This is a genomic window from Francisella marina, assembly GCF_008369785.1.
GTDB classification, from domain to species: domain Bacteria; phylum Pseudomonadota; class Gammaproteobacteria; order Francisellales; family Francisellaceae; genus Francisella; species Francisella salimarina.
This window is the reverse complement of sequence record NZ_CP043552.1, coordinates 112,811-170,481: the sequence shown is the minus strand read 5'-3', so window position 1 is coordinate 170,481 and position 57,671 is coordinate 112,811. Positions and strand designations below refer to the sequence as shown.

Below are 57,671 nucleotides of genomic sequence, written 5' to 3'. Positions count from 1 at the left end.
AATGGGTTAAAGAAAATAATAAAAAAGTTCTAATAATTTTTGAGGGACGAGATGCTGCTGGTAAAGGTGGAACAATAAAAAGAGTTATGGAACACTTAAATCCTCGTGGAGCTAAAGTAATAGCCTTAGAAAAACCCTCTGAAAGAGAAAGAAATCAATGGTATTTCCAAAGATATATCGAACATCTACCATCTGGTGGCGATATAATACTGTTTGATAGATCTTGGTATAATAGAGCTGGTGTTGAACGAGTTATGGGATTCTGTACCGAGAGAGAATATTTTTTATTTCTGGAGCAGGCTCCTCAACTTGAAAAAATGTTAGTTGATAGCGGCACCATAATCATTAAGTTTTGGTTCTCTGTAAGCCAACAAGAACAAAAAGATAGATTTGCAGCTAGAGAAAATCATCCTCTTAAACAATGGAAACTTAGCCCTATTGATAAAGCATCCTTAGATAAGTGGGATGACTATACAGAAGCTAAAGAAAGGATGTTTATATATACAGACAAGCCTTATGCGCCCTGGGTAATTGTGAAGTCTGATGATAAGAAAAGAGCAAGAATAAATGCTATTAGGTATATACTAAATAGTATTGATTATGATAACAAAGACCCTGAGGTAGCAATTGCACCAGACCCCCTCATTGTAGGAACATCATCAAAAATATATAAATAACAGCAAACTTAAGCAAAATTTCTGTTGACTAAACACCATATTTAAAATATAATCTTGACTATAGTTTTGGGCCTATAGCTCAGTTGGTTAGAGCGCCGGACTCATAATCCGTAGGTCGTAGGTTCGAGTCCTACTGGGCCCACCAAACTATTCAATTTATCAGATATAAGTTTCCATACAAATTAAAAAACTAAAATTCATATCTTTAGAAATATTTTTTGCTTTTAGCAGACTAAATTCTATTTGATTGACTATTTTTTAGGACTCAAAAAGTACAAGAAAATAATAAAATAAAACAGGCTCTTTAAAATTAAATATGCCTATCTACAATATAGCTGCCAAATAGCTTTGCTTATCTTTTTTTGTAAGTCTAACTTTATGCTCATTCATTAGTGTACCATTAAATGATTTACCTAAAGCTTCCAAAATATCAAGCATGAGCTCATAGCAGGTTTTAACATCATATCCTATATTAGCGAGCTTTCTATAGTTCATTACTGCCACTATCCCATTTACCTCACCCTCATTACTAGCCAAAAATTCTTGACCTTCATTATCAGGCAAAACACTAAAAATAACATCTTTATAGTTTATCTTTTGAAAAACTTTCTCTTCTGTAAATTTAATACCATAATACTTCAAAAATGTTGCTAAATCTTTTACCTGTATAGATTGAGTTCCTTCAAAATAGATTAATAAAAAACCATCTCTCAATAAAGGATACTCACGCTGAACATCCTCGACGCGTGCATTGCTTGGTGAACTTTTAGCTTGACTTATCAGCTCTTGACTATTTGCATGTTCAATATTTGCTAGAATATCTTTTTGTCTAACTCTCAAGCTTTTACGGAATAAATCAATTATGATTAAGACCACTAAAATTAAAACTAAAGCCAATATCAATGTCATTTATTTAGTACCTTTGGTGTTTTCATACTCATGTATTATATATTTAAAGATTATAAAAATTAAGATTTTTCTATCATTGTATCCAATACTTCTATGATCTTTTCTTCGGTGTCGACAATCATATCTTCATGAATTTTTTCAAACTCTTGAACTATATAATCATTCCTTTGCTTATCATCAAACAGTCTTTTCAATTCATAAAAAAGATTATCTGCAGTACAATCTTCTTGAATTAGTTCTTTTATTATTTCACTTTTATGCAAAATATTTGGAAAAGCCCAATAACTATGACCACGTATAAGAATTCTACCGATAAATGCTGAAAGTTTAGACAACTTATAACCAACTACCATAGGTAACTTACACAACATAGCCTCTAAAGTTGCTGTACCAGATGCCAATAAACTCAAATCCGAAGCTTTTAATACTTCGTGAGAGTTTGTTTCAAAAACCTCAATTTCCAAGTCTCTAATTTGTGTATCATACTCAGCAAATATTGATCTAAGTGACGGTTTAGCTAATGGCATAATAGCTTTGAATTTATATCCAGATTCTTGTAATTTTTGCAATGCTTCCAAAAATAATGGTAACAGCCTAGTTACTTCAGTAGTTCTACTACCCGGTAATACAGATAGTATTGGCAATCCTACATTTTCAAGACCAAGATGCTCTCTATACTTCGCTCTATCAATCTTGATTGGTATATTTTTAGCAAGCGGATGCCCTACATATATAGCTTCAAAATCATGTCTATTTTTGTAGTATTCCACTTCAAAAGGTAAAATTGCTAAAATCTTATCAGTCGCTTTTCTGATTTTTTTGATACGATACTCTCTCCACACCCATATTTTAGGACTAACATAGTGTATAGTCTTGATACCAGCAGACCTTAGCTTTCTTTCTACGGTTAGGTTAAAGTCAGGTGCATCTATACCAATAAATATATCAGGCTTATTATGTTTAAAGTGATTAATTATCTTTTTACGAATACCTAGTATATTAAGACCTTTTGAAATAATCTCAAAAAAACCAATTAGAGACAGAGCATCCATAGGATATAAGCTCTTAAACCCTTGACTTTCCATTTTAGGGCCACCAATGCCTTCTATTATAGCATCAGGATATTTTTTTCTCAGAGCTTCGACAAGAGTTGCACCCAGCTGATCTCCTGAGAGCTCTCCTGCTACAATACCTATTCTCATTATCTTAGTATGCCTCTACGTGAAGTACTTATCACATCAACGAATGGTTCTAGCACAGGCTCTTCATCTGCCATTTCCTTAATGACTTCAAACGCCTCTTTGATCATCAAGCCCTTTCTATACAGCACTTTATAAACTTCTTTTATTTTCTTTAAGTGCTCTGGAGTAAACCCTCTTCGTTTCAGACCTTCTGTATTTATTCCACAAGGGGTTGCACCTGCTGTTACAGCTGTTACCATTAAGTATGGTGGAACATCTTTTCCAACAAGAGCAGCATGAGCTATAAACGCATGTTTACCAACTCTGCAAAACTGATGAATACCAACATTTGAGCTCAAAATAGCAAAATCATCGACATGGACATGACCTGCAAGACCAACTCCATTTACAAGACTAATATTATTTCCAACTTTACAATCATGACCTATATGAACATAGCACATAATGAGGTTATTATTTCCAACTGTTGTAATACCTGTCTCTTTTGATGTGCCACCATGTATAGTAACACACTCTCTAATGATATTGTTATCCCCAATAATAACTTGAGAAAAGTCACCCTGTTTATAAGTATAATCAATAGGATCATCACCTATTGATGCATACTGGAAAATACGGTTATTCTTGCCTATTACTGTATTATCTCCAACAGTAACATGACTCTTAAGCTCTGTACCTTCACCTACAACGGCATTCTCTCCAATAACACAGAATGGTCCTATTATAGCACTTTCGGCTATTTTGGCGCTTTCATGTACTACTGCCAAACTATGTATCACAATCAATAATCCTTATATGCTGCCATTAACTCAGCTGAACAAACGACTTGCCCATCAACTTTAGCTACAGACTCTGCAGTACAGATAATATTTTTCTGCTTAACCATACGTGACTCGATAACCAAAACATCTCCAGGAACGACTGGTCTTTTGACTCTAACCTTATCAATACCTGCCAGCATAAACGTTCTTCTTCCACCACCAGCTTTAGCAACAACATGAGCAAACAGTGTCTCAGCCATCAATTCACCAAGTATAGCAGTTGCCTGAGCCATAGCTTCTACAATTAAAACACCAGGCATGACTGGAAACTCCGGGAAGTGACCATTAAAAAAATCTTCATTTATCGTTACATTTTTATGGGCCACAATAGTTCTATCTTCAATACTCCAATCAACAATCTTATCTAAAAGAGCAAAAGGATACCTATGAGGTAAAATTTTTCTAATCCCCATTACATCTATTTGTTTATTTTTTTCATCAAACTGGCTCATGAATAATCCTTACTTATTTAACTTATCTTCTAATTGTTTTACTTTTTTAATCAAACTGTCGATTTTAGATAATCTCGCTACGAATCGTCCCCATTGAATCCTTGGCTTAGCTTCAAATGCAGCATAATACATCCCAGGTTGAGTAATCGATTTGCCTATGTTAGATGCTCCGCCAATAACTGCATTGTCACATATACTTATATGACCTGTTATCGCAGATTGTCCACCTATCAAACAATTATCACCAATAGTAGTACTCCCAGCTACTGCTGTGACACCTGCCAAGGCAGTATTTCGACCAATAACTACATTATGGGCTATCTGCACCAAATTATCAATACGAGCACCTTTTTTAATAATGGTATCGTCGATAGCTCCCCTATCAACCGTAGTCCCTGAGCCAATCTCAACATCATCCTCTATTACAACTCTTCCTAACTGAGGAATCTTAGTCCAACTACCATCATCATCTCTGGCATTACCAAACCCATCACACCCAATCACTGCATTTTGGTGTATTATACAGTTAGCACCAATTTGAACATCATGAGCAATAGAAACATTACTCTTTATAAAAGTATCACTACCTATCTTAGTACCTTCATCAATAGTGGTGCATGCACCAATAAAAGTATTATCTCCAATAGTAACGTTTTCACCGACAACAGAGTTTGCTCCAATAGTAACATTTTCACCTATAACAGCACTTGAGGCTATTACAGCTTTACTATGTATTTTACCATCTGGCTTTGGTGACTTATCAAACAACTCCATAACTTTAGCCAATGCCATATATGGGTTTGATAAAACAACTGCATTTGTATTACAAAACTCTAAGGCTTCCTCTGTAATTAGCACAGCAGAAGCTTTAGTCTCTGATAGCGCCTTCAAATACTTAGGATTCGTGCAAAAAGAAATATCTCCGACACCTGCTTTTTCTAAAGTAGCTATCCTATTTATTTCAATACTCTTGTCACCCTTAACTTCACCATCTAGTTTCGAGGCCAAAAAATCTAAAGAATACATTCCAAAACTCCCCAAACAATTAAGAGTTCTTATTCATAATTTCAATTACTTGGTTTGATATATCATCAACATTATTTACATAAGCTAGCGCCTGAGTTGTCATAACAATATTATAACCCTTTTGTTTAGCAACTGTTGCTACCGCACTATCAAAAGATGCTTGGAATTTCTTAGATAACTTATCTTTTGCAGCATACTCTTTTTGCTGAAGAACTTGAGCTTTTTGAGCAAAGCTCTGTTGCTCTTGTTGAATCTGCTGCTGCTTCTTCTCCAGCTCAGCTTTTGTCATAGTAGCTGAATTTTCTTGAAGCGTTCTCATTTGTTGCATAATATCATTTTGCTCTTGCTTAAGCTTTGCTGCCTCTGGCTTTAAGTCATTTTCCATTTTCTTTACGCTAACTGATCCCAAATCAGAATCATTGAAGATCTCTACAGGGTTAACTACCGCTATCTTAGTATCTGCATATACTCCCGTCACAGCACTAGCCAAAACGCACAACGATAATACAATTTTTTTCATTTTAAGATCTCCCTTAATTTTTATTATATATTCAATAACAGATTCTAACACAATATTATAGACCTTGTTAAATCGTTTTGGTATTAGATTTCGATAAATATTTTCTAGATTAATTATTTTTTTTAGAAGTTTTGACCAAGTGAGAACTGGAAAACTTGCGTAACATCTCCAGGCTGAACATTAAATGGCTGTGCTATTGATACTGCCAAAGGCCCCATTGGCGAAGCCCATCTAAACTCAACACCCACAGAATATTTAAGGTTAGTAAATGATGGAGTAGTCTCTTGTTTTGGCTGAGGTGCTACAACCCCTTTCAGATCATAAGTAGTATAAGTGTTACCTATGTCAACAAATGCACCTATTCGCATTTTTGAGCTATCTTTAATAAATGGTACTGGAAAAAGTAAATCATAGTTATTGTAGATATTAAGGTTACCACCAATTGAGTTACCTATTTGACCATTTTGTAAATTTATATCACGCGGACCTAAAGAACCTTGTAGGAAACCACGAACACTTCCCCAACCACCTCCGTAGAAGTTCTCATAAAAAGGTAAGTTATCAGTACCACCATATCCACCACCATACTGCACACCACCCCTGATAGTTAGAGCAGACATATCTGTATTTGGTATAGCTATATTATACTTACCTCCAACTTCAATCTTATAAGCTTCAATATTACTAATAACAGGTATATTGACTGAGCCATTGATATCGAATGAGCCACCATCTGTAGCGAACATATATTTATTAGAATTATCAAAACTCCAACCAGCAGTTAAAGCAGGCTCATTAAAGCTATTTCTCCCACCTTGTTGCTGTATAAACCATTGTACAATTGATGAAGTAAACCCATTAGATTGGTTAACAGTATTATTTGCAAATGTTATACCCGCTGAAACGTTACTAAATGTTGATATTGGCACACCATACATTAGTCTTGCACCGATAGTATCTAATCGATATGCCGCAACCGCATTAGTTTTTGCAAAGTTTGATCTATTAATATAAGCTGAAATACTCTGACTAACTCCAGAAGTAGTAAAATAAGGATCAATATAACTTATATCTAATTGTTGGAATGGAATCGATAACTGCGCATTAAGGTTAAAGGTATTGCCGGTACCAAAAACGTTAGGCATATTAAGCCTACCACCAATCATAAAACCATATAAGTCCGAGAAACCTAAGCTTCCACTAACTGAGTTCGCATTTCTCTCTTTGATATTATAGTTGACATCAACCAAGTCATCAGAGCCCTCTACAGGCACAAGCTCCATATCTGCACCTGCGACGTATGGAAGCTGATCAAGCCTTCTTTGAGACTTATCTATGGCTTCTTTATTATACTGGCTTTGCTCATAGTACTGCAGCTGTCTACGAAAAACATAATCATTAGTAACATTATTACCAAAGAAATTAACTCTATTTACGTATACTTTTTTACCTGCATCTACAACAAACTTGAAAGAAACTATACGCTTCTTCTTATCAATTGTCGGAATAGGGTTAACTGTAGCAAATGCATAACCTTTACTTCCCAACAAGGTTTTTATACTCTCAACCGTATCAACAAGCTTACTTTTAGAAAAAACCTCGCCTCGCTTTATTTTTATCAAAGATTCTAACTCAGACTTTGGTAAAATAAATTTTCCGGTCAAAGATACGTCACCAACCTTATATACATCACCTTCTGCAACATCAAGAGTGATATATGAATGCTCTCGATCCTTAGACATTGATGCTTGCTTAGATGTAACTTTAAAATCAAGATAACCTCTATCAAGATAATAATTAGTTACCCCTTGAACAGATTGATTCATACCTTCAGGAGAGTAACTATCAAACGACGACAAAAAGCCCCACAAATTCCATATAGATGGAACTTCGAAGGCCATACTACTATCTAATTCTGAATCATCAAAGTTTTTATTACCTACAAAATTTATAGAATCAATAGTTGCAGGCTTCCCTTCTTTAAAGGTAATGTTTATATCAATTCTATTATTAGGAAGTTTTCTAATATTTTCATCAACCTCTGCACCATATAGGCCCATCATAGAGTATTGATTTAGTAGTGACTGCTTAAGCAAAAACATCGTATTAGGGTTATATACATTACCCACATATATACCAGCATCAGTAAAGACCTTTTCTAGATCTTCTTTTTTAAGTTTTTTATTTCCTGTGAAATTAAAACCAGCAATGATTGGTCTCTCTTTAACATTAATAAAGAGGTTACTACCCTTACGATATAGATCAACACTATTAAAAAATCCTGTACCGTAAAGATTATTAATAATTTGGTTTGTATCTTCTGGAGTGATATAACTACCTTTCTTATAGCCAATTCGGCTCTTTACCACATCACTCTGTAAACCTTCCAAACCTTTTATGGAAACATTGTCTAATATAAAACTGTCATTATCTGCCCAGCTATTTAATGCAATACCCATAAGAAGAGAGGCTAATACAAACTTCTTTCTCAAAAAAAACACTCAATTTACCCCAAAACAGAATCCACATATTCTCGAGTCTTTCTATCTATTTCAAAAACTTCTTCTATATTTGTTGGATTCTCAAAAATCAACTCTTTTGTTACTTTTTTATTTACTTCTATTATATCTAAATACTTAATTCTTTCGTTTAAAAACGCTGCCACCAAAACTTCATTTGCAGCGTTAAAAACAATATTTGCTGAATAATTTTCATTCTTTAAATTATCAAAAACTATTTTCAAAGCCTCGAATCTGTCAAAACAGGCTTCCCTAAAAGTAAGCTCATATTTTGTAAAATCCAATCTATCAACATTAATCGACCCTCTAACTGGGTAATACATTGCGTTTGCTATAGGTGTTCTCATATCTGGTACACCTAATTGCGCTATATAACTACCATCCACATATCTAACCATAGAGTGGATTACACTTTGAGGATGAATCAGAACGCTTATTCTATCAGCTGAAACAGAAAAAAGCCAATATGCCTCGATAACTTCTAGTGCTTTATTTACCATAGTAGAGCAATCAACAGAAATTTTTCTTCCCATTTCCCAATTAGGATGAGCACAAGCCTGAGCAGGTGTGATATCAATCAAATCGCATAACTCTTTATCCCTAAAAGGCCCACCAGATGCTGTCAAAACTATTTCACTAATTTCTTTAGTATATTTCTTATCCGAGTTGTCAATACATTGAAATATAGCATTATGCTCACTATCCACAGGTATAAGCTGAGCATTATTTTTCTCAACTTCTTCAATTAAAAGATGTCCAGCTGTTACAAGAGACTCCTTATTTGCAAGCAAAATTTTCTTGCCTGCTCTAGCCGCAGCAAAGGTAGGCTTAAGACCTGCTATGCCGACTATAGCAGACATCACCAAATCGACTTCTACCGCACTTGAAACTTCCTCTAAAGCACTTTCACCAACCAAAACAGTAACATCAGATATCAGGGCTTGTAATTGTTGCTTTTTAGGTAAATCCGAAACTACAGCAAATTTTGGTGAAAATTCTTCACATAATCTCGCCAACTTTTCTACATTACTAAAAGCTGATAACGCATAAACCTCAAAGTCATTACTCTCTCTAATTACAGCTAATGTACTATCTCCTATTGAACCTGTAGCACCCAGTATAGTTACCTTTTTCTTTAGCATATTAATTTATTCACTCTGCTCTGTTGCTTCAGAAATTTCTACATCATCACTATCAACTTCATCATCTTTTTTGACTACTTTTAGACTTATAAGCCTTTCATTATTCCTAAGATTAATAAGTCTAACACCCTGAGCAGAACGCCCACATTCTCTAACTTGATCAGATGAAGTCCTAACCAGAGTTCCATTATCGGTAATCATGACTATATCTTCATCATTACCAACCAAAACAGCAACAACAACTTTACCATTCCTATCAGAGGTTGATATAGCTATTACACCTTGACTAGCTCTTTTAGTTCTACGATATTCTGATACTGCAGTACGTTTACCATAACCATTCTCAGTTGCTGCCAAGACAACTCCCTCATCAGGATTTGTTACGATCATAGAGACTATTTTTTGATCAGCATGTAAACGCATACCAGTTACACCAGCAGCCGAGCGCCCCATAGCTCTAACATCTGACTCACCAAAACGAATTGCCTTACCCGCATCTGAGAACATCATAATTTCCTTAGAACCATCTGTAAGAGCGACATATGACAGTTCATCACCGTCATTTAATCCAATCGCTATCTTACCTGTAGAACGAGGTCTCGCAAACTCTGATAAATCAACTTTTTTAACCCTACCAAGCTTAGTTGACATAAACACATACCAACCTTCTGTAAACTCAGAAATTGGCATTAAAGCAGTTATTCTTTCATTCTTATCAAGTGGTAAAATATTATTAATAGGTCGACCTTTAGAAATTCTACTTGCCACAGGGAAATCATATACTTTTGACCAGTACACTCGACCCAAACTAGAGAAACAAAGCATTGTGTCATGAGTCGAAGCAAGCATTAATTTAAAGATACTATCTTCTTCTTTAGTCTTAGTTGCAGACTTACCAACACCACCACGTTTTTGAGCATTATACATACTAAGTGGTTGAGTTTTAACATAACCATCCATTGACAAAGTGACAACCATTTCCTCTTCTGCTATGAGATCTTCTCTTGTAAGATCAAGTCTCGATTCTATAATCTCAGACTTCCTTGCATCACCGTAGTTATTTCTGATTTCAATAAGCTCCTCTTTCACAACACGAATCAGCTCGTTCACATCACTCAAGATACCTATTAGATACTTAATTCTTTCAATAAGTTCTTTAAACTCGTTAGTAATTTTATCCTGTTCTAGACCTGTTAATCTATGCAATCTTAAAGCAAGTATTGCCTCTGCCTGCTCTTCTGTAAGATTGTAAGAGCTATCAACTTGAATACCATAGTGAGATGCTAATGTTTCTTTACGATACATCTTAACATCAACACCCTCAAGCATACTCTTAACCATAGAACCATTCCATGATCTGGCAAGCATTGACTCTTTGGCATCGGCAGGACTTGGAGAAGCCTTAATAAGCTCAATCATTTCATCAATATTAGCCAACGAAAGCAATAAGCCTTCTAATATATGCGCACGTTCCTTTGATTTCCTTAACTCAAAAATTGTTCTTCTTGTAACAACTTCTTTTCTGTGTTTAATGAACTGCTCTAATATTTCCTTAAGATTAAGTAACTTAGGTCTATTGTCGCTTAGTGCCACCATATTTATACCAAAACTACACTGTAGCTGAGTTTGAGCATATAAAGTATTCAAAACAACTTCTGGAGACTCATCTCTCTTAAGGTCAATAACAACCCTAATACCATCTTTATCCGATTCATCTCTTAATTCAGATATACCTGTTACTTTCTTATCTTTTACAAGTTCCGCTATTTTTTCAACTAATTTGGCTTTGTTAACCTGATATGGTATTTCTGTAACCACAATCTGAGACTTGCCAGAAGCTTCATCTTCATGAATATCAGCTTTGGCACGCATAATAACGCGCCCACGACCAGTCTTATACGCCTCCAAGATACCATCAGTACCATTTATGTAAGATCCAGTAGGAAAATCTGGTGCAGGAATATATTGAATCAAATCCTCTATAGTTAATTTTGAGTCATCAATCAAAGCTACAGTACCATTAATAACCTCTGTCATATTGTGCGGAGGAATATTTGTCGCCATACCCACAGCAATACCTGATGACCCATTGACTAAAAGATTTGGAACTCTAGTCGGTAAAACATCAGGAACCAATTCTGTATTATCATAGTTTGGAGAAAAATCTACAGTTTCTTTGTCTATATCAATCAAAAGCTCATGCGTCAGCTTCTGCATTCTAATCTCAGTATAACGCATAGCTGCAGGAGAATCGCCATCTACAGAACCAAAGTTACCTTGCCCATCTACCAACGTATAACGTAGAGAAAATGGCTGAGCCATTCTAACGATAGTATCGTATACCGCAGTATCACCATGTGGATGATACTTACCTATCACATCACCGACAACCCTAGCAGACTTCTTATATGGTCTATTGTAATAATTAGACAACTCATTCATTGCAAAAAGCACTCGGCGGTGAACTGGCTTCAAACCATCTCTCACATCTGGCAAGGCACGACCAACGATCACACTCATTGCATAATCAAGATATGATTGTTTAAGTTCTTTCTCTATATTTATAGATGATGATTCTTTAGTAGGTATAGACATTACTTATCGCTTATTACAAAGATAAAACATATAGCGAATATTCTAACACATCCAATAGCAAAAAGCACTCTTTAGAGACCGCACTAAGCCTAAGCAAGAACCAAACACTTACGTAGCAATACTATCCAAACAACATCTATCAAATTTTGATAAGGACTATCAATATATGATAAATTAGCAACTCTAATTTTAATATATAATATGTCCACAAAATTCCAAACATGAAATATTACATTCTTTTGAGGAGATTACTAAATATGAAAAAAATTATCATAAGCTCAATATTAGCATCACTGGCACTACCAGTAGCATCACTAGCAAACACATCGCTCAAAGAAGGCGAAGTTGCTTATCACAACACATTCCCCTTCAGCAAATCAGCAACTTACGATATTTTTACTACAAATACTGAATACGCAAATACTGTAATAATGTCTAATACCATTGCTGGTGTTATGTACGGATATTTAATTAAACAAAAATATCCTGACATAAAATTCAACAAAGATTACTTATATGGCTCATTAATCGGGCAACTAATGCAAGAGTCAGACATGACGACCCAGATTAACAAAGATTTTAAACCAAATGATTCTGATCAGTTAATCCAGAACGAAACTTATGCCAATATTCTTTTATCAAAAGGACAAGGTGGTCCTTATCAAATCAACGACTATTCAAAAAGGTTACCGGGAGTAGGACAAGAAGGATCACTTGGTCTAGTAAACTACAACTCTATTGCAAAGGTTCTAGGCTACTCTATCGAAGATCAGGATAGCGGTAAGCAAACTGACAGCCAAGGACCTAAAGCTTTAGACAATATATATGCAGGACCAATGATTACGACATTCTATCATTTCAATGATATCAACAGGATGAATGTTAATGCTTCTAATGACTGGTTTGTGTATCACCAACAATGGAAAGACTGTTTAGCTAACTCTCAAAAAAGTGATGCTAGTGGCTTAAACTTCCCATTTGTTATGAATGTTGTATACAATGCTGGTTCATACAGTCCAGTACTTAAAACATACCTAGATATTTGTGCAAACGGGTCTACAGATTCAAAAGAATACAAAAATATGAACAACTGGATGTTAGACACAATCACTTATCAAACTAAAGTAGGTGCTGAAAAGCCTAATGATGGTGAAGCAACATACTATCGCTACCCTAGACAAGTATCTTTCTATATTAATCAGATATTTAATAACAACAATGCAAAGCTAGAAAAAACTGAACTTCAAGTCAACAATGAAGTAATATTCAAAATTGAAAGGCTTAAAGCAGTATTTGGAATGGTAATGCACAAACTATCCTATAGAAATAGCAATGATGAACTTCAATATATTAATATTTCAGATGCTAATACAGCTTTTGATCAAGCCATAAAGCAACTAAAAATAACAGAAACTGAACTAAGCTTCTCAAATACTCCTAAGACAAAAAATCAACAGAGACTAGTAATCTATAAAATCATCAACAAAGCCATTGCCAATTTAGCAAAAAATGACAACATAGATTTCACAGCAATATATGACAAGCAGCTCGGTCCTGGACCACAACCCGGCCCAACACCAAAGCCACAGTATAAGTATCCTGATGGTATTGGTGAATATGTAGCTGGTACAGTTGTTAGCGCAGGTGATAGCACATACCAGTGTAAAGTTGCAAACTGGTGTAACGATTCCACATATTCTCCAGTGGGTGATTACTCTGACTCAGCATGGCAAAATCTAAATCCTCAACCAACTCCTCCAGCTCCAGAAGGTGACTGGGATCCTAAGAAAACATATGTTGAAGGTGATTTTGCAAAAGTGAATGGAATAAATTACAAATCTAATTTTTGGAATAAAAATAAAAATCCAGAAGATAATAACTGTGAGTACGGTTGCCCTTGGACAAAACAGTAACTTTAAAACTCAAAATATCTCTTAAACATAAAACGCTTTAACACCCAAATAACTTTCATTACTAGCAACACACAGCACTAAAATGATATACTTTGGGAAAGCTTATTAGCAAATAAACTTAAATTTAAGGGAAATGACTTTTATGAAAAAGATACTAGTAGCATTAACAGCTATAATAACCCTAATATCATACGGATTTTGCGACGATGTAAAACAAAAATGTAAAATCGAATCATGCGAACTTAGCATAACTCATGCAGAAGTAAAAGAAACCAAAGGCAATAATACAGCTATAAAAATGCACATTAAGAATAGCGGTAATGAAACTGTTGATATTATCGCAGCATATTCGCCAGTGGACACCCAAACACAACTTCACCATTTTGTAACAGTCGGCAATAAACGTGTAATGAAGCAAATCAAGACAATTGAAATATATCCTCATAATAGTGTTGATCTGTCATATCAAGAGTTACATGTAATGCTAATAGGCCTTAAACAAAAAATCACAAAAGGTCAAAAAATACCTGTAATGCTAATCTTAGAAGATGGTAGCACACTTTCAACAACCGCAATAGTCGACTAATTTTCCCCTTATAATTTCCAGTCTACAGGATTGAGACCTTTTGAAGTCAAATATTGATTAGCTTTCACAAAATGATTACAACCTTCAAATCCTCTATATACAGATAGAGGCGATGGATGTGATGATTCAAGAATTAAGTGCTTAGTATCATCAATAAGATTTTTTTTCTTACGAGCATGTGAGCCCCACAGCATAAACACAACATTTGGCTTATTGTTAGATATCTTTTGAATTACAGCATCTGTAAAAATCTCCCAACCAATATCTTTATGTGAATTAGCCTTATGAGCTTCTACCGTAAGTGTCGTGTTTAGCAGAAATACTCCTTGCTTCGCCCAATTTATCAGACAACCATGCTCAGGAATCTTAAATTCTGTGATACTGCGCTCTAATTCTTTGTAAATATTACGTAGTGATGGTGGAACATCAATTCCTTTCTGCACAGAAAAAGCAAGTCCATGGGCTTGATTATAATTATGATAAGGATCCTGTCCCAAAATCACGACCTTTAAATCATCTAGCTCGGTATACTTAAAAGCACTAAATACATTTTCTTTTGTAGGAAAAATAATTTTACCAACAGATGTTTCACTAGCCAAAAACTCTAATATTTTCTTAAAATAAGGTTTCTGCTTTTCTTCTGCTAAGATATCTGACCAATTCACTTTTTATATTCTATAAATTCTATAACTTATAAAATTATAACAAAATGAAAATACAGTAAGATAAAAATATAAGATTAATATTTAATTAGAGAGGTTTATTTTTTCTTCTTTTGAGGAGGAAGATCTGTTGCAGTACCTTCAAACACTTCCGTAGCCATCATCAAGCTCTCAGACAGAGTTGGATGTGGATGTACTGTAAGAGCTATATCTTCAGCATCACAGCCCATTTCAATAGCAAGAGCAGCTTCAGAAATAAGCTCACCAGCATTAGTACCAACGATAGAAGCACCGATAATCTTATGATTCTCATCAAATAGAACCTTAGTCATACCCTCTGATCTATCGATACTTAGAGATCTACCACTAGCAGCCCAAGGGAATACACCTTTCTCATACTTGATACCTTTTGCTTTTGCAGAAGTCTCTGTCTCACCAACCCAAGCAACTTCAGGGTCAGTATAAGCAACTGAAGGAATTACTAACGGATCAAAACTATGGTTCAGACCAGAAATAACTTCTGCAGCTGTTCTCCCTTCCGGCACTGCTTTATGAGCAAGCATAGGCTGACCAACAATGTCTCCGATTGCGTAGATATGTGGTACATTTGTACGAAGCTGTTTATCCACTGCAATGAAGCCTCTTTCATCAACATTTACACCAGCTTTCTCAGCATCGATAAGCTTACCGTTAGGCTTACGACCTATAGCCATAAGAACCCTATCATAACGCTCATCTTTTGCTGGATGATCACCTTCCATAGTTACATAGATACCATCTTTTTTAGCTTCCATAGCTGTAACACCTGTTTTCAAGCGAACATCATACTGACTATTCACTTTTTGGTATGCTTTAACCAAGTCCTTATCCACACCATTCATAAGTTGATCAGCAAATTCCACTACAGTGATCTTTGTACCAAGTTCAGAGTAAACTTGCGCCATCTCAAGACCGATGATACCACCACCTACTACTAGCATAGTCTCTGGAATTTCCTTCATCTCTAGAGCACCAGTAGAGTCAATGATTCTGTCATCTTTAGGCACAAATGGTAAATTAATTACACTTGACCCTGCTGCAATAATACAATTATCAAAGGCAATCTTAGTAACCTTACCATCCGCAGCTTCTACAGCCAGCTCTTTATCAGAAGTAAATTTACCATAACCCTGTACGATTTTTACTTTACGCATCTGAGCCATGCCTTTTAGACCACCAGTAAGCTTACCGATCACACCATCTTTATATTTCAATAGATTTTCTCTATTAATATTAAGACCACCCATCTCGATTATACCTAGAGACTCTAAGTGGCGAGCTTCATTGATAACTTTAGCAATATGCAACATAGCTTTTGAAGGGATACACCCAACATTTAGACACACACCTCCAATCTCAGCGTATCTCTCAACCAAAACCACTTCTAGACCTAAATCTGCAGCCCTAAATGCCGCACTATACCCACCAGGACCACTACCTAGCACTACTAATTGTGTTTTAATATCACTCATTTTAAAACTCCGTATTTACATTATGATTTCACGTAAATCAGATAAAATCTGACTATATCTTGTCAAGAACTTAGCAGCTAGTGCACCATCAATAACCCTATGATCTGCTGACATAGATAGTGGCAACATAGTTCTAGGTTCAAATTCTTTACCATTCCAAATTGGCTTAACAGCTGTCTTAGATACACCCATAATAGCAACTTCAGGCATATTTATAATTGGTGTAAATGCTGTAGTACCTAACACGCCGATACTTGAAATAGTAAATGTAGCACCAGACATATCTTTAGATCCCAATTTACCATCACGAGCCTTACCAGCTAGCTCCATAATATCTTTTGATATTTCTATAATACCTTTCTTATCAGCATCCTTGATAACTGGAACCATAAGACCTGCTGGAGTATCTGCAGCAAAACCAATATTGTAGTATTTCTTCAATATTAAATTCTCACCATCATTTGATAATGAGCTGTTCATTCTTGGGAACTCTTGTAGAGCTACAGCAGCAGCTTTTACCAAGAATGATAATGGAGTAATCTTAACACCCATTTTCTCAGCAAAACCTTTTTTAGCTTTTCTAAACTCTTCAAGATCTGTAACATCCGCATCATCGTAGAAAGTTACATGAGGGATTTTTACCCAGTTTCTATGCAAGTTTTTCGCACTGATTTTATTGATGCGAGTTAGAGGCTGAGTTTCAATCTCACCAAATTTAGAGAAATCAACAACTGGATCATCTAAAAGATCCAAACCACTTCCACTTGCAGCAACTTTACCAGTCTGGACCTGTGTTACAGCATGCTTGATATAATTATAACAGTCTTCTTTCGTTACACGACCCTTACGACCAGTTGCTTTGACCTTACTTAAATCAACATTCAAGATTCTGGCTAGTTTTCTAACCGCTGGTGAAGCGTGAGCATTAGAGTTATCTACCGCATACTCATTTACGCCACTTTGCGCTACTGGTGCAGGAGCTGGTTTTGCCGATTCTTGCTTAGGCGCTTCAGATTTAGCCGCTTGACTAGGAGCTGCAGCAGGAGCTGAACCTTGTGTTTTGACTCTAAGAATTAGAGTACCTTGAGCAACCTTATCACCTACTTTTGTGATAACTTCTGTAACTTCTCCAGCCACAGGAGATGGAACTTCCATACTAGCTTTGTCTGTCTCTAAAGTGATTAAAGAGTCTTCCTCTTCCACCTTATCACCAACAGCTACAGCCACTTCAATCACATCAACACTATCATAATCACCGATATCTGGAACTTCAACATCTACAATCTGTCCTGATGCTGACGCAGGCGCTTCTTGTGGAGCCTGTTCTTGAGCAGGTTCTGAATTAGATGCATTAGCAACCTTAAGTATTAGATCACCCTCACCGACTTTATCGCCAACTTTAACTACTATTTCAGTAATCTTACCAGCAGCAGATGATGGTACTTCCATACTAGCTTTATCTGTTTCTAAAGTAATTAAAGAGTCTTCTTCAGCAATCTCATCACCAACTTTAACAGCTATCTCAATAATTTCAGCAGCATCATAGTCACCAATATCTGGGACTTTGACATCTACAGTTTGTGAAGATTGTTGGCTTACAGGCGCTGCAGGTGCAGCTGCTTCTTGCTTAGGCTTTTCTGCTGACGCTTGACCTTCAACTTCGACTTCCATAATTGCCGAACCCTCAGCCACCTTATCACCAACCTTGACAGTTAGTTTAACAATTTTTCCAGCTACTGGAGACGGAACTTCCATACTAGCCTTATCAGTCTCTAATGTAATCAAAGAATCTTCTTCGGCGATAACATCACCCTCTGCGACATTAACTTCGATCACATCAACACTATCATAATCCCCAATATCAGGAACTTTAACTATCTCTATAGACATTAATATCTCCTCAATTAGCTATATAATGGAGCTACACGCTCTGGGTCTATATTGTATTTTTTAATTGCTTCTTTAACTTCGCTAGCTTTAACTTTACCATCAAGTGATAAAGCATATAAAGATGCAACAACCACGTGATATCTATCAACCTCAAAGAAGCTCCTTAGAGCTTCGCGAGTATCAGATCTACCAAAACCATCAGTACCTAAGTTAACATAAGTCTGTGGTATAAATTCTCTTAGCTGATCTGTGTATAGCTTGATATAATCAGTAGAAGCGATCACAGGACCTTGCTCATTCTTCAAGCATTTCTCAATATAACTTTCTTTTCTCTCAGCATCTGGATGAAGCATATTTTCTCTTGCTACTTTTTTAGCTTCTCTATGAAGTTCATTAGCAGAAGTCATACTCCATACATTTGAAGTAATACCATACTCATCTTTCAGCATCTTAGCAGCTGCTTCAACTTCTCTCAATATAGAGCCTGAGCCTAGCAACTGTACATGCTTATCAGCTGGCTTAGTATCTTCAAGCTTATATAAGCCCTTAATAATACCTTCTTCACAACCTTCTGGCATAGCTCTGTGAGAATAATTCTCATTCATCACAGTGATATAGTAGTAAACATGCTCACCTCTAACATACATTCTATTCATCCCTTCGCCAAGAATCACAGCTAACTCATAAGCATAAGTAGGGTCATAAGAGATACAGTTAGGAATAAGACCTGCTTGGATATGGCTATGACCATCTTCGTGTTGCAGACCTTCACCATTTAGAGTTGTACGACCAGATGTACCACCAATCACAAAACCTTTTGCCATAGAGTCACCAGCTGCCCATGCCAAATCTCCAAATCTTTGGAAACCAAACATAGAATAATAAATCATGAAAGGAATCATAGGAACTTTGTGTACACTGTATGAGGTAGCAGCAGCTATCCATGAACAGAACCCACCTTGCTCATTAATACCTTCCTGAAGTATTTGGCCATCTACAGCCTCTTTGTAGAACATCACTTGTTTTTTGTCTTCTGGTACATATTGTTGACCCTTAGGGTTATAAATACCTAATTGTCTAAATAGGCCTTCCATACCAAAAGTACGAGACTCATCAACAGTAATCGGTACAATATGCTTACCTAATTTTTTATCTTTTGCTAAGTGAGATAATATTCTCACAAATGCAGTAGTAGTAGAGAACTCTCTATCACCGCTATCATCTAATAAGTTTTTAGCAAAATCTTGAAGGCTCGGAATTTCTAAAGCTTCATTATTTTCCAATCTCTTAGGAATATAACCACCTAGATCCTTTCTCTTAGAGTGAAGATACTTCATCTCCGGAGAATCTTCAGGCAATGATACAAGCTTGTAATTTTCAACATCATCTTTTGTTGCAGGAACGTCAAATCTATTCTTGATATGCTCAAGAGCATCTGTATCAAGTTTTTTAACATTATGAGCAATATTCTTAGACTCACCCCACTCTCCTAAGCCATAACCTTTAACAGTCATAGGTAAGATAAGCGTTGGTTTACCATTTGATTGCTCAACAGCTTTTTTATATGCCGCATATATCTTGACAGGATCATGTCCGCCTCGACGCAATGCCTGGATATCATCGTCTGTCATATCCTTAGCCAAGGCTTCAAGATCTTCGTCACCACTAAATACTACTCGACGACACTCAGCACCACCATGAGCTTTGATTGTATGGAATTGACCATCATTTAGTTCACTCAACCTTTGAGCAAGCTTTTTGCCACCTTTTTGATCTTGTAGCAACCTATCCCAATCACTACTCCACAATACTTTGATAACATTCCAGCCAGCGCCAGCAAATACATCTGCCAACTCTTCAACAATATTACCATTACCGTTCACAAGACCATCTAATCTTTGTAAGTTACAGTTAACTACAAAAATTAAGTTATCTAAACCTTCGCGCCCTGCTCTAGTGATAGAACCAATTGACTCCGGCTCATCCATCTCACCATCGCCACAGAATGCCCAAACACGACGATCAGAAGTTTCAGCCAAACCTCTAGCCTCAAGATACTTCATAAATCTAGCCTGATAAATAGCTTGCAGTGGACCCAGACCCATTGATACTGTCGGGAACTGCCAATACGTAGGCTGTAAATATGGGTGCGGATAAGAAGAAACAGCATTCTCTTTATCAAAAGCTTGTCTTCTAAAATTCTCTAGCTGCTGTTTAGTAATTCTACCTTCCAGATACGAACGAGCATATACGATTGGAGAAAGATGTCCTTGGTAGAAAATCAAATCACCAGCATGATTCTCATTTGGAGCTTTCCAAAAATGATTGAAACCAACTTCATATAAAGTCATAGCACCAGCACCAGTACCAATATGACCTCCAATAGAACCCTCTCTCTTGTTAGCGGATGCAACTATTACAGCAGAGTTCCATCTATTGATAGCTTCGATTCTTTGCTCAATTTCCATATCACCAGGATAACTTGGTTGCTCAGAAACATCTATAGAGTTTATATATCTCTTAACTTTTGCTGTTGAGTAAGCACTCTCTATACCAAGTTCAGCACCCTTACTAAGTAATTGTTCAAATAAAAACTTAGCTCTATCAGCACCCTCTCTTTTAATGACATCTTCAAAAGCCTCAAGCCACTCTTGGGTTTCTAAAACATCAATATCTTTAGTGAAATCCGACATCCTTTATCCTCCGAATTAATCGAATATTAACGAAAATAAAACTTAACCACTCGATTATAAGTTAATCTATAAATAACATCAACCATATAACAGAACAGTTGGGTGTTTAATAGCTGCCCCTTACAGATACAGAACTCCAAAAACTCGTAGTCAACCTTTTAACTTATCTAATATTTACTTCAAACCTTTCGATTTTAAAGCAGAAAATCGATATTATCCTCATTATCAAACGAATCTAATACATAATCAAAATTGACAGAAAAGCCAATCACCTTAAATACTTCTGCAAGCTTGTCATTGAGTAGAAGTTCTTTAATATCATTAGCATATCTTAATTGATCTTTGGAATTAAGGTTCTTAAAGACATCTTCAAAAACATCAACAACACTAGCTCTTTTTAAAAAGTTTGCTTGTGTCATATAACCATCAAGTTGAAAACCGCTCTCCACAGCTGCCTCAGCAACAGCTGTAAAGTCAACATGCGCAGTAATATCTTGTTGTCCTATATTTATAAATGGATCAAAATTAACTTTATGCTGATAGTAACAAGCCAAAGTCCCCATACTTCTTTCTTTTGAATAGTATAAATCTCTGTGATAGCCATAATCACATAAGAACACCATCCCTATATCTAAAGTAGCGCACAAAGATTTGACCCATGGACGTATCCAAGTATTAATTTCACTCACATAACCATCCTCAAAAATCACTCCATCACTTTCAATCTTATTTAGTTCATAGTTAAACCGAGCATCATTTTTGGGTACATCAACAAGTTCAAATTTACCATTAACAAAATCCACACCTTGCTGTATTAATTGACTATCGTGGACTCTAAAAATATCCACTGGCATTGCATCTAAAACCTCATTGGCAAAAATTACAGCTTTAAGCTTATATTGAGGAAGCTCTGCAAGCCACTCAAATCTGTCATATAGTTCTGGAATATTTTTCTTTATGCTCTCTTGTTGCACGGACTTCAAGTCATTACTTAACTCGATTATTATATATTTTTGAGGCATAACTCCTAAATCACTAAGCTCTCGCATACAGTCAGTAGCAAATTTACCATTACCAGCACCAAACTCTATAATATTGGAATCGCTACCCAATTCAGACAGAACTAATGCAAATTGTCTTGCCAGTGTACGCGCAAATAAAGATGTTTGAGATGTTGCAGTGATAAAATCTCCAGATGAAGATATTTTTTCTTTCGAACCCGAATAATAACCAAGCTCAGGATAATATAAAGCCAGCTGCATAAAATCTCTAAATAAAAATGGATTGCTGCTAGACTTTATTTTTTTTAGAATTATATTTTCAATAGACACAAAATCATAATTATTTTCAGTAAAAATATAGTTATTTTAAGTTTAAAATAGATTTTAATCAAAAAAATGTATGACTTTCTTAGAAAAAAATATTAAAATCTGTGCTCAAATAATTTTTTTATAATGAAGGCGTAGATGAGCGTGATACAAACTTATCCAATTGGTATAACTGGTGGTATAGCTAGTGGCAAATCAACAGCAACAAAAATTTTAAAAGAAAAAATGAATTTAAATGTTGTATGTGCAGACACAATAAGCAGAGAAATTACCAAAAAACCTTCTGTAATTAAAAAAATAGCCGAAAAATTTGGCAATGATATTGTAATGAATAAGCAAATAAACAGAGCTATGCTCAGAGCAATTATTACAGAATCCAAAGAAGCTAAAAAATGGCTAGAAGATTATCTTCACCCTGTTATTAACAGAGAAATCAAGAAACAAGTAAAAGAATCCGATACTGTTATGACTATTGTCGACATCCCTCTACTTGGTCCATATAACTTTCGTCACTACGATTACTTGAAAAATGTAATTGTAATTAAGGCCGATCTTGAAACCAGAATCAGAAGACTAATGGAACGTGATGGCAAAAGCAGACAACAAGCGGTTGCTTTCATTAATCTACAGATATCTGATAATGAAAGAGAAAAAATTGCTAACTTCGTAATAGACAATACTAGCCTGAGCGATCAAGAGTTAGAAGATAAATTAATTGAGACAATTAATAACATCACAAACTTGACTAACTAATATTTTTTGCATATAATATGCTTCAACTTTTGCACCCATAGCTCAACTGGATAGAGTACTCGGCTACGAACCGAGCGGTTAGGGGTTCGAATCCCTTTGGGTGTGCCATAGTTTCAAGCGGGAATAGCTCAGTGGTAGAGCACAACCTTGCCAAGGTTGGGGTCGCGAGTTCGAGCCTCGTTTCCCGCTCCATTTTTTCTCTACACGCTTTCAACTTGTTATATTTTTTTTATAGAAGCTTTATCTAATTCTTTCCAATATTGACTATGTATTAATGTTTATTTTTTTAAATACTATGAAACAAAGGTATCAAGCTCTAGCAAACATGCATAACAGCTATGCATTATTGTCTATATAAAAATAGATATCCTCGTAATTATAATTGTGATGTATAAAGCTTTTTTTAATATACATAACAAAAGGGAAAGATCACAATGATAAAAAAAACATTTATAACAAGCTTACTTATAGCATCATCAGCTATAGCTTTCGCTAGTACTTCTACTCCTGCAGCTGCTAGTTCCGCAAACTCTAATGATAGAGTAATGGCTGGGTATTTAGATATTACCGCTATGGGATCTGCTGATAGTGTAGATTTATCTCAAGTTGCTAAAGATGGTTACAACGAGGCTGTTATAGCATTTGCAACAATAGATGCAAATAATAATATATCGTTTAAAAGTGACTATGAAGCTCTTGCAGCTAAAAAAATCCAAGAAGCAAAAGATGCCGGATTAAAAGTTGTAGTATCAGTTGGTGGACAAAGTAATGTTAATACTTATAACCCCAATGGTTCTGATGCTAAAGGACTTGCTCAAAATATAGTTAACTTCCTAAATAAATATGGATTAGATGGTATCGATTTTGATATTGAAATACCAGAAACAGCAACAAACAATGGTACATACCTAAAAGATGTAATTACAAATATAAAAGATATCGATAGTTCAAAGTTAGTAGTAATAGCTCCTCAGATTAATAATGATAAACTAGTCTCAACCGGTAATGATGAATTTTATGCTCCATTATTTAATGCCACCAATAAAGTCTTAAACTTAATTGATTATATATATGTACAGAACTACAACACTGCACCTGAGCAAAATCCTGATTTTATTCAAGATGCATACACACTTACTAAAGATTATATTGGAGCGAAAACAGCTAAAATAGTTATAGGCTATCCTACAGCTGCTCAGGGTGGCGGAGCTGCTACAGTATACTTCCCTCATTTTGATGGTGGTAAAACTCCTCCAGAGTCTTCGGCCTTACAAACTTATGATGCTATGAAGTCAGTATATGATAATCTAGGAAACATTCCTAAAGATACTAAATTCGCTGGTTTTATGGGTTGGTCTTTAAATGTTGATTATGACCCAGAAGCATACAACATAGGTTCGATCAAATATCCGGCTCACGGCATAGGAGACTTTGGTTACTACATGTCTCCTTGTGCTTTAGATAGTAACAAATGTGATAAGATTCCTAATGAAAGAGAACTTCCTAAAGAAGCAACTGTTTTAGTACATAATAACAGCCCAGCGACAGGTTTTGATGGCATAACCTTCTCAGGTCCTGAAGGTACCGTATATACACAAGGCTATATAGCTCCAACTACTGATAAGAGACCGGGTACTGCTTCTGCTAAAGCTCCTATTGGAACAAGTATAACTGTATCACCAAAAATAACATGGTATGAAGAGTCAGGTAAAGCTCCTGTAACTTGCCCTACAAAAATGGATACGACTAAATATACTCGTGCTGAAATATATGTAGCTGAGCAAAATGGAACTTATATTGCTAACTGTGAGTATGGTAACTAAAAAATTTATTCTTAAATCTGTTTCTATTATATTTCATCAGTTTTAATGCCTTTAGTTTAGTTAACTTTATTTTATAGCGATAGAGTAAATAAACTTCTTATATGATAAAATTAACAGATTATTATACCAAGTAATTAAATATCTATAATGTCTAAAAAAATAGTTCTTACAGGCATAACTCCTTCTGGCACACCACATCTAGGAAATTATATAGGCGCCATTAAGCCTGCAATAGAAATGTCTCAAAGTGATGAATACAATTGTATGTATTTCATAGCTGATCAACACTCATTAATAAAGCTTTGGGATAAAAAACTACGCCAACAATATATATATGAAATAGCTTCTTCATGGTTAGCTCTAGGACTTGATCCTACAAAAGCTTCTTTTTATCGTCAATCAGACATACCCGAAATAATGGAGCTAACATGGATTATCAGTACAACTACTGCTAAAGGCTTATTGAATCGTGCTCATGCATACAAAGCATTGGTAGACCAAAATATTCAAGAAGAAAATGCTGATCCTGATAAAGGCATAACTATGGGGCTGTTTAACTACCCTGTACTTATGGCTGCAGATATTATGATGTTTGATGCAGATTTAGTTCCAGTAGGAAAAGATCAAATCCAACATATAGAAATAGCCCGTGATATTGCAAATAGATTTAACCATATATACAAAAAACAAATATTAAAAGCACCTCAAGCTCTAACGAATGAAGACAGTCAAACAATACTTGGTTTAGATGGTCGCAAAATGTCAAAGAGTTATGATAATACCATACCTATATTCTCCACAGAGAAAAAGCTTAGAAAACAGGTTATGAAAATCATCACAAACTCCCAAACACCTGAAGAAAGAAAGGATCCAAAAAACTGTACTGTCTTTGCAATATATAAAAGTATCGCTAACACAGCTGAAGTCTCTTCTCTAGAAGAAAAATATTTAGCTGGTGGGTTAGGTTGGGGAGATGCCAAACAAATACTCTTTGAAAAAATAAATGAATATTTGACAGACGCTAGAGAGAAATATGATTACTATATCAATAACTCAAAAGTTGTAGATGATATTCTCAATCAAGGAGCAGAGAAAATGCGTCCTTTAGCTATGAGTAAACTTAGAGAAATTAAAGATTTAATAGGAATGTAAAAATGCAAAGGTTAGATAATGTAATTATAGCTAACTATAGCATCCATTCTTTGGCTCTTATATGTTGGGCAAAGAAAAATTTACACAACAACTTTTGTGTACTATCCGTAGATACTGGTTTTGCTGCTGAGAATTGGGATAAATATTTAGAGAATGTATTCACATGGCTCAAAAATGAAGCTATAGAATTTTATCACCTAAAATCAGAAAATACTTTTCAAGAACTAGTCGAAGCACGTAAACAGTTTCCTTCACAACAGTTCAGTTGGTGTGCCGGCTTCCTAAAAGGTATCACATTGTTAAACAAAATTGATAAAATTGATCCTGATGCTGAAGCTACTATACTTCTGAGTCACCGAAAAGACTTATCAAAGGTTTCACAGCTTTTGAGAAACCTAGAAGAAGAGGAAAAATATGACTATAGATCACTAGAATACCCTTTATTGGATCTAAATCATGATGATATTTTAGAATTAACTAAAAACCTGCCTTTTAAAGCGTTTTATCATAGTCTTGAGTGCCAACCTTGTATACACTTAACACAGCAAGAGTTTGAAAAAATGACAAAAGCTGATGTAAAAAAAGTTTCAGCACTAGAAAATGAAACAAACAGCTTTATGTTTAATAATGTACCTTTCGACAAATTAGATGGCCATGCTTTTATTCATGGCAATATTTTGGAAGAATTATCAAAGGCCTGTAGCTGGGAATATAGCTGTGGACTGTAGGGGAATAATATGAGTGAGTTTTTTTTATTTAGTTTACTTACTGTTGTAGCTGCATTGATGAGTTACATCAATACAAAATTTCTGAAACTACCAAAAGCAATTGGACTAACAATACTATCAATAACATTTTCGGCACTATGTGCATCCTTTCTTAGTCCATCGAACTTTTTAGTAGTTGCCCTGTCTAGTTTTGACTTCAAAAAAACAGTCTTAGATGGAATGCTGTCTTTCCTGTTGTTCGCAAATGCTTTGCATTTCAATATGATTGATCTAAAAAAAGAGCTGAAAGCTATATTTGGACTTGCCAGTATTGGTTTAATTTTGTCTGCTCTAACAACAGCCATTCTAATCTATGGATTCTGCTTGTTAGTTGGATTTGATATAAGCTTTGGATACTGTTTGGTGTTTGGCGCACTTATTTCACCTACGGATCCAATAGCAGTCATTAGTACCCTCGCCGGCAATAAGTCAATTCCTAAACATCTCAAAACGCGTGTGGTAGGTGAATCATTATTTAATGATGCTACTGGTATTGTATTATTTGTAATACTTTCAAACATTGTATTTTTTGGTAGTGGAGGAGACTTCGGTCAAGGAATAACTAGCCCCGGTGTTAACTATATTTGGGTTATTACCAAACAGATTGGTATTGAAGCAGGTGGAGGAATACTGCTTGGTTATATATTTGCAAAAGTAGCTTTAATCTTCCTAAAAACAAATGATGACTCAGAAACTTCCATATTTGTAACACTAGCAATAGCTAGTATGGGCTATGTAATAGCTCATAGCCTACATGTATCAGGACCAATTGCCATGGTTGTTGCTGGCCTAGTTATAGGTAACAGCCTTTCTGATCGCAAGAAAACTCACCCAAACCAGGTAGAAAAAATTGATAAGTTTTGGATGATTATTGACAATATGCTGAACTCATTTCTATTCATACTGATAGGTCTTGAACTGACTAGTATACCTTTTGATCATGGTGCTTTCTGGGTGGGTGCTGCAGGTATATTTATAGTTACATTTGCTAGGCTAATCAGCATTTCAATCCCTATAACCGTTATAGATAAAAAACTCTCCAGAGCATCTGCTAGGGATAATATACTTGTTGCATGGTCTGGAGTCCGGGGTGGAATATCCCTAGCTCTAGCATTATCACTACCTGATGAGGGCCATGTTATAGTCAGTATGACTTATACTGTCGTGATATTATCAATATTAGCTCAGGGCTCAACGTTGAAGATAGTTTTAAATATGATTTATCCTCACAATCCAACTAAGCAAGCAGCAAATACATCTCTGGAACAATTAAAATAATTTTTTAATATCTAAACTTTAGAGTTTCATGGTATTTAGTAGCTACTCCGCAAACGTCTATTATTAGCTCCATTTTCAGCATACATACTTTGGCCCATATTTGATGCCATTAAACTATGATATTGATAATCTCTGCCGTAAAAATCAAAATAATTATCTGTAAACTCTTCAGGAAAAGCAGACTGCAGTGTATCTTGATAAGGTTGTGAATAGCTTGCATAACCCTGCTGTTGCTGGCTATTACGCCACACAATTTGCTTTGGAATGTCGTCTGCATTTACCACAGTAACATTGTCATTAGCTAAGTCTAATTTAGTTGCTCCTTTTGATGGAGTATTGGTAAACTCAGGCACCCCATTTTTATGCAACTCATAAACAGCAGAGTATCCATCTAAACTTACTAATGCTAAAACAAATAATATAAACAATCTCATATTAACTCTTTATAAAGTTATTATTCTTCTTTAATATTGCCAAAGCTTGTTCATAATCACAATCATTTAATATCATTGCAATCGCGACTTTTACAGACTTATTAGCTTTCATATAAAAATCTTGGGCTGTCACATAATCAACTCCTGTTGCCTCACAGATAATATTCTTAGAGCGCTCAACTAATTTTTCATTAGTTGGTTTAACATCAACCATCAAATTTTGATACACCTTGCCAACCGATACCATAGATAACGTTGATATTATGTTTAAAATAAGTTTTTGTGTTGTTCCCGCCTTAAGCCTAGTTGATCCAGTCAAAACTTCAGGACCAGGTACTGCCTCGACATTATAATCAGCATAACTAGATATCTTAGCTTGCTTAGTACAGCTAATCGCAATAGTAGTAGCATCGATAGAATTTGCATATTCAAGAGCCCCTATAACATAAGGTGTTCTTCCACTAGCTGCGATACCTACTACAACATCTTTATCTGTCAAATCTATTTTTAGTAAATCTGCTTTACCAAAATCAGGATTATCCTCTGCACCCTCTTGAGCTTGAATAAAAGCTTTTTCGCCACCTGCGATTAATCCAATAATAGTGTTATAATCAACACTAAATGTTGGTGGACACTCAACAGCGTCGAGTATTCCTAATCGACCACTTGTTCCGGCACCTATATATATTATCCTACCACCTTTTTTCAAAGCTTGTGATGTAACCTCGACTATCTTAGCAATGTTTAAACTTTGTTCTTTTAATGCTTCAATCACACCATACTCTTCATCTATCATTAAATTCACAGATTCCTGGACTGACATCGAATCAAGATTAAAGCTCCTTGGATTCCTTTTTTCTGTATTTATATTTTCTAGCATGCTCATATTTTAACTTCCTTAACAATTCCTAATGGATAAAGATATTTACTCTCCAAATAAACTGGAGCGGCAGGTTCTACCTCATCTTCAGCTTTCTTACCTCTGTTTGCTTGCTCTTTTTTTCTTTCAGAAATAGATTTTGACCTACTCCTAGATTTATTTGACTTATCATCAACTTCTGACTTATCTTCAGGTTGTGCTTCATCACCTATTTCATCTTTCATTTCTTGTGCTTTAAAGTCTAAAGCCTCTGATTGAATATATATTTTGTTAACAGTATTTTTGACAGCATCAAAATCAGCAAGAATCTGAGGAGATTGAGGCCCTAAATCAACCTCTTGAAGTACATCAAAATCATAATTAAGTTGCATAACTTTATCTGGTGTAAATACAAACAAATAACCAAACTTAGGTACAACTAGCTGAATACCATTATCATCTTGATCTTCCGTATTCTTACTTTTGTCTCCACCAAGCCTTTTAGGTTTATTCTTTTTTTTCTTAGGAAGCCCTACTACAACATTTAGATTATCATTATCTTCAAAATTAAACTCTTTTTCCAAACCATTAGAACCAAAATCTAAACTAACAAAACTACCAAAACCTTTTTGATATTCATATCTATGAAGTTTATTTGGTTCATACGTTATGATATACATCGACTCATCAGATTTAGAAACTATAACAGGTTTACCAAAGCTTTCACCATCTATATATGTATCTAGACTTTTACCAACCCTATGATCTCCATTAAAATTAAAATCACTTATCCCCATAAGAGTTTTACTTTGGTTATTAGGATGAAATATTAAAACCATATTAGCTTCTAAATTATTTGACATATCAGGCACTAGAAGCTTTATATTATCCTCATCCAAATCGCCTTTAAAGTTAATTTTCTCTGCTAACTTAAGTATATAACTCTTATTTGTTGTAGAATATTCTGAATAATAAACTTCTAAGACCTGTCTATTACCTTTTTTCTGACTATCTTTTCTTACCAACATTATTTCTGGAGCACCATCATTATTGTCAAAATACCAAACTACCCCAAGTATATTATCTTTTACAAATTGTGCTCCTGATGAGGATCGACCCTTTCCATTACCAACCAAAACTGCTTGCCAATTTCCAATTTCTTCACCTATTGCTTTATTGTCTTTCTCAAGCCCTTTCACATCGTCACTAAGCAATTTTTCTAATTCTATATTTGATGTAAACAATTTATCAGTATCATATAACAACAAATATAAAGTCCATTTCCCTTTTTCAAGGTTCCAACCTATCCTAACTTTATAATCAGTCCCCATACTATCTGGAATTGGCACTCCTATTTTTGCCTTATCTGTAAAGATATTCAATTGCTTATTTTGCTTTTCTACAAATCCAATAAACCCTTTTGGTGAATTTTCAATACTACCATCACTCTTTAGACGATAGCTTCTTGCTTGATAATTAGTCACTGAATCTGGATTTATCATTGGAACATTTATTGGGGTATAATCACCATCAAAGTTTTGATACGTATTAGCTGCAAGCGCGTTATAAATAATTCTCTCTGTTAAATCTACTTTTGTTCCTTGATTAAAAGCTTTGTATATAACATCATAACTTTTGTATTCCTGTGACTGAAATAATTCAGCATTTGTCATAGCTGGATAGAATGATGATATATCATCGTCATCGACAGTTATTTCAAATTTACTCTTACCAATTTCAAACTCACTAGATTTTGTAAAATTAATATCATCCTTTGCTTTAGAAAGGTACGTCTCTCCTAAAACTTTATCACTACTATTTCTGATAATACTCTTGGTAGTTAACATCCCCATCTTGAATGTGTATAAAAGACCTCCAAGCATTATCATAATCACAAATGAAAGTATTAAGGCCATTAACAATGCTGAACCATTCATATTTGGGCTTAATCTATTTCTCATATACCCACCTAATCTTGGCCTAATAAATAAATTTTACTTGTTTCTTGACCGGCCACTTTAAAAGAGATTTTAAGTGCAGCAGTCGAGTCACTTTTTATATTCACAAGCTCTTTTTTCAATGACTTCCAGTCTATTTTAGCATTTCCTTGTTGAATATCTGAATTTAAAACATACTCAATCTTTAAATCAGTCACATCACTTATTAATTCATATATTTGTGAATCGTCTGCATTTTGCTTCACATATTCATACAGTGAGTATATTTCATTACCATCTTTGTCTTTTTTATTAGTAGATGCGACAAAGAATACCTCTAATATATACTTACCAACGTAATCACCAATTTTAAATTTACTTTCTACACGCTTAGTTGTAGAAACAAAATCATACGTAACAGCCCCAACTTTAACAAGATCACATTCATATGAGTTACATAATACCAAGTAATCATTCATAGAAAGGTCTTTTTCAGGCAATGTATCCTTTTGAAACTCATTTACTTTAAAAATATTATTTGATGAATTTGACTTTAAAGTGGAATCTAAGCTACTTCTTTGAATCATTAAAAAATCACTCTCAGGCTGTACACAGTGAATGTCCTCGTCAATATTCATATCTCTGAGAGCTTCATCATTTAGCATTCGTTCCTTACATAGCTCAACAGGCATACTTAATCCTTTAGGAAGGCTTTCAAAATTTTGCGCAGGTGACTTACCAATTGTAACTATACCCATTTTCCCAAAGATATCTCCAAAGTTATCCCCTGAGTTATCCACAAGCTGTTGATATATGTCTCCATATTTAGTTGTAAAGCCTGCTTGTCCGATTGCATTATAGAAAATTTGCTTAATCAATAGTTGATCAGAGTTTATTCTATGTTTATCACTGAGCCTTATATATTGCTTTTTCATATCAATATATATTCCAACAGCCATACCCATCACTATAGCAGCTATAACCATTGCAACCATTAGCTCTGGCAAACTAAAACCTGCACACTTTCTAACTCTCTTCAACACCATCAGCCTTTATATCTCGCTCAATAATTTTGACCCTATCAGCCACTCCCATCTGATCATCTATTGCCGCAATATTTACTACCTTGTATACAATATCGACACTATTAGCAGCGTCTTTTTTTGCTTTCTTATCAGCTTTTGCTGCTATTTTTTTGATATCAGATACACTTAGTGATTTAAATCTATTCACAGGCTGTTTTTTTTCTTCCGGCCTTATATCATTTTCTTTCTCTAAAACAACAGTTTTTATAAACTCTATGCCATCATCTGTCTTAGAATCATCAAATACTCCTGTAAGACGATATATACTAACTCTTTCATCAAGAAGAGTTGCTATCTCATCTTTCCTATTTTCAAGAGTTATATTCACAAGAATACTGTTTAATAAGATAAATCCTGATGATAAAACAAATAATAAAATCAGAGCAGCAATCATTGATTCTACAATACCAAATCCTGCCTGCGATCTTATATTTTTCAGAAGCATTGAAATAAATTAGATTAAAATTGAGAAAATTAAGCTTCTTTGAATCTTCCAAAAGACATTAATTTATCATATCTTTTAGAATTTCTTTCTTCTACAGTCATTTCTGACAATACTTTCAACTCTGCAGCAACTGCTTTTCTGATATTAGCAGCTGTTGTATCATAGTCTCTATGCGCTCCACCTAATGGCTCTGGAATAACTGCATCAACTATTTCTAACTCTTTAAGACGACCTGAAGTTATATTCATCATTTGCGTAACTTCAGACGCCTTTTCAGCTGTCTTATGTAGAATTGACGCACATCCTTCAGGAGAGATAGTAGCAAAGTAACTATATTGAAGCATAAGTAATCTATCACCAACACCTATACCTAACGCCCCACCAGAACAACCTTCGCCAATCACGATACAAACCACAGGAACTTTAAGCGCACTCATCTCTAATAAGTTTCTTGCGATTGCTTCACTCTGACCACGCTCTTCGGCTTTGATACCTGGGTACGCACCTGGAGTATCAATAAAAGTAACGATTGGCATGTTAAATTTCTCAGCTAATTTCATAAGTCTTAGCGCTTTACGATAACCTTCCGGATGCATCATACCAAAGTTATGCTTAATCTTACTTTTAGTATCACGGCCCTTCTCTTGGCCTATAACCATGACAGGCTTATTATTTAATTTTGCTAAACCACCAATCACAGCTAAGTCATCACCAAATGCTCTATCGCCATGTAGTTCTTGAAAATCTGTAAAAACTAGTGATAGTAAATCTTTGAAATATGGTCTATCTGGATGACGAGATAGCTGAACTACCTGCCAGTCTGTAAGCTTAGAGTAAGTTGACTCCATAAGCTCAAGTCTTTTTTTACCAAGCTTCTTAATTTCAGCTTCTGTTTTATCATCTTCATACACATGAGATAATGACGTAATTTTATCTTCGATTTCCTTTATCTTTGACTCAAAGTCTAAATAATTCATTACTTTCTCCTTTCTAAATACAAATCAATTCGTAAAAATAGCTAGATTATATTCTAAAGCATTTTAACAAAATAAAAAAGCTACAACGAATCATTTTGAAGGTTTGTTATAGTAGTTAATTATAATATAATCTCAAACATAAAATTTTGAAATCTGAATATTAACAGCTATGCAAAAAACTTCTAATCACACACCTATGATACAACAATATCTAAAAATTAAATCTCAATATCCAGATATATTACTATTTTATAGGATGGGTGACTTTTATGAACTTTTTTTTGATGATGCGAAAAAGGCTGCAAATCTATTGGATATTACTCTTACAGCACGTGGTAAGTCTAATGGTGAATCGATACCTATGGCTGGAGTTCCCTATCATGCTGCTGAAAACTATATAGCTAAGATTGTCAAAAAAGGACTTTCGATCGCTATATGTGAACAGGTAGGTGATCCAAACACGTCGAAAGGTCCCGTTGACAGGCAAGTAACACGAATAATAACTCCAGCAACAGTTTCAGAAGAAGCTTTTTTAGATAGTAATCAAGATAGTATCTTAGTAAGCATCTATAAAAAAAGTGATAAATATCACATAGCATACACAAGCTATACTCAAGGTAAAATATACTTAACAAATACTATAAAAGACCTCTCTGAACTAAAAAGCCAAATTTTGAAACTCTCGCCACAAGAAATAGTAACCAATTCCCAAGATCTTGCTGAACAAAATATTTTTGACAAACCAACAAAAGTTTTAGAAGAATGGTACTTTAGTGATTTTGAAACAAAAAAACATATAACTAATTCCTTTGATAAAAGTTTTACAAACAACATTTTAAGTCTTTATAAAAAAGAGCAGTTAATAGCAATCGGATCAATACTTGCTTATTTGACAAGTACACTAAAAAACACACCCAAACATATAACAGATATTTGCTTAGATGAAGACCAAAACACACTAAAAATAGATGCTAATAGTAGAACTAACTTAGAATTAGACAACAACTCAAAAAGTAGTCTCTTAAACATAATAGATAAATGTAAAACCAGTCTAGGAAGTCGACTTTTAAGAAGATACTTTAAAAATCCTACTAGAGATCTAAATAAAATATCTTCTCGTCACAATATTATAAAAACCTTTAAAGAACAGCATTATTTCCTAAAAATCCAAGAAGTCCTCTCTTACATAAATGATATTGAAAGAATAATTTCACGTGTTGCTCTAGGAACAGTAAAACCCAAAGATTTAGTCTCGCTTCACACATCCCTTGAACAACTACCTAAACTTAAAGATTTACTTAATCAAAAAAATACAGATGAAATTATAAATATAAATAATCATATTCATCAAATCGATGAACTCACAGACTTACTAGATAAAGCTATTATAGATAACCCTCCGGCGACCATTCGTGATGGAGGTGTTATCAAACAAGGCTTTGATCAAGAGCTCGATGAACTAAAAGGGTTAAAAGATAATTCTTACGGTTTTTTACTTAACTTTGAAGCACAAGAAAAACAAAAAACAGGTATAAACACCTTAAAAGTTGGCTACAACCGTGTACATGGTTATTACATAGAGCTATCAAAACAGTACGCAGATAGAGTTCCAACCGAGTATATTAGACGCCAGACTCTTAAAGCAAGTGAACGCTACATCACCGATGAACTTAAAACATTTGAAGATAAAATTCTCTCAGCAAAAGAAAAGGCTTTGGCTAGAGAGAAACTTATCTACGATACTTTATTAAATAAAGTTCTAGAGTACTACTGTCAAATCCAAGAAACTGCAGTAAGTATTGCAAAAATAGATGTGTTAGCAAACTTTGCAGAAAGAGCTATCAAACTAAACTTAAATCAACCTAAGTTTAATAAACTTGGTAAACTCGACATAAAAGAAGTTCGTCATTTAGCAATTGAGCAAAATATCGATGAACCTTTTATACCTAATGACACGCTATTAACTGCAGACACTCATACACTAGAAATAATAACTGGACCCAACATGGGAGGCAAATCCACATATATGCGCCAAGTTGCTCAGCTTGTTTTTTTGGCATATATCGGTTCATTTGTACCAGCTAATTATGCGGATATTTGTGACATAGATACTATATATACCAGAATTGGTGCTTCAGATGACATCTCTAGTGGTAGATCAACTTTTATGGTAGAGATGACAGAGACTGCTTATATCCTAAATAACGCAACTGAAAAATCACTAGTGATCATGGATGAGATTGGTAGAGGTACAAGTACGTTTGATGGTTTGTCTCTTGCGAAAGCTTGTGCTGAAAAATTTGCAAAAATAAGCTCATTCACTCTTTTTGCCACTCACTATTTTGAACTTACAGAATTAGTTAACCAGTATCAAAATATAAAAAACATACACTTTGAAGCAAAAGAATATAAAGATGATATCTTTTTTATGCATAAGGCAATAGCCGGTGCTGCTAAAAAATCTTACGGAATCCAAGTAGCTAAGCTAGCAGGTATTTCAGCAGATGTTTTAGAGTCAGCAAAGAAAAATCTACGTGACTTAGAAAAAAACCAATCAAAACCAAGCTCACCGAAGCAACCTCAGAAAAATCTCAAACTTGAACTAATAGCAGACGATGAAAACACACTCAAAACCAAGCTTAAAAACATAGATGTCAATACTATAACTCCTATAGAAGCATTAAATATTCTCTTTGAATTAAAAAAACTCTAATTTAGTTATATAAACTTTTTCAATTTGCTATAATTTCTTAAATATAAATTTGTAAAGTCTTAGGAAAAACTATGCAAGACAATGAAAATCAACCTTCTTTCTTAATTCAAAAAGTGTACACAAAAGATGTTTCACTAGAAACAGTTAATTCTCCAGCTTGTTTTAAAGATCAGTGGGATCCTAGTTCAGATTTTAATATTGATATAAACACAAAGAAAATCAATGATGAGACTTTTGAACTTGACCTAACAATTACAGTAACAACCAAAAATAAGCAATCTAACGCTTATATAGCTGAAGTTACTCAGTCTGGCATATTCACAATCACTGGTATGGGTGAGGAACAGGTTGAATCAGTACTTAATACATACTGTGCCAATACTCTTTTCCCTTACGCAAAAAGAGTTATTGATTCGTCTATAATTAAAGGTGGTTTTTTACCTCTTAATCTAGCACCAATCAACTTTGATGCTATATACATGCAAAAAAAAGCAAATCAATCTCAACAACCAGCACACTAAGTTAAGAGTAGCATATGAATAACCCCGAGAATAGTTTCATCAAAATTTTAGGATCAATAATGATCATAGTAGGTACTATGATAGGAGGAGGAATACTCGCACTACCTATTATAACTGCTAAACTTGGTTTTGTGATTGGATCTATTCTTATAATTCTTATCTGGAGTATAATGACTTATACAGCTGTCGTTATCTCAGATATTTCTTGCTCAATGCCTTATGGTAGTAGCTTTAAAACTATTGCTGAAAAATATCTTGGTAAAGCTGGAGGTATTGTAGCTAGTATAGCCTTCCTAGTATTAATGTATTTTATTAGTACGGCATATATATCAGCTGCTGCTTCATCATTATCATCATCATTTCCAAATCTTGATGAAAAAATATCATCCTTAATCTTTGTAGTTATTTTTGGAAGCATTGTAGTATTAGGAACAAGGTTTGTTGATTATGCCAATAGGTTTTTTATAATACTAAAAATACTAGTTCTAGTTATTTTATGTGTAGTATTTAATAGCTACATTGAAGTTCCTAATCTTTTTGTTGCTCCAGTTGATTTGGGAGTTTCTCTAATTATTGCAATTCCAGTTTTTACAACCTCTTTTACATCACACATCATAGTCCCTGCGCTTTCTGACTATCTTGGCAAAAATGCCAAAGATATGAAACGCATAGTTATAATTGGTAGCATTATCCCCCTTATATTATATATAATTTGGGTATTTACCATCTTAGGTGTCTTACCCTTACATGGTCCCGTAAGCTTTATGGACTCGATATTTAACCATATACCTGTTGATAAAGCCAATATCGGTGACATCCTTAAAACTTTAGGAGATAAAGTAAAAACCCCTACAACTGATGCAGTACTTCATATTTTCACTTATGTCGCTATTATGACATCCTTCTTAAGTGTTAATCTATCTTTATTCCACTTTAACTTAGACACATATAAGTTATATAAAACAAAAAAGGTCATTGGATATTCTATAGCAACAATTTTGACTTTTGCTATACCACTGATAATAAATCAAATGGATCCTGATATATTTATTTATGCTATGACCTGCGTTGGCCTATCAATAGCTGTTTTGTTGATGATTATGCCCGCTCTTATGGCGTTTAAGATAAATAGCCTTGGAGAGAGCTTTAACTATAAGATATCAACTCATAAAAGCCTATGGCTAATTTCTTTACTTTCTGGTGTAATAGTAATACTGTGTGTAGTTATCTAGTTAAATAATGACGAATATTGAACACATTAATAGTTTTCTTGACAATTTACTTTACCTAAAAAATTATTCACAACAAACCATCGATAATTATCGCAGAGATTTGGTACAATTAAATGACTCAATTGATAATAACAAAGATATAAGTCAATTAAAAAATAATGATATTCTAGCATGGATTAAGAAGCTTCACGCTCAAGGTAACTCATCTTCAACCTTGCAACGCAAACTAAGTTCTCTTAGAAGCTTTTATAATTTCCTAGTAAATAATGAAATTATACAAAACAATCCTACAACAGGTATCAAAGCACCTAAAAATAGCAAAAAACTGCCAAAAGCTATAAATACAGATGAGTTAGCATATTTACTAGATATCAAACCAACCAATAATATAGAAGCTCGAGATATTGCATCATTTGATCTTTTATATAGTTGTGGGATAAGACTTAGTGAGCTAGCTTCAATAGAGTTAAAAGACATCAATATAGATCAAAAAAGTATACGTGTAATTGGTAAAGGCAATAAAGAACGAATTGCATACTTTGGTAACAAAACATTAACAAATTTAGACAGATGGCTCAATATCAGAGATGCTTATAATCCAAAATGTAACTATCTCTTTATCTCACAAAATGGTGAGCATTTAACAAATAGATCAATCCAAAAACGTATTGAGATCTTTGCACAAAAATATGCAACTAAACATATACATCCTCATATGTTACGCCACTCTTTTGCTACCCATGTTTTAGACTCATCCAAAGACTTACTTGCTGTAAAAGATTTACTTGGTCATGCTGATATTTCTAGTACACAGATATACACACATTTAAACTTCCAGCAGTTAGCAAGTGTTTTTGATAAAGCACATCCACGAGCGAAAAAGAAATCATGAATGTTTACGATTTAGCAGTAAAATCTCATATTGAAAATATTATAGATATTAAATTTGAATATATTTTATCAAACCAAGACAATAAGTACTTATATGTCGAGGATAATATCCTAAAACTACATTACAAAGATAAAGAGTTATTTATAGATTTTAATAGTAACGAAATTCTAAATAGGATAAATCCTAAAACTAAAAAATGCAGTATTGTCCAAGCAGTTGAGGGTCGCTCAAAAGACAAACTAAATATTCTAGATACAACAACTGGTCTAGGCAGAGATACATTTACACTGGCAGCTAGAGGACATAGATTAACTTCACTAGAGAAAGATTCTTATATTTTCGTATTACTCGCAGATGCACTCAATAGAGCAAGACAAACTCCTAACTTAAAAGATACTGCCAATCAAATAGAACTAATTAATATAGATGCTAATGAATATATAAGTACTACTAGTATTTCTTTTGACTGTATATATATAGACCCAATGTTTCCGCCACGCAACAAAAGCGCCAAAGTCAAACAAGGAATGCAAGTCTTACACGATATTGCCTTTAATAACGATGAATCTAACACAAATTTACTCAAAAATATTATCTTATCGAAAAAAACCAAAAAAGCCGTTGTAAAGAGACCTATTAATGCTGATTTTCTTTGCGATAAAAAACCAACATCTCAACTTAAAGGTAAAACAAATAGATTTGATGTATACAGTCTATAACTGTATTAAACATTTCTCTTAGCGTTTGTATATGCTGCTACAATGGTAACTCCAGCAATGAACAAAAGTACAGCTGATACCCAGTAATATGGAATAAAATCTCTTATATTTTGAGGCGCATTACTAATAACCATCGCAGAATTTGCATAATTAACAGCATAGCTAATAAATACTACAGAAAAAAATAATAACCCTATAGCTAACCTAAATGCAACAAATATAGCTCCTATTACAATTAGCATATAGCATAGATAATCAAAGCCAAATAATAATTCGTAATCGAGTATATATGGATTAACATATTTATACATCACACCAACCCATAATAATAGGACAATCAAACTAGCAACTATCGCTAGCAATCTTACTTTTTGAGTCGGTTTAGTATAGTTAGATTGTTTGAGCCAAGTATATCCAGCTACCACAGTTGTTAATATCTGTGCTGATAAGTAGATAAATGAGGTTGTAATCCCATATTTACCATAAATAAAGACCTTTATAATCAAACTAGCAAGCATAAATATCCAAGCATATTTATTTTTCTTATAAAGCAAAATCGCCAATCCTAATAAACAGGCATTAGCTATACAATCATAAATAACATAATTTAATGTAATCATACTATTAGTAAAACTTTTTCTTAATTGATGTAGTATAAACATATATAATTGTAAATATAAAGTTTTAAAATTTATTTGTTTTATGATTTATTTAAAATACTTATATCCACTAATATTATTAGCTCTCACTAATAGTATTCTATATGCAAGTGAAGATGATTTCGTCTACACATGGAAAGCGCCCAATGGTACAGTAGTATTCTCTCAAGCTACCCCTGTCTTTGATCAGGAATATGAAAAAGTTGGAGTAACACACAAGAACCAAATTCATCAAAAATCACCCGTAGAGCAACAACTTGCATCATTAAAACAAAACAACTTATATTTAAACTCTGATGATACTCAAACTGATAGCCAAGCCCAAACAAATAAATCAGGTGCTGTAAAAGTAAAAGTAATTTCTCCTGCAAATGGCGAAAATAGATTTGTGCATAATGAAAAATTACCTATAGTTTTAGAACCAACATTAACTGCGGAAGATCATCCGATATTTGTAGTGAATGGCATACCTTATCCAGCTCACTTTGAAAATGGAGTATGGAAAATCAACAGACCAAACCCAGGACCTGTTACAATCTCTGTTAGAGGAAGTACTAAAGATCATAAAATCATTACTTCCAATGACTCGGAATTCTTCAGACGTCAAGTTCTAGGTCGATAAATTAATCTATCTAGGCTTTTGATTATTATCAATTTTATATATACTTTAAGATAGCTAAAAATTTGAGATTTCAATAATGTCTAACTTTCATAAAATTATTTTAACTGCTCTTATGTCAGGGTTTAGCTTTATATTTCTTGCACAAGCCGCTGACGACACTACTATTTATTCATGGCGCTCTGAGAGTGGTACTGTCGTATTTTCGGAAGAAAAGCCTAGTGATGGTACTGATTACAAAATTATTGAGGTTGGCCAACCTACAGTTGTTGATACCAAAGCCACTAAAGATATCAATTCTAGTAAGCCTGTAAAAATTAATCAAAATGATATATCTAAACTGAATAATTCTAGTTTAGCTGAAAAAAATAAGGAAGTATTAGAAGAGAATCAACAATCTGGGAATCTAAGCGTACAAATAACTTCTCCAGCTAATGATGCTAATATTTTCACCAAAGAAGATAAGCTAGCTATATCGACAAATCCTGCCATAGCTGCTGATGACAAGCCAACTTTTATAATTAATGGAACTGTTATGCCAGCAACATTCGAAGATGGCCAGTGGAAAATTGCTAGACCAACACCTGGAGAAAACAGACTTAGCATAGCTGGACAAACAGCTAACGGCAGCGAAATTAAATCAACAAATGAAGTAACTTTCTACATCAAAAATGGTTGGTTACAACAAGCAAAAAACACTGGAAACTATAGAGGAAAATAATAATTCATTCTTTTTTTTATTACTACTCTTCATCCCAGTTAACTTCTATAAATTTCTCAGGACTTTTTTCCTTTAAATGTTTTAGGTTAGGACAGCTTGATGTATGTATAACGACTCCCTTTGAGACACTCATATAGCCCTCAATTTCATCTGGATAAATTGGTTGACAACATTTTGCCATTTCATACTTCATACCATTAAATCCTGATACTAGAACTTTAGATATTTTAGTTTTGGCTGTATTTGCTCTATTTTGCTTCTTGACAAGCTTTTCTTCTGCTGAATACGTATCAATTATATGATTAACAATACTATTGATTCTAACAGTACCGCTCTCAACAGCAACAAATAAACTATCGCCACTTTTCATATTAAACTTATTTGCTACTTCTACAAAATCAACTTCTTTAAGATCATAGCCTTTTAGCTCTTTAAGTAGCCTATCTTTGCCCAGAACTATATTATCTTCTTTGTTTTGCTCATTAAACCATTTAGTTACTCTAGATCTGTTCCTAGCAGAAGATAAATATCCTAGACTTTCTGAGGCCCAATCCTTACTTGGATTTGGCTCCTTTCCTGTCAGAACCTCAACTTTGTCACCAGTTTTTAACTTTGTTGTTAATGGAACTATCTTACCATTTAGTTTAATACCTTTAGTACGGTGACCAACCATTGTATGTACTGAATATGCAAAATCAAGAACTGTAGAGTCTTCAGCCAAATCAATTAACTCATTAGCAGGTGTGAACACATAAAGCCTCTTATTAAGCTCTTTTGTAATTTGACTATCATCTTCGTTGATTTCTTTTTCCCATTCTAGAAGAGATCTTAACCATGCCACTCTAGCTTCATAAGATGCATCAAACTTAACACCCTCTTTATAACGCCAATGCGCAGCAAAGCCAAGTTCTGACTCCTCATGCATTTTGTGCGTTCTAATTTGAACCTCAATATTCTGCTGACCTACTTTGACAACAGTATGTATAGATTTATAACCATTAGATTTAGGGTTCGCGATATAGTCACTAAACTCTTCAGGAATAGGCGAGTATAGATTGTTAACTTCAGCTAGTACCTTATAACACTCGTCAACATTATTTGTTATAACCCTAACCGCTGTAATGTCGTACAGCTCATTGATATTTTGATAACCTTTGTTTTTAAACTTTTTATATATACTATATATATGTTTAACTCTACCCTGAATGCCCGCATCCAAACCATATTTCTTAAGTATTTGCTTTAATTCATCGATAACATGATTAAGAAACTCTTCTCTTTCTTTACGTGTAAAACCTAGACTCTTAGCTATCTTTTTATATTCTTCTTGCTTCAAAAAGAAAAAAGCTCTATCTTCTAACTCCCACTTAACAGCCCCTAATCCAAGCCTATTTGCTAATGGTGCATAGATATCTAGAGTTTCTCTAGCTATAACTCTTTGTGTATTACTATTTAATGACTTTAGATGCCTTATAGTACATAATTTATCAACTATCTTAATTAAAACGATTCTGACATCTTCTATGATTGTCAAAAGCATTTTTCTAAAAGTATCTATTTGCTCTAATGAAATATTATCTGAACGATACATTCTAATAGCTGACATTTTGCGAGTACCTTGCAAAATTTTAACTACTGTCTGATTAGTCGCTTGCTCAACATCTTCATCAGATATATCACCAAAATTATATAGTTCATATAAAATACCTGCTGATACTGATTCTTCATCTGCTTTGATTTTAAAAAGCATATATGCCATCTCGATAGCATATAAAAATGAACTAATACCGGTTGGATGACGTACTGATTTGGCACTCTTGCTTTTCAGAAGCTCTAATGACGCTGCTATAATTCCAAACTTATCGCTAGTATAAAAACTTTTAAGCTCGGATATTAAAAGATCATCTTTTATCTGACCATCACTATCCAAAAGTTTAGAGTCAATAACTTGCATAATTTCCCACTTTTTTAAAAAAAATACAAAGTCAGTCTATAAGCCGGGTTCTGTAATAGACAGTCATTTATCTAGACTTGCTGTTGCCAACAAGCTCAAGCGACCTACCCTGCTACAATGCGAGCAACATCTTAGTAGCGCTATTTGGTCTTGCTTTAGATGGGGTTTACAATGCCATTGAGTGTTGCCACCAATGCGGTGCGCTCTTACCGCACCTTTTCACCCTTACCTTTTAAACAAAGGCGGTATACTTTCTGTTGCACTTTCCGTAGGCTCACGCCCCCCAGACGTTATCTGGCATCTTGCTCTATAAAGCCCGGACTTTCCTCACTTATAAAAAGCGCGACTGTCCGACTGACTTTGTATTATTAGCTTTCTCTAATTTTTGCTAACTCAATGTTGTAATTAGATTTTACCGAATTATATTCTTCCTGCAAAGCAGATATCTTAGCATTATACTGCTTTTTTATTCTTATAACTTCAGATTCAAGATTCATTCTATCGTTACTTAGTTTTAGTCTGTATTTATTATATTCCTCTTGTAGACTTATCCTATCACAGCGAACAGCCTGTATTAGATTAAATATTTCAACTAGTTCATCTGGAAACTGCTGAAGCTTTTGTACACTAAACTCAGCTACATCAGGTTTTCTGTTATTATGGTTATTTGCAAATTGATAACTACCACTAACATGTGATCTTTTTTTGTAATCAAAAGTAGGTTTTTTCATAGAAATATAAAAGATTTGAAAGTTAATAAAATTATATATGAGGTAATCTACCAAAGGCTACTAATAATTGCAACGCAATAATACCTACACCACAGAATAATATCAAAGATAAATAAAACTTACTAATAATACTATTTTGCCCCTGCTTAGACCTTATAACCCAAACCATTAATGCAGGTTGCACAATCAAAAGCACAGACACAAAAATACTTGCATATCCCAGAGCTGCTATAAAACTATTAACAAAATATATCGCAAAGAATAATGGAGGCAATAGCGTAACGACCAGAGTAATCAGCTTTTTTCTAGAATTTAGAGCATACAAATCTTGATTAAATGAGAATAATGCTAATGCCACACCGAGAAAAGATGTAATAATTGCAAAATTCTCAAAAAGTCTAATAAAAACTAATGGAGCTCTTTGTCCTAAACTTACATAAGCTTCTGCTAATGTTTTACCTGAATGACTTAGATCAATAAAACCATTGCCACCATATAAATTTATAGTCCCTAGAGTTGCCATAACCCAAACCAAGTAGACAACTAGTGGAGCTAATGCCCCAACAGCTACCGTTCTTTTAAATACAATATCATTTTCAAAATAGTTCCTAATCGCAGGAATCACAATATGAAATCCAAAAGATGTTACAAGTATTGGAATAGAAAACCAAACATATTCAACACCTAATGCCCTACTCTCTAATATAGCTGGGCGTATTTGTGGAGCAACAAAAGATATAAACAATACAAAAGCCAAAACTTTAAGACTCAAGAATAGCTCATTAACTCTAAATACAACCTTAATTCCTTTATAAATGAAAAATCCAAAAATAAATGTAAATAGAAGCTTTGCAAAACTATCACTTTCAAAATTAAACCAACTAGTGATATATGTCTTAAAAAGCTGTCCCCCCATAAAAATATAAGCTGTAAGCAACGAATAGAGCAATAACAAATAAAACAATAAATTCATTACTCTACCAGACTTACCTAGTATATTATGAGCAATTGAATCCATATCAGTACCTAGTGGCTGTGAAACATTTGCTTCGACAATCAATAAAGCTGTTGCATACATTATAATCCAAACTAGAAACAGCGCCATAAGCGCATAGTTAAACCCAACAGCTGCTACTGCAAACGGAATACCAAGCATGCCAGCACCTATTGCTGTACCAGCTATGATAGCCACTGCGCCTATCTGTTTAACCTTCGAAACATCCTTCACCGACTTTCTTCTCACTTGGTAATTACAAAACACTAAATTATAGCAATTTTAATTAAAAAAAGGCAACCCAGACTGCTTTGTCAGAACAAATATCACCATCAAAAATACACTGTAGAGATTATTTTTTGATACCTTAATTTAATAAAAAATATGCTAAAGTATAAGTGTGAGTATTTACAAAATACTCACGAAATAGAATTATTTTAATTTTTATGAAGAAGGAGATCAGTTATGAGATCAAAGAAAAAAATATTAATAAGCAGTATCTTAGCTGCAATATTCTGTTATGTAGTACCCGCAAACTCAGCGACGACATATCAACAAGGAAAATCCTATACAGCTGGACAAATTGTAGTAGGTACAGATGGCAATCAATATCAATGTAAACCATTCCCTGCTAGTGGATGGTGTGGAATGTCTGCGTCACATTATGCTCCCGGTAGTGGTAGCCATTGGCAAGATGCTTGGACAGAAATAAGTAATGCCAACACATCAGATAACAACCAGACTCCTACAGATAATACCAACACTAACACAAATAACAGCAATCCCGGAAACTCAAGCAGCTCTAACACTAGCGGTTCTTGGCAGGCCAATAAAGTCTTTGTTGGTGGAGATCAGGTTACATACAATGGTAAAGCATATAAGGCTAAATGGTGGACAAAAGGTGACACTCCGGGCTCCGCAAATGTATGGGAACTAATTGAATCACCCAATACTGATGACTCTACAAATAATAACAATACTCAAGATAGTGTCAATAATATCGATAACCAAAGTTGGGATAGTAATAAAACATATTCCCAAAAAGGCTATGTTGTAGAATATAAAGGTATATTGTACGAAAATCAATGGTGGACAAAGGGTGATACTCCTGGTAATACTCAAGTATGGAAAAAAATTGGTCCTGCTCCAGATAGTGATGACAATAGCAATAATACAGAAGATACCAATAATGTTGTAAAAGCTGCTGTGACAGTAACTGGTTTAGGACAAAATACAGAAACTGTAATCTTCACTTCAATACAAGACTCCACGCTCGTAAAATCTTATGAATTTAAAGATGGTACTAACGAAATAAACCTACCAGTGGGTAATTACAGCATCATCGATGCATCTCCTGAAAGTAGTAAATTACTAAAACTTGATGGAGAAATTGTAGCAGTGACTAAGGATGCTCAAATAACTCTAGCATATGAGAATTATACATCAGATGAAGACCATTCAGAGGTAACTAATTCTGAACTAGAAAAGCTATTGCCTTTCAGTGATTTTGAAAAAGCATTTCCATATGCCACAAACGGAGCATGTACAGCCAAAAATAATGGCCTAAAAGGTTTATATGATGGTCTAATAGCTGCTGCTGCCAACTTCCCTAGCTTTGCTAACCCAGAAGCCATTCCTGATAGAGTTGCCCAAAGCCAGCAACAAAAAATAGAGCTAGCTAAACGAGAAATTGCAGCATTTTTGGCAAATGTATCGCAAGAAACAAATGGTGGCTGGGCTACAGCCCCGGGCGGCAAATATGCTTGGGGACTATGTTTTATAGAAGAGGTCGGATGTCAAAACGGTGGTTGCTCACAATATACTGACCAAAGTCCTAGAAACCCAGCCCACAAGGGAGTTCCAGGACAATTTTACCATGGTAGAGGTATGATCCAACTATCGTGGAACTATAACTACGGTCTATTCCAAGATTTCTATAATGAGAAATTTGCAGGTAACAACCCTATCAACCTACTTGCTAACCCAGGCTTAGTACTTAGGGACTACAAAATAGCATGGACTTCTGCATTATGGTTTTGGATGACTCCACAGCCTCCTAAACCATCAGCTCATGATGCTTTACTGGGTATTTGGAGACCAAGTAATGATGACTTAAATGCTAATCGTGTGCCGGGTTTCGGCATGACTGCAAATATTATAAACGGGGGAATCGAGTGTAATAAAGGTGGAAATACCGAATCTTATCAAGTTAGTAATAGAAATAACTTCTACACCCGTTTAGCTGATATCATCGGAACATCTACTGGTGATAACTTGGGTTGTAGAAATATGAGAAGTTACTAGCCTATAAAATATAAGAGTAGTAATTAACAACTTTATTATCATAATTAGTACTACTCCAATAAAAATCTAATCTACATATAACACTTTGTCTTTTTGCTCAAATTTATATTTAATTCATAACTTGAGCTGATAACCTAAATTTCATAATTTCTTTGTTGATTTTGATAGCAGATAAAGACAAACTTGCTAATTAAATTTCTAAATCATATTTAAAATATCATGAGTATACAAAGAAAGGCCGTATTTGCCCTTTTTATAGTCACCATTCTTTGGGGAACAACATTTCCTCTAGTTAAGATCTCTCTTGAATATGTCTCACCTGGGCTTTTTGTAGCTTTTAGACTAGGGTTATCATGCCTATTATTCTTACCTTTAATTTTAAGAGCTAGGTTTAATAATAAGCTCTACTTACTAAAAGTGGGGGCTATATTTGGCTCACTTGAAGGTATGAGTTTTTATTTTCAGACTCAAGGACTATACACCGTTTCATCAAGTGTTTCTGCATTCTTGACAGCCTTGAGTGTAATTATGATTCCTTTCATAGGAAGTCTTTTTAAGGTAGATCGATTAACAATTTATGGAATAGTTGCTTCTGGTGTTTCATTATTAGGGATATATGCACTATCTGGCGCAAGTTTTGATAACTTTACTATAGGTTATCTTTGGTCAGTATTGTGTGCATTGATGTATGCTGTATCAGTAGTATATCTTAGCTATGAAACCAGAAAAGATCATCGCAGCGAAGCTTTTAAAGACTTGCGTCTACTAATAATACTGCAAGTTGCTTTTGGTATACCTATGCCTTTGATAACAGATGTATCATCGTTTATGTATCTTCACTTTAACTATATATTAGTAATTGCTATAGTTTTTTGCTCGATTTCAACAATTACTTGCTACTACTTACAAAACACTTATCAAAAACACCTAAGTATGTCTCAAGTTGCTGTTATCTTCTCTTTTGAGCCTATTTTTGCGACAATTTTTGGAAAGCTTATCAATGATGAAAAAATATATTTATCAACGATTATTGGAGGCTCATTAATACTAGTAAGTTATTTTATAATTGAAATAGGAAATAGGAAAAGGCAAGTCTAAGCTCTTGGATCAAAATTCATTTTTTCTTGCATTTGTTTATAGAACTCTTTTTTCTCATCAGTATCAGCAGGTGGTAATTTGACATCATAAACAATATAAAAATCCCCATCCCCAAGACCTTTGCCTTTGATACGCATTTTACGGCCTGACTGACTACCTTCTGGTACTTTCATTTTTTTCTTACCATATGGGGTATCTATTTCTAGTGATGTACCAAGAGCCGCCTCCCAAGGTGCTATATTAATATGCTCATAAATATCATTGCCATCAATCTTATAGTTTTTATGATCGACCACTTCAACTTTGATATACAAATCCCCAGCCGGAGCGTTTGCTCCAATGCCTGCACTACCTTTACCTTTGACACGTAGTTTTTTACCATTACCCATAGCAGGTGGTATTTTGACATCTACACTTTTGTGCTGCATAGTTGGCATACCGTTAGCACCTGCTTCTTGATAGCTATACGAAACTGTTCTAGAGCCACCTTTGATAGCATCTTCAACATTCAAACGTAAAGAGATATTTATATCCTCACCTTTTCTAGCTCTTGGTTGACCTCCACCAAAGCCTCTTGCTCCAGCTCCGCCAGCACCAAAAAGATCACCAAAAATATCTCCTAAATCCTCGAAGTTGAAACTTTGAGAGCTTCCTCCGCCTTGAGAGAAGCCACCAAAACCACCTCCAGCTCCGCCAAAACCGCCTTGCTGAACTTTGTCCCAGTTTTCTCCATAAGCATCATAGAGTTTTCTCTTTTCTTTATCACCTAAGACATCATAAGCTGTTTGAATTTCTTTAAACTTATCCTCAGCCCCTTTTTCTTTGTTGACATCTGGATGGTATTTTTTTGCTAATCTTCTATATGCTTTTTTTAACTCAGCTTCTGAAGCATCTCTACTAACTCCTAGTAAAGAATAATAATCTGCCATATTTTAAACTCCCAAATACTTTCAAACATATCCAACAAATAGATAATATGGATACACAATTAATGTTATAAAATTTCCTGCTATTAGATATAGGGATTAATCAGCGAAAAACAAGTGATATGGTTAAATTATCTAAAAATTATTAAAAGTTTTATATATTACTTATTACTAGCAAGTGTATATATAAATCCAGCCAACAAAGCCCATGGACAATTAAATATAATATTAGCGTAAAACACATCATTTCCAGCATTTGATGCGAAGAAGCCATCGCCGGAATAAGGCATTCTTATCATATAGTTAAAAAGTATAACTATCAAAGCCATAGCAGCACTTCTTATCCAAATATTCTTTGGGAATGGTGAAACAAGAATTAATGCCCATACACCGCCCCATATCATCATACGGTATAACTCTAGCTTTAGATCTTCATTTAGGTTTAAACTATGAGTTGTAACTAAAATCCAAATAACCTCTATAACCAATCCACTGATTAATCCTGCCATATAGGCAGTAAATACTTTACTTAACAAATCTCTAATTCTATTCATAACAGTTTCTCCAACCCTATTGCTGAATTGTCGCAATACTATAAATAACACCAGCAAGTAATGCCCATAAAGAATTAAAAACAATATTCATAACAAATACTGCTGTGCCAGCATTTATAGCAAAGAAACCCTGACCAGCTAATGGCATTTTAACCAAAAAGTTAAACAATATAACAGCTAAACCAATAACTATACTTTTGATAAGAATATTTTTGGATATCGGTAATGCAAATAATATAGCCCAAACACCTCCCCACACCATTAAGCGATAAAGCGTATATTTAAACTCATCATTAAGCTCAACTCCATGCTGACGAATAAAAATAAACAAAAAATATAAAACACAGGCACTAACTAGTCCCGCCATAAAGCCCACAAAAGTTTTGTTTAAAAAATTTCTCATTATAATTGCTCCTTAATTTTTTCGTGACAATAAAATTCATAACAACGATATAGCGTAGTCCATAAAACTAACAGTGTATAAATCAATCCTAGTACAAATACTGTGCTCGGTAATAAAATCATAACTATAAAAAAGATAAATGTTTCAGCTCTTTCAATTAAACCCGGGCTATAGTAAAAGCTTTTAGAAGACTCTTTTTGACTGAATATCCCTACTAGCAAAAAACTACTAATACAAACAATAATAGACATCATCATTAATAAACCAACCCATGCAATATCAAGTTGATTGATAAAAATAACGATAATAATAAAACTCTCTACAAAACGATCACTTAATATATCTAACATAGTTCCAAATGATGATGAGCTATTTTGTAGACGCGCAACTGAGCCATCTAAAATATCTAGATATCCTGATAACAGTAGCAAAAACACACACAAGTATTGATTCATAAAAAATGATACTGCAGCAACTAAACCACAGATTAAAGATAGTATTGTAACCACGTTAGGAGCTATTATTGGCGCTACAAGCTTAGCAACATTATCAACGAAGATTTTCTGAAAAGTTGGTCTGATTTTTTGTTCTATCATAACCTTTTACCAAATACTTTCATTAACAGTCTAACTAAGCGTCTAACTTTGTTACTATATAGCTTCGGTGTGAAATAACTTCCAGCAATTCTTTTATTTAGCTCACTCAAAGTTGGATATGCCACAATATGAGAGGCTATATCTTTTATCTTTAGCTTGTTTTTAATTGCTAAAGTCCATTGTACAATTAGCTCACTAGCGCTTTCACCAACAATAGTAACCCCTAATATATATCCTTTTCGGCTAACAGCCACTTTGACTAAGCCATTAGTTGCTAAGCTTGCGACTGCTCTATCATTATTCTGATATGACAATTTCAGAACTTTTGCACCTTGATCTTGAGCCTGTGAAATATCTTGACCAACATGCGCAATTTCAGGACTAGTATATATAGACCATGGCAAGCTACTATAATCAACTTTTGCTGGTAACTTGAATAAGATATTTTGGATCACTATACCAGCATGATAGCCTGCCACATGAGTGAACTGATATCCTCCAGTGACATCGCCTATAGCATAGATATTTTTATAGTTTGTTCTCAAGCGCTTATCAACATTTATACCTCTAGAAGTATATCTAACACCCACATTATCTAGATTTAACTTAGCTAAATTTGGCTGTCTCCCAGCTGCAACTAATAGATGCGAGCCTTCGTAGTACTTATCGCCACAACAAACATTTATCTGTTGATTTTGCTGTTCAATCTCTGTGATATTTACATTTGTAATTATATTGATACCTAAACGATCAAACTCCTTAATCACAACTTTGCGACATTCACTATCAAGCATACCTAAGATAGTATCGGAAGCTTCAAAAATTGTAACTTGGCTACCCAACAAAGCATAAGCCTGTGCTAGCTCTACACCTATAGGTCCACCTCCGATAATCATCAAATGTTCTGGTTTTTCTTTAAGCTCAAAAATTGTTTCATTGATTAGATAGTCAATCGTATCTAAACCCTTAATATTAGGAATACTTGCTCTTGAACCAGTAGCTATAACAATATATTTAGCCTTGATAATTTTATCACCAGCTTTGACTGTATAGCGATCAACTATCTCGGCATATTCTTGGATAACTTTAACCCCTAATTTCTCAAAACGCTCGACTGAGTCATGCGGCTCTATTTTTGCTATAGTAGCTTTGATATGTGCTTGTACCTTGGCGTAATCAATATCTATGCCATCTACATTTATGCCAAAGTCTTGGGCCTTATTTAGTTTTGTAATAACTCTTGAAGTTTCTATGATTGCCTTAGATGGCACACAACCATAATTAAGACAATCACCTCCCATCTTACCACCTTCACAAAGAACTACGCTTGCTCCCATTTGTACCGCACCAGCTGCTATAGAAAGTCCACCTGAACCACCACCTATAATACAAATATCTGTTTTAATCATAGCTACTTTCTCTTTTTAATAATTACTGGAACAATTGACAGTACTGCCAAGGCTATTAATGGCAAAATAAATTGAGGCTCTAATATAATACCTAAGTTAATATCTGCTCCTTGCTGGATCACATAAGCAAAGCTTGTACCAACCCATACATAAACAACACTACCAGGAATTATCCCCAGTAGTGTTGCCCAGAAAAAGTCTCTGAACTTAACACCAAACATACCCGCTGCGATATTTATAATAAAAAATGGAAATATAGGTATCAATCTAAGTATTAATAAATAGTTAAAGACATCTTTTTCAAAACCTCGTCTCATTTTTTCGATACTGCCTTTAGCCTTGTTCTTCAGTGAATCTCCCAACGCTGTTCTAACTGCAATGAAAACTACACTTGCTCCTAATGTTGCAGCCAATACAACAATAATTGAACCTAATACCAAACCAAATAGTAAACCACCTAACAAAGTCATAATAGTAGCCCCCGGTATAGATAATGCTACAACAACTATGTATGCAACCGAAAACACCAATATACAAGCTAAAAAATGCTGATTAGCAAAGTCTAATATTGTTTGATAGTTATTTTTGAGTGCTTCAAGAGATAAATACTGCTGCCCCCCAAAACTAAAGAAAGAAATTATACCAATGATTAGTACTGCTATTGGAAAAAATTTATAAAATTTACTATTTGCCATTACTTCGCTATTATCTAATGAATCTAAATTACATAATATACTTATGCTCAAAGAAACTCACCAAATTTATTTAGCTGCAATTAACAAAGAAAATTATAAAACAGTATTTTATACCGAAGAAATTAAAACCCCTATTGGCAATCTGATTGCTATTGCTGATGATAATTACCTATATGCTTGCTTTTTTATTAGTGATTCAAATATCTGCGCTATAGAAAAATTATTAAAAATTTATAATGCAAAAATATCATTCAAAACAAATGACATAACCAAGCAAACCAGAAATCAACTTGATAAATACTTTAACAAAGAGTTAAAAACATTCTCTATCCCTCTACAACCAACTGGTACTGACTTTCAAAAACAAGTTTGGCACGAGCTAATAAAGATTCCTTATGGAGAAACTATCAGCTATCTTGAAGAAGCTACAAATATCGGTAAACCAACTGCTTTTAGAGCTGTAGCTAATGCTAACGGTAAGAATGTATTGCCCATAATTATCCCTTGTCATCGAGTAATCAACTCCAACGGTAAACTTGGTGGTTATACTGGTGGATTAGATAAAAAAGAGTTTTTGTTAAATCTTGAAACTAATTAGCGCTTGGAAGCAACTCTTACATATAAGATTTTATTATAAAATTCTTTTTCTATGTAACCAAATCCATATCAATGGAATTGCGATAATTATAATATCCGCTACAACCAAAATCATTGTATATTCGAAGACATTCTTAACATGTGAGAAGCTTGGTGGAAATAACCCAAGTATAAAGCCTAACATACACATAAATATTGCAACTAATGACATAGTTACAAGTAGCCAGTTAGAATTTCTCTTACCTACATGAAATACTCGATGAGTATCTGGTTGCGTAAATCTAAGTCTAATCGCCGCGGCAAAAACCATTATCCACATAACTACAGTGAACTGTGATGTAATAGCAATCAATAACGCAAATGCTGCATATACTGATGGCATTACTAAGAATACTGAAGATAATACCAAAACTATCAAAATCTGAATAACTAGCATATTTACTGGCATACCAAATCTATTTTTACCTGCCATGATTTTTGGGAAAAGCTCCTGTTCTGCTGCTGTCTGCATACCACGAGCAGGTCCTAACACCCATGTACTAAGAGCCGCTAACATACCCAAACTTATCATTATCACAACTACTGGCTTAACATTACCTAAGCCTATTATGTTTAATACTTGTGAGATACCCTGTATCAGACCATTTAAAACATTAACATCTTGTACAGGAATAATAATAGTTAAACCAATCGTTGTTAAAATAGTTAATGATACTATTATCAAAGTAGCTATAAGTATTGATTTGGGAATATTTTTCTGAGGATTTTCGATATTTGTCATATGGAAAGCTACTGACTGAATACCTGAGTATGAAGATAAAGTCTTAACTAAAAGAGCATAAGTACCTACAGAAAACACTGGTAAAAGATCACTAAAACCATGATATTCCAAATTACTTTGCCCAGTAACTAAGAAATATACTGCACCAAAAATTAATAGTATTCCCGGAATTATCATACCAAATACTGCGCCAATAATATTTAGCACAACAACTTTTCGTAATGGTAAGCAGTTAAATAAACTTATAGCGATAAATACAGCAACCATTATTAACCAAAAAGTAACACTTGTTTGAGTATTCTCAGCAAAACCTCTAAAACCAATATATGAAAATGTTGCAATTAGTGCTGTCACAGAACTTGGGAAGCCTACCACATTATTAAACCACTCCAACCACATTGCAAGTACACCGGCTTTTTCACCAAGACCTGCTTTGACCCAGCTAAATACACCGCCATTATTTTGCGTTATCATACTACTAAGCTCAGCACAGATAAGTGATGTTGGTAATAGAAATGTAACTGCAGCAATTAGATAAAAGAAAACACTTTGTAAACCAATTGTTGCCATATAAGCTATCGAACTTAAACTAATTATCGCTGAGATATTTAGCATTGTTAGCGATAGTGTCGAAATTTTTTTGTTAGATATATGCATAATTTAAATAAACCTTATATAAAATACTCTTGAACAGTTGGTCTTAGATTATATTCACTAGCTAAAACCTTACCATAAGCTCCTGCTGAATATATAGCTAATAAGTCACCACGCTTTATTTTAGGAAGCTGATAATATTTTGCAAATACATCACTAGATTCACAGATAGGCCCAACTATATGATAATGTTGCTTTTCATCGACACTTTCATCAATCAAAGCCTCAATCTTGTGTTGCGCTTGATACAATGCTGGTCTAATAAGCTCTGTCATACCTGCATCTATAATCGCAAAATGAGTATCTTGAGTCACTTTATTAAATAATACCTGTGATACAAGCACGCCTGACTGCCCTACTAATGATCTACCAAGCTCAAAATGTAGCTTAACATCATCACAATACTCAAAAAACTCTCTAAATCTAGCAAAATAGTTATCAAAGTCTACTATAGGATTCTGTTGTGGATTTTGATAATCAATCCCTAAACCACCACCAAAATTAATATGCTCAATATTAATATCATTTTGCTTGAGAAGTTTTATATGCTCATTTGTCGTTATAGCTAGTGATTGAAAAACCTGATAATTCAATATCTGTGAACCGACATGATAATGCAATCCTATAATATTTATGTTGTCAAAGTTTTGAAAATCATTTTTTAACCACTTAAGAACATCAATAAAAGCAATACCAAACTTATCATCAAACTGCCCCGTACTTATATAATGATGAGTCTGTGCATCTATATTTGGATTTACACGTAAGCAAATATTTACCTGTTTATTCTTCAAGGATGCAATTTTACTAATAACTTCTATCTCTTCTAAAGACTCGCTGTTAAAAGCAAAAATATCATTATCAATAGCCAATTCAATCTCCCAATCAGCTTTGCCAACTCCTGCAAAAACAATATGCTGAGGATCTACATTCTGCTCAAGCGCCCTTCTAATCTCACCGCCACTTACACAATCAATCCCCATACCATATTTCTTAGCAATATTTACTATCGTTGGATGATGATTTGCCTTAATTGCATAATGAATTTCAGCGTTTTTGAAATTTTTATCTAATGCTTTTTTTGCACTGGCAAATATATCTTCCAAAAGTGTACTATCGTATATATAACATGGTGTCGTGAGTTTATGCTCTTTTATATAATTAGCCAGTCTAGCTCTATCAAAAACTATATAGTTACTCATTTAATTATCCTTTTTAATATAAAATCGGCAACTGCCAATCATTTTGTACTTGTTTATAAACATCTTGAGTTAATTGCACCAATATAGGATTTTTATTCATATCCAAATAAGATTGAATATCTCTAATATCATCCTCTGCCATAGCAGTACATCCTTCTGTACCTGTCGTCGGAGACTTCCAGATATGCATAAAAATACAAGAGCCTTTTTTGGCTATCGCTGGATTAGTATTGTACAAAATCTCTACACCATATTTATAGATAGCAATCTCTGACATATTTTCAGCTGAGAGCCAATCTTTATCATCAATAACATTACCATTAACTATTTGGTTATAATATTTTGAATTACTATCATCTACACATTCGATTCCAGTTTTTAGCTGTACATATTCAACTGCTGAGATATTAGCAAATCCAAAAGTTTTACCAATATCGAAAATACCTGCTGGTGATTTACTATCACCTTCTTTTTTTAAGTCTGCATCTGCTAGACTTTGATATATGCTATCTGCCCAAGCTATGCCATTCTTACCAACTACTACAGTAGTCGCTAATTTCTTAGCCAACCAATTATTTTGATTGTCTTTTTCAAAAAACCAAAGCTTCCCCGATACACTCTGCCAATTTGATGTGGTTACTACAATTAATTGCTTAGCCTTTGGTATTTTTTGTATACTTAGATTTTGACTACCCATTTTGTCCTCCTAAACTTCAATCAATAAAATAAATTTAAAGAATA

At 34.3% G+C, this 57,671-nt stretch carries 51 protein-coding genes, 3 tRNA genes and 1 other RNA gene (1 of these 55 cut by a window edge); 21 read left to right on the top strand and 34 right to left on the bottom strand.

What is annotated here, in order from left to right; translation table 11 throughout:
* Together ppk2 and F0R75_RS00920 are read left to right on the top strand one after the other, a co-directional pair.
* A protein-coding gene (ppk2, locus tag F0R75_RS00925) for a polyphosphate kinase 2 (RefSeq protein WP_004287226.1) crosses the window boundary here: on the top strand, window positions 1–677 show its 3' portion. The gene continues 133 nt to the left of window position 1, outside the view; only the last 677 of its 810 coding nucleotides appear in the window; its start codon lies beyond the left edge, outside the window; it ends in the stop codon at window positions 675–677.
* A gap of 68 nt (window positions 678–745) precedes the next feature.
* A tRNA-Ile gene (locus F0R75_RS00920) sits at window positions 746–822 on the top strand.
* A 179-nt stretch (window positions 823–1,001) separates the two neighbouring features.
* On the opposite strand, the gene F0R75_RS00915 is transcribed toward F0R75_RS00920, so the two are convergent.
* The 9 genes from F0R75_RS00915 to gyrA all read right to left on the bottom strand — a co-directional run bounded on the left by F0R75_RS00915 (window position 1,002) and on the right by gyrA (window position 11,863).
* On the bottom strand, window positions 1,002–1,586 hold the full coding sequence (locus F0R75_RS00915; RefSeq protein ID WP_013922565.1) for a cell division protein ZipA C-terminal FtsZ-binding domain-containing protein: 585 nt from the start codon (window positions 1,584–1,586) through the stop codon (window positions 1,002–1,004).
* 59 nt (window positions 1,587–1,645) lie between these two features.
* Window positions 1,646–2,788 (bottom strand): lipid-A-disaccharide synthase, encoded by a 1,143-nt coding sequence (gene lpxB / locus F0R75_RS00910; RefSeq protein WP_013922564.1) that lies wholly within the window; start codon window positions 2,786–2,788, stop codon window positions 1,646–1,648.
* Window positions 2,788–3,567 carry an acyl-ACP--UDP-N-acetylglucosamine O-acyltransferase gene (lpxA, locus tag F0R75_RS00905; RefSeq protein WP_149368680.1) on the bottom strand — a complete coding sequence of 260 codons (780 nt, stop codon included), beginning with the start codon at window positions 3,565–3,567 and terminating at the stop codon, window positions 2,788–2,790. Before lpxA ends, lpxB begins: the two co-directional genes overlap by 1 nt.
* Window positions 3,568–3,569: 2 nt before the next feature.
* Window positions 3,570–4,061 (bottom strand): 3-hydroxyacyl-ACP dehydratase FabZ, encoded by a 492-nt coding sequence (fabZ, locus tag F0R75_RS00900; protein ID WP_013922562.1) that lies wholly within the window; start codon window positions 4,059–4,061, stop codon window positions 3,570–3,572.
* Between the two features lie 9 nt (window positions 4,062–4,070).
* Window positions 4,071–5,087 (bottom strand): UDP-3-O-(3-hydroxymyristoyl)glucosamine N-acyltransferase, encoded by a 1,017-nt coding sequence (lpxD, locus tag F0R75_RS00895; RefSeq protein ID WP_013922561.1) that lies wholly within the window; start codon window positions 5,085–5,087, stop codon window positions 4,071–4,073.
* 19 nt (window positions 5,088–5,106) lie between these two features.
* A complete protein-coding gene (locus F0R75_RS00890; RefSeq protein ID WP_146420764.1) occupies window positions 5,107–5,607 on the bottom strand; it encodes an OmpH/Skp family outer membrane protein in 501 nt (166 codons plus the stop codon).
* A 122-nt stretch (window positions 5,608–5,729) separates the two neighbouring features.
* Complete coding sequence (bamA, locus tag F0R75_RS00885) at window positions 5,730–8,108, bottom strand: outer membrane protein assembly factor BamA (RefSeq protein WP_013922559.1); 2,379 nt, start codon at window positions 8,106–8,108, stop codon at window positions 5,730–5,732.
* A 5-nt stretch (window positions 8,109–8,113) separates the two neighbouring features.
* Complete coding sequence (gene dxr / locus F0R75_RS00880) at window positions 8,114–9,268, bottom strand: 1-deoxy-D-xylulose-5-phosphate reductoisomerase (RefSeq protein ID WP_149368681.1); 1,155 nt, start codon at window positions 9,266–9,268, stop codon at window positions 8,114–8,116.
* Window positions 9,269–9,274: 6 nt separating this feature from the next.
* Window positions 9,275–11,863 carry a DNA gyrase subunit A gene (gene gyrA / locus F0R75_RS00875; RefSeq protein WP_149368682.1) on the bottom strand — a complete coding sequence of 863 codons (2,589 nt, stop codon included), beginning with the start codon at window positions 11,861–11,863 and terminating at the stop codon, window positions 9,275–9,277.
* Between the two features lie 257 nt (window positions 11,864–12,120).
* On the opposite strand from gyrA, the gene F0R75_RS00870 reads away from it, so the two are divergent.
* Window positions 12,121–13,776, top strand: a complete 1,656-nt coding sequence (locus F0R75_RS00870; RefSeq protein WP_149368683.1) for a chitin-binding protein — start codon at window positions 12,121–12,123, stop codon at window positions 13,774–13,776.
* Window positions 13,777–13,918: 142 nt separating this feature from the next.
* A complete protein-coding gene (locus tag F0R75_RS00865; RefSeq protein ID WP_013922554.1) occupies window positions 13,919–14,362 on the top strand; it encodes a copper chaperone PCu(A)C in 444 nt (147 codons plus the stop codon).
* A gap of 8 nt (window positions 14,363–14,370) precedes the next feature.
* Here F0R75_RS00865 and ung read toward each other — a convergent pair whose 3' ends face one another.
* The 5 genes from ung to F0R75_RS00840 all read right to left on the bottom strand — a co-directional run bounded on the left by ung (window position 14,371) and on the right by F0R75_RS00840 (window position 22,449).
* Window positions 14,371–15,027 carry a uracil-DNA glycosylase gene (gene ung, locus F0R75_RS00860; protein ID WP_149368684.1) on the bottom strand — a complete coding sequence of 219 codons (657 nt, stop codon included), beginning with the start codon at window positions 15,025–15,027 and terminating at the stop codon, window positions 14,371–14,373.
* A gap of 95 nt (window positions 15,028–15,122) precedes the next feature.
* Window positions 15,123–16,535, bottom strand: a complete 1,413-nt coding sequence (lpdA, locus tag F0R75_RS00855) for a dihydrolipoyl dehydrogenase (RefSeq protein WP_149368685.1) — start codon at window positions 16,533–16,535, stop codon at window positions 15,123–15,125.
* Between the two features lie 15 nt (window positions 16,536–16,550).
* The gene (gene aceF, locus F0R75_RS00850; RefSeq protein ID WP_149368686.1) at window positions 16,551–18,425 is read right to left on the bottom strand and encodes a pyruvate dehydrogenase complex dihydrolipoyllysine-residue acetyltransferase; all 1,875 of its coding nucleotides are present in this window, start codon (window positions 18,423–18,425) and stop codon (window positions 16,551–16,553) included.
* Between the two features lie 14 nt (window positions 18,426–18,439).
* Complete coding sequence (aceE, locus tag F0R75_RS00845) at window positions 18,440–21,118, bottom strand: pyruvate dehydrogenase (acetyl-transferring), homodimeric type (RefSeq protein WP_149368687.1); 2,679 nt, start codon at window positions 21,116–21,118, stop codon at window positions 18,440–18,442.
* A 194-nt stretch (window positions 21,119–21,312) separates the two neighbouring features.
* Window positions 21,313–22,449 (bottom strand): class I SAM-dependent methyltransferase, encoded by a 1,137-nt coding sequence (locus tag F0R75_RS00840; RefSeq protein ID WP_149377172.1) that lies wholly within the window; start codon window positions 22,447–22,449, stop codon window positions 21,313–21,315.
* Between the two features lie 135 nt (window positions 22,450–22,584).
* On the opposite strand from F0R75_RS00840, the gene coaE reads away from it, so the two are divergent.
* The 7 genes from coaE to F0R75_RS00805 all read left to right on the top strand — a co-directional run bounded on the left by coaE (window position 22,585) and on the right by F0R75_RS00805 (window position 28,219).
* Complete coding sequence (gene coaE / locus F0R75_RS00835; protein ID WP_149368689.1) at window positions 22,585–23,199, top strand: dephospho-CoA kinase; 615 nt, start codon at window positions 22,585–22,587, stop codon at window positions 23,197–23,199.
* A 31-nt stretch (window positions 23,200–23,230) separates the two neighbouring features.
* Window positions 23,231–23,307: transfer RNA gene (locus F0R75_RS00830), tRNA-Arg, on the top strand.
* 9 nt (window positions 23,308–23,316) lie between these two features.
* A tRNA-Gly gene (locus F0R75_RS00825) sits at window positions 23,317–23,391 on the top strand.
* Window positions 23,392–23,633: 242 nt separating this feature from the next.
* Window positions 23,634–25,022, top strand: coding sequence for a glycoside hydrolase family 18 protein (locus F0R75_RS00820; protein ID WP_246145961.1), 1,389 nt, complete (start codon window positions 23,634–23,636; stop codon window positions 25,020–25,022).
* Window positions 25,023–25,169: 147 nt separating this feature from the next.
* Window positions 25,170–26,174: a tryptophan--tRNA ligase gene (gene trpS, locus F0R75_RS00815; protein ID WP_149368690.1), complete on the top strand. Its 1,005-nt coding sequence runs from the start codon at window positions 25,170–25,172 to the stop codon at window positions 26,172–26,174.
* A 2-nt stretch (window positions 26,175–26,176) separates the two neighbouring features.
* Window positions 26,177–26,902 (top strand): hypothetical protein, encoded by a 726-nt coding sequence (locus tag F0R75_RS00810; RefSeq protein ID WP_149368691.1) that lies wholly within the window; start codon window positions 26,177–26,179, stop codon window positions 26,900–26,902.
* 9 nt (window positions 26,903–26,911) lie between these two features.
* A complete protein-coding gene (locus F0R75_RS00805) occupies window positions 26,912–28,219 on the top strand; it encodes a cation:proton antiporter (protein WP_013922504.1) in 1,308 nt (435 codons plus the stop codon).
* A gap of 35 nt (window positions 28,220–28,254) precedes the next feature.
* On the opposite strand, the gene F0R75_RS00800 is transcribed toward F0R75_RS00805, so the two are convergent.
* The 6 genes from F0R75_RS00800 to F0R75_RS00775 are packed head-to-tail and all read right to left on the bottom strand — an operon-like array spanning window position 28,255 to window position 33,956.
* A complete protein-coding gene (locus tag F0R75_RS00800) occupies window positions 28,255–28,653 on the bottom strand; it encodes a hypothetical protein (protein WP_149368692.1) in 399 nt (132 codons plus the stop codon).
* A gap of 1 nt (window position 28,654) precedes the next feature.
* The gene (murQ, locus tag F0R75_RS00795; protein ID WP_149368693.1) at window positions 28,655–29,539 is read right to left on the bottom strand and encodes an N-acetylmuramic acid 6-phosphate etherase; all 885 of its coding nucleotides are present in this window, start codon (window positions 29,537–29,539) and stop codon (window positions 28,655–28,657) included.
* Window positions 29,536–31,473: a hypothetical protein gene (locus tag F0R75_RS00790; RefSeq protein ID WP_149368694.1), complete on the bottom strand. Its 1,938-nt coding sequence runs from the start codon at window positions 31,471–31,473 to the stop codon at window positions 29,536–29,538. The genes murQ and F0R75_RS00790 overlap by 4 nt, the downstream gene beginning before the upstream one ends.
* A gap of 8 nt (window positions 31,474–31,481) precedes the next feature.
* The gene (locus F0R75_RS00785) at window positions 31,482–32,495 is read right to left on the bottom strand and encodes a PilW family protein (RefSeq protein WP_149368695.1); all 1,014 of its coding nucleotides are present in this window, start codon (window positions 32,493–32,495) and stop codon (window positions 31,482–31,484) included.
* Complete coding sequence (locus tag F0R75_RS00780) at window positions 32,476–32,979, bottom strand: type IV pilus modification PilV family protein (protein ID WP_149368696.1); 504 nt, start codon at window positions 32,977–32,979, stop codon at window positions 32,476–32,478. Before F0R75_RS00780 ends, F0R75_RS00785 begins: the two co-directional genes overlap by 20 nt.
* 29 nt (window positions 32,980–33,008) lie before the next feature.
* The gene (locus tag F0R75_RS00775) at window positions 33,009–33,956 is read right to left on the bottom strand and encodes an acetyl-CoA carboxylase carboxyltransferase subunit alpha (protein WP_149368697.1); all 948 of its coding nucleotides are present in this window, start codon (window positions 33,954–33,956) and stop codon (window positions 33,009–33,011) included.
* 169 nt (window positions 33,957–34,125) lie between these two features.
* On the opposite strand from F0R75_RS00775, the gene mutS reads away from it, so the two are divergent.
* The 5 genes from mutS (at window position 34,126) to F0R75_RS00750 (ending at window position 40,033) form a co-directional block, all read left to right on the top strand.
* Window positions 34,126–36,669, top strand: coding sequence for a DNA mismatch repair protein MutS (mutS, locus tag F0R75_RS00770; protein WP_149368698.1), 2,544 nt, complete (start codon window positions 34,126–34,128; stop codon window positions 36,667–36,669).
* Between the two features lie 71 nt (window positions 36,670–36,740).
* Window positions 36,741–37,190, top strand: coding sequence for a protein-export chaperone SecB (secB, locus tag F0R75_RS00765; RefSeq protein WP_013922496.1), 450 nt, complete (start codon window positions 36,741–36,743; stop codon window positions 37,188–37,190).
* Between the two features lie 14 nt (window positions 37,191–37,204).
* Entirely contained in the window at window positions 37,205–38,422 is a 1,218-nt protein-coding gene (locus F0R75_RS00760) for an amino acid permease (protein ID WP_013922495.1), read from the top strand.
* Window positions 38,423–38,429: 7 nt separating this feature from the next.
* The gene (gene xerA, locus F0R75_RS00755) at window positions 38,430–39,314 is read left to right on the top strand and encodes a site-specific tyrosine recombinase/integron integrase (RefSeq protein WP_146420783.1); all 885 of its coding nucleotides are present in this window, start codon (window positions 38,430–38,432) and stop codon (window positions 39,312–39,314) included.
* Entirely contained in the window at window positions 39,311–40,033 is a 723-nt protein-coding gene (locus tag F0R75_RS00750) for a class I SAM-dependent methyltransferase (protein ID WP_149368699.1), read from the top strand. The genes xerA and F0R75_RS00750 overlap by 4 nt, the downstream gene beginning before the upstream one ends.
* A 5-nt stretch (window positions 40,034–40,038) precedes the next feature.
* On the opposite strand, the gene F0R75_RS00745 is transcribed toward F0R75_RS00750, so the two are convergent.
* The gene (locus F0R75_RS00745; RefSeq protein WP_149368700.1) at window positions 40,039–40,653 is read right to left on the bottom strand and encodes a hypothetical protein; all 615 of its coding nucleotides are present in this window, start codon (window positions 40,651–40,653) and stop codon (window positions 40,039–40,041) included.
* A gap of 82 nt (window positions 40,654–40,735) precedes the next feature.
* On the opposite strand from F0R75_RS00745, the gene F0R75_RS00740 reads away from it, so the two are divergent.
* Together F0R75_RS00740 and F0R75_RS00735 are read left to right on the top strand one after the other, a co-directional pair.
* On the top strand, window positions 40,736–41,314 hold the full coding sequence (locus F0R75_RS00740) for a DUF4124 domain-containing protein (protein WP_146420786.1): 579 nt from the start codon (window positions 40,736–40,738) through the stop codon (window positions 41,312–41,314).
* Between the two features lie 76 nt (window positions 41,315–41,390).
* The gene (locus F0R75_RS00735; protein WP_013922490.1) at window positions 41,391–42,032 is read left to right on the top strand and encodes a DUF4124 domain-containing protein; all 642 of its coding nucleotides are present in this window, start codon (window positions 41,391–41,393) and stop codon (window positions 42,030–42,032) included.
* A gap of 22 nt (window positions 42,033–42,054) precedes the next feature.
* Here the strand turns inward: F0R75_RS00735 and F0R75_RS00730 are convergent, their stop codons facing one another.
* From F0R75_RS00730 to F0R75_RS00715, 4 genes are all read right to left on the bottom strand, one after another.
* Window positions 42,055–43,986: a RelA/SpoT family protein gene (locus tag F0R75_RS00730; RefSeq protein ID WP_149368701.1), complete on the bottom strand. Its 1,932-nt coding sequence runs from the start codon at window positions 43,984–43,986 to the stop codon at window positions 42,055–42,057.
* Window positions 43,987–44,009: 23 nt separating this feature from the next.
* Window positions 44,010–44,348, bottom strand: an RNA gene (gene rnpB, locus F0R75_RS00725) — RNase P RNA component class A.
* Between the two features lie 6 nt (window positions 44,349–44,354).
* Window positions 44,355–44,717, bottom strand: a complete 363-nt coding sequence (locus F0R75_RS00720; protein ID WP_013922488.1) for a hypothetical protein — start codon at window positions 44,715–44,717, stop codon at window positions 44,355–44,357.
* A gap of 31 nt (window positions 44,718–44,748) precedes the next feature.
* Entirely contained in the window at window positions 44,749–45,945 is a 1,197-nt protein-coding gene (locus F0R75_RS00715; protein WP_146420971.1) for an amino acid permease, read from the bottom strand.
* A gap of 231 nt (window positions 45,946–46,176) precedes the next feature.
* On the opposite strand from F0R75_RS00715, the gene F0R75_RS00710 reads away from it, so the two are divergent.
* Both F0R75_RS00710 and F0R75_RS00705 read left to right on the top strand, forming a co-directional pair.
* Window positions 46,177–48,015: a glycoside hydrolase family 19 protein gene (locus F0R75_RS00710; protein ID WP_149368702.1), complete on the top strand. Its 1,839-nt coding sequence runs from the start codon at window positions 46,177–46,179 to the stop codon at window positions 48,013–48,015.
* A 219-nt stretch (window positions 48,016–48,234) separates the two neighbouring features.
* Window positions 48,235–49,113 (top strand): DMT family transporter, encoded by an 879-nt coding sequence (locus tag F0R75_RS00705; RefSeq protein ID WP_149368703.1) that lies wholly within the window; start codon window positions 48,235–48,237, stop codon window positions 49,111–49,113.
* Here the strand turns inward: F0R75_RS00705 and F0R75_RS00700 are convergent.
* From F0R75_RS00700 to F0R75_RS00675, 6 genes are all read right to left on the bottom strand, one after another.
* Entirely contained in the window at window positions 49,110–50,042 is a 933-nt protein-coding gene (locus tag F0R75_RS00700; protein WP_149368704.1) for a DnaJ C-terminal domain-containing protein, read from the bottom strand. The two genes, F0R75_RS00705 and F0R75_RS00700, sit on opposite strands and share 4 nt — an antisense overlap.
* 158 nt (window positions 50,043–50,200) lie before the next feature.
* Window positions 50,201–50,593 carry a membrane lipoprotein gene (locus F0R75_RS00695; protein WP_149368705.1) on the bottom strand — a complete coding sequence of 131 codons (393 nt, stop codon included), beginning with the start codon at window positions 50,591–50,593 and terminating at the stop codon, window positions 50,201–50,203.
* A gap of 16 nt (window positions 50,594–50,609) precedes the next feature.
* The gene (locus tag F0R75_RS00690) at window positions 50,610–50,996 is read right to left on the bottom strand and encodes a membrane lipoprotein (protein ID WP_149368706.1); all 387 of its coding nucleotides are present in this window, start codon (window positions 50,994–50,996) and stop codon (window positions 50,610–50,612) included.
* Window positions 50,996–51,592, bottom strand: coding sequence for a CDP-alcohol phosphatidyltransferase family protein (locus F0R75_RS00685; RefSeq protein WP_149368707.1), 597 nt, complete (start codon window positions 51,590–51,592; stop codon window positions 50,996–50,998). Before F0R75_RS00685 ends, F0R75_RS00690 begins: the two co-directional genes overlap by 1 nt.
* Window positions 51,589–53,001, bottom strand: a complete 1,413-nt coding sequence (locus F0R75_RS00680; RefSeq protein WP_149368708.1) for a dihydrolipoyl dehydrogenase family protein — start codon at window positions 52,999–53,001, stop codon at window positions 51,589–51,591. Before F0R75_RS00680 ends, F0R75_RS00685 begins: the two co-directional genes overlap by 4 nt.
* A gap of 2 nt (window positions 53,002–53,003) precedes the next feature.
* Window positions 53,004–53,696: a TVP38/TMEM64 family protein gene (locus F0R75_RS00675; RefSeq protein ID WP_044526812.1), complete on the bottom strand. Its 693-nt coding sequence runs from the start codon at window positions 53,694–53,696 to the stop codon at window positions 53,004–53,006.
* Window positions 53,697–53,739: 43 nt separating this feature from the next.
* Between F0R75_RS00675 and F0R75_RS00670 the strand changes: the two genes are divergently transcribed.
* A complete protein-coding gene (locus tag F0R75_RS00670; RefSeq protein WP_149368709.1) occupies window positions 53,740–54,294 on the top strand; it encodes a methylated-DNA--[protein]-cysteine S-methyltransferase in 555 nt (184 codons plus the stop codon).
* A 33-nt stretch (window positions 54,295–54,327) separates the two neighbouring features.
* Here F0R75_RS00670 and F0R75_RS00665 read toward each other — a convergent pair whose 3' ends face one another.
* From F0R75_RS00665 to F0R75_RS00655, 3 genes are read right to left on the bottom strand one after another with little or no spacing between them, the layout of a single operon-like run.
* A complete protein-coding gene (locus tag F0R75_RS00665; RefSeq protein ID WP_149368710.1) occupies window positions 54,328–55,731 on the bottom strand; it encodes an APC family permease in 1,404 nt (467 codons plus the stop codon).
* Between the two features lie 14 nt (window positions 55,732–55,745).
* On the bottom strand, window positions 55,746–56,930 hold the full coding sequence (gene lysA / locus F0R75_RS00660) for a diaminopimelate decarboxylase (RefSeq protein WP_149368711.1): 1,185 nt from the start codon (window positions 56,928–56,930) through the stop codon (window positions 55,746–55,748).
* A 13-nt stretch (window positions 56,931–56,943) separates the two neighbouring features.
* Window positions 56,944–57,627 (bottom strand): L,D-transpeptidase family protein, encoded by a 684-nt coding sequence (locus F0R75_RS00655; protein ID WP_149368712.1) that lies wholly within the window; start codon window positions 57,625–57,627, stop codon window positions 56,944–56,946.
* Between the last annotated feature and the right edge of the window lie 44 nt (window positions 57,628–57,671).

Coding starts and splice junctions, on each gene's coding strand:
- F0R75_RS00915 (WP_013922565.1), bottom strand. CDS start 1,586: ATGACATTGATATTGGCTTTAGTTTTAATTTTAGTGGTCTTAATCATA.
- lpxB (WP_013922564.1), bottom strand. CDS start 2,788: ATGAGAATAGGTATTGTAGCAGGAGAGCTCTCAGGAGATCAGCTGGGT.
- fabZ (WP_013922562.1), bottom strand. CDS start 4,061: ATGAGCCAGTTTGATGAAAAAAATAAACAAATAGATGTAATGGGGATT.
- lpxD (WP_013922561.1), bottom strand. CDS start 5,087: ATGTATTCTTTAGATTTTTTGGCCTCGAAACTAGATGGTGAAGTTAAG.
- F0R75_RS00890 (WP_146420764.1), bottom strand. CDS start 5,607: ATGAAAAAAATTGTATTATCGTTGTGCGTTTTGGCTAGTGCTGTGACG.
- dxr (WP_149368681.1), bottom strand. CDS start 9,268: ATGCTAAAGAAAAAGGTAACTATACTGGGTGCTACAGGTTCAATAGGA.
- gyrA (WP_149368682.1), bottom strand. CDS start 11,863: ATGTCTATACCTACTAAAGAATCATCATCTATAAATATAGAGAAAGAA.
- F0R75_RS00870 (WP_149368683.1), top strand. CDS start 12,121: ATGAAAAAAATTATCATAAGCTCAATATTAGCATCACTGGCACTACCA.
- F0R75_RS00865 (WP_013922554.1), top strand. CDS start 13,919: ATGAAAAAGATACTAGTAGCATTAACAGCTATAATAACCCTAATATCA.
- lpdA (WP_149368685.1), bottom strand. CDS start 16,535: ATGAGTGATATTAAAACACAATTAGTAGTGCTAGGTAGTGGTCCTGGT.
- aceF (WP_149368686.1), bottom strand. CDS start 18,425: ATGTCTATAGAGATAGTTAAAGTTCCTGATATTGGGGATTATGATAGT.
- aceE (WP_149368687.1), bottom strand. CDS start 21,118: ATGTCGGATTTCACTAAAGATATTGATGTTTTAGAAACCCAAGAGTGG.
- coaE (WP_149368689.1), top strand. CDS start 22,585: ATGAGCGTGATACAAACTTATCCAATTGGTATAACTGGTGGTATAGCT.
- F0R75_RS00820 (WP_246145961.1), top strand. CDS start 23,634: ATGATAAAAAAAACATTTATAACAAGCTTACTTATAGCATCATCAGCT.
- trpS (WP_149368690.1), top strand. CDS start 25,170: ATGTCTAAAAAAATAGTTCTTACAGGCATAACTCCTTCTGGCACACCA.
- F0R75_RS00810 (WP_149368691.1), top strand. CDS start 26,177: ATGCAAAGGTTAGATAATGTAATTATAGCTAACTATAGCATCCATTCT.
- F0R75_RS00805 (WP_013922504.1), top strand. CDS start 26,912: ATGAGTGAGTTTTTTTTATTTAGTTTACTTACTGTTGTAGCTGCATTG.
- F0R75_RS00800 (WP_149368692.1), bottom strand. CDS start 28,653: ATGAGATTGTTTATATTATTTGTTTTAGCATTAGTAAGTTTAGATGGA.
- murQ (WP_149368693.1), bottom strand. CDS start 29,539: ATGAGCATGCTAGAAAATATAAATACAGAAAAAAGGAATCCAAGGAGC.
- F0R75_RS00790 (WP_149368694.1), bottom strand. CDS start 31,473: ATGAGAAATAGATTAAGCCCAAATATGAATGGTTCAGCATTGTTAATG.
- F0R75_RS00785 (WP_149368695.1), bottom strand. CDS start 32,495: ATGGTGTTGAAGAGAGTTAGAAAGTGTGCAGGTTTTAGTTTGCCAGAG.
- F0R75_RS00780 (WP_149368696.1), bottom strand. CDS start 32,979: ATGCTTCTGAAAAATATAAGATCGCAGGCAGGATTTGGTATTGTAGAA.
- F0R75_RS00775 (WP_149368697.1), bottom strand. CDS start 33,956: ATGAATTATTTAGACTTTGAGTCAAAGATAAAGGAAATCGAAGATAAA.
- mutS (WP_149368698.1), top strand. CDS start 34,126: ATGCAAAAAACTTCTAATCACACACCTATGATACAACAATATCTAAAA.
- secB (WP_013922496.1), top strand. CDS start 36,741: ATGCAAGACAATGAAAATCAACCTTCTTTCTTAATTCAAAAAGTGTAC.
- F0R75_RS00760 (WP_013922495.1), top strand. CDS start 37,205: ATGAATAACCCCGAGAATAGTTTCATCAAAATTTTAGGATCAATAATG.
- xerA (WP_146420783.1), top strand. CDS start 38,430: ATGACGAATATTGAACACATTAATAGTTTTCTTGACAATTTACTTTAC.
- F0R75_RS00750 (WP_149368699.1), top strand. CDS start 39,311: ATGAATGTTTACGATTTAGCAGTAAAATCTCATATTGAAAATATTATA.
- F0R75_RS00745 (WP_149368700.1), bottom strand. CDS start 40,653: ATGATTACATTAAATTATGTTATTTATGATTGTATAGCTAATGCCTGT.
- F0R75_RS00740 (WP_146420786.1), top strand. CDS start 40,736: ATGATTTATTTAAAATACTTATATCCACTAATATTATTAGCTCTCACT.
- F0R75_RS00735 (WP_013922490.1), top strand. CDS start 41,391: ATGTCTAACTTTCATAAAATTATTTTAACTGCTCTTATGTCAGGGTTT.
- F0R75_RS00730 (WP_149368701.1), bottom strand. CDS start 43,986: ATGCAAGTTATTGACTCTAAACTTTTGGATAGTGATGGTCAGATAAAA.
- F0R75_RS00720 (WP_013922488.1), bottom strand. CDS start 44,717: ATGAAAAAACCTACTTTTGATTACAAAAAAAGATCACATGTTAGTGGT.
- F0R75_RS00710 (WP_149368702.1), top strand. CDS start 46,177: ATGAGATCAAAGAAAAAAATATTAATAAGCAGTATCTTAGCTGCAATA.
- F0R75_RS00705 (WP_149368703.1), top strand. CDS start 48,235: ATGAGTATACAAAGAAAGGCCGTATTTGCCCTTTTTATAGTCACCATT.
- F0R75_RS00700 (WP_149368704.1), bottom strand. CDS start 50,042: ATGGCAGATTATTATTCTTTACTAGGAGTTAGTAGAGATGCTTCAGAA.
- F0R75_RS00695 (WP_149368705.1), bottom strand. CDS start 50,593: ATGAATAGAATTAGAGATTTGTTAAGTAAAGTATTTACTGCCTATATG.
- F0R75_RS00690 (WP_149368706.1), bottom strand. CDS start 50,996: ATGAGAAATTTTTTAAACAAAACTTTTGTGGGCTTTATGGCGGGACTA.
- F0R75_RS00685 (WP_149368707.1), bottom strand. CDS start 51,592: ATGATAGAACAAAAAATCAGACCAACTTTTCAGAAAATCTTCGTTGAT.
- F0R75_RS00680 (WP_149368708.1), bottom strand. CDS start 53,001: ATGATTAAAACAGATATTTGTATTATAGGTGGTGGTTCAGGTGGACTT.
- F0R75_RS00675 (WP_044526812.1), bottom strand. CDS start 53,696: ATGGCAAATAGTAAATTTTATAAATTTTTTCCAATAGCAGTACTAATC.
- F0R75_RS00670 (WP_149368709.1), top strand. CDS start 53,740: ATGCTCAAAGAAACTCACCAAATTTATTTAGCTGCAATTAACAAAGAA.
- F0R75_RS00665 (WP_149368710.1), bottom strand. CDS start 55,731: ATGCATATATCTAACAAAAAAATTTCGACACTATCGCTAACAATGCTA.
- lysA (WP_149368711.1), bottom strand. CDS start 56,930: ATGAGTAACTATATAGTTTTTGATAGAGCTAGACTGGCTAATTATATA.
- F0R75_RS00655 (WP_149368712.1), bottom strand. CDS start 57,627: ATGGGTAGTCAAAATCTAAGTATACAAAAAATACCAAAGGCTAAGCAA.